This is a genomic window from Microvirga sp. KLBC 81 (genome assembly GCF_003075415.1).
Lineage (GTDB): Bacteria > Pseudomonadota > Alphaproteobacteria > Rhizobiales > Beijerinckiaceae > Microvirga.
The window spans coordinates 170,403-226,595 of record NZ_QDAH01000003.1; the positions used below are offsets into that span (position 1 = coordinate 170,403).

General features: G+C 63.0%; 53 protein-coding genes, 1 tRNA gene and 1 pseudogene (2 of these 55 running past the window's edge). 30 read left to right on the forward strand and 25 right to left on the reverse strand.

Annotated features, from left to right (window positions below; translation table 11 throughout):
• On the reverse strand, nucleotides 1-1,073 hold the 5' portion of the coding sequence (gene mutS / locus DC522_RS03625) for a DNA mismatch repair protein MutS (RefSeq protein ID WP_116527336.1). 1,654 nt of this gene lie to the left of the window's left edge; 1,073 of the gene's 2,727 nt are visible here — the first part of the coding sequence; it begins with the start codon at nucleotides 1,071-1,073; the stop codon falls past the left edge of the window.
• Nucleotides 1,074-1,222: 149 nt separating this feature from the next.
• Between mutS and DC522_RS03630 the strand changes: the two genes are divergently transcribed.
• The 3 genes from DC522_RS03630 (at nucleotide 1,223) to hrpB (ending at nucleotide 6,870) form a co-directional block, all read left to right on the forward strand.
• Nucleotides 1,223-3,514, forward strand: coding sequence for an NADP-dependent malic enzyme (locus DC522_RS03630; protein ID WP_116527337.1), 2,292 nt, complete (start codon nucleotides 1,223-1,225; stop codon nucleotides 3,512-3,514).
• Between the two features lie 228 nt (nucleotides 3,515-3,742).
• Nucleotides 3,743-4,363, forward strand: coding sequence for an HAD family phosphatase (locus DC522_RS03635; protein WP_116527338.1), 621 nt, complete (start codon nucleotides 3,743-3,745; stop codon nucleotides 4,361-4,363).
• A 41-nt stretch (nucleotides 4,364-4,404) separates the two neighbouring features.
• Nucleotides 4,405-6,870 (forward strand): ATP-dependent helicase HrpB, encoded by a 2,466-nt coding sequence (hrpB, locus tag DC522_RS03640; protein WP_116527339.1) that lies wholly within the window; start codon nucleotides 4,405-4,407, stop codon nucleotides 6,868-6,870.
• Between the two features lie 133 nt (nucleotides 6,871-7,003).
• Here the strand turns inward: hrpB and DC522_RS03645 are convergent, their stop codons facing one another.
• From DC522_RS03645 to aroA, 4 genes are all read right to left on the reverse strand, one after another.
• Nucleotides 7,004-7,381, reverse strand: coding sequence for a methylglyoxal synthase (locus tag DC522_RS03645; protein WP_116527340.1), 378 nt, complete (start codon nucleotides 7,379-7,381; stop codon nucleotides 7,004-7,006).
• Between the two features lie 9 nt (nucleotides 7,382-7,390).
• Complete coding sequence (locus tag DC522_RS03650; RefSeq protein WP_116527341.1) at nucleotides 7,391-8,191, reverse strand: DUF1194 domain-containing protein; 801 nt, start codon at nucleotides 8,189-8,191, stop codon at nucleotides 7,391-7,393.
• 77 nt (nucleotides 8,192-8,268) lie between these two features.
• Nucleotides 8,269-8,892, reverse strand: a complete 624-nt coding sequence (gene cmk, locus DC522_RS03655; protein WP_116527342.1) for a (d)CMP kinase — start codon at nucleotides 8,890-8,892, stop codon at nucleotides 8,269-8,271.
• A 6-nt stretch (nucleotides 8,893-8,898) separates the two neighbouring features.
• Nucleotides 8,899-10,245: a 3-phosphoshikimate 1-carboxyvinyltransferase gene (gene aroA / locus DC522_RS03660; protein WP_116527343.1), complete on the reverse strand. Its 1,347-nt coding sequence runs from the start codon at nucleotides 10,243-10,245 to the stop codon at nucleotides 8,899-8,901.
• A gap of 172 nt (nucleotides 10,246-10,417) precedes the next feature.
• On the opposite strand from aroA, the gene DC522_RS03665 reads away from it, so the two are divergent.
• The 3 genes from DC522_RS03665 to DC522_RS03675 all read left to right on the forward strand — a co-directional run bounded on the left by DC522_RS03665 (nucleotide 10,418) and on the right by DC522_RS03675 (nucleotide 13,320).
• Nucleotides 10,418-10,795 carry a TIGR02300 family protein gene (locus DC522_RS03665; RefSeq protein WP_116527344.1) on the forward strand — a complete coding sequence of 126 codons (378 nt, stop codon included), beginning with the start codon at nucleotides 10,418-10,420 and terminating at the stop codon, nucleotides 10,793-10,795.
• Between the two features lie 83 nt (nucleotides 10,796-10,878).
• A tRNA-Ala gene (locus DC522_RS03670) sits at nucleotides 10,879-10,954 on the forward strand.
• Between the two features lie 164 nt (nucleotides 10,955-11,118).
• Complete coding sequence (locus tag DC522_RS03675) at nucleotides 11,119-13,320, forward strand: malate synthase G (protein WP_116527345.1); 2,202 nt, start codon at nucleotides 11,119-11,121, stop codon at nucleotides 13,318-13,320.
• Nucleotides 13,321-13,356: 36 nt separating this feature from the next.
• Here DC522_RS03675 and DC522_RS03680 read toward each other — a convergent pair whose 3' ends face one another.
• Both DC522_RS03680 and pxpB read right to left on the reverse strand, forming a co-directional pair.
• The gene (locus tag DC522_RS03680) at nucleotides 13,357-14,391 is read right to left on the reverse strand and encodes a biotin-dependent carboxyltransferase family protein (protein ID WP_116527346.1); all 1,035 of its coding nucleotides are present in this window, start codon (nucleotides 14,389-14,391) and stop codon (nucleotides 13,357-13,359) included.
• Nucleotides 14,388-15,110 (reverse strand): 5-oxoprolinase subunit PxpB, encoded by a 723-nt coding sequence (gene pxpB / locus DC522_RS03685; protein WP_116527347.1) that lies wholly within the window; start codon nucleotides 15,108-15,110, stop codon nucleotides 14,388-14,390. The genes DC522_RS03680 and pxpB overlap by 4 nt, the downstream gene beginning before the upstream one ends.
• Nucleotides 15,111-15,410: 300 nt before the next feature.
• Here pxpB and DC522_RS03690 point away from each other — a divergent pair, with 300 nt between their 5' ends.
• Nucleotides 15,411-16,196, forward strand: coding sequence for a 3-hydroxybutyrate dehydrogenase (locus DC522_RS03690; protein WP_116527348.1), 786 nt, complete (start codon nucleotides 15,411-15,413; stop codon nucleotides 16,194-16,196).
• A 103-nt stretch (nucleotides 16,197-16,299) separates the two neighbouring features.
• Here DC522_RS03690 and pip read toward each other — a convergent pair whose 3' ends face one another.
• A complete protein-coding gene (gene pip, locus DC522_RS03695; RefSeq protein WP_116527349.1) occupies nucleotides 16,300-17,244 on the reverse strand; it encodes a prolyl aminopeptidase in 945 nt (314 codons plus the stop codon).
• A 170-nt stretch (nucleotides 17,245-17,414) separates the two neighbouring features.
• Here pip and DC522_RS03700 point away from each other — a divergent pair, with 170 nt between their 5' ends.
• From DC522_RS03700 to DC522_RS03715, 4 genes are all read left to right on the forward strand, one after another.
• Nucleotides 17,415-18,488: an extracellular solute-binding protein gene (locus tag DC522_RS03700; RefSeq protein WP_116527350.1), complete on the forward strand. Its 1,074-nt coding sequence runs from the start codon at nucleotides 17,415-17,417 to the stop codon at nucleotides 18,486-18,488.
• Between the two features lie 67 nt (nucleotides 18,489-18,555).
• Complete coding sequence (locus DC522_RS03705; RefSeq protein WP_116527351.1) at nucleotides 18,556-19,641, forward strand: ABC transporter ATP-binding protein; 1,086 nt, start codon at nucleotides 18,556-18,558, stop codon at nucleotides 19,639-19,641.
• Nucleotides 19,638-20,507: an ABC transporter permease gene (locus DC522_RS03710; RefSeq protein WP_116527352.1), complete on the forward strand. Its 870-nt coding sequence runs from the start codon at nucleotides 19,638-19,640 to the stop codon at nucleotides 20,505-20,507. The genes DC522_RS03705 and DC522_RS03710 overlap by 4 nt, the downstream gene beginning before the upstream one ends.
• Nucleotides 20,508-20,513: 6 nt before the next feature.
• The gene (locus tag DC522_RS03715; protein ID WP_116527353.1) at nucleotides 20,514-21,353 is read left to right on the forward strand and encodes an ABC transporter permease; all 840 of its coding nucleotides are present in this window, start codon (nucleotides 20,514-20,516) and stop codon (nucleotides 21,351-21,353) included.
• Between the two features lie 171 nt (nucleotides 21,354-21,524).
• Here DC522_RS03715 and DC522_RS03720 read toward each other — a convergent pair whose 3' ends face one another.
• The 6 genes from DC522_RS03720 to DC522_RS03745 are packed head-to-tail and all read right to left on the reverse strand — an operon-like array spanning nucleotide 21,525 to nucleotide 27,829.
• On the reverse strand, nucleotides 21,525-22,592 hold the full coding sequence (locus DC522_RS03720; RefSeq protein ID WP_116527354.1) for a dipeptidase: 1,068 nt from the start codon (nucleotides 22,590-22,592) through the stop codon (nucleotides 21,525-21,527).
• Nucleotides 22,593-22,626: 34 nt separating this feature from the next.
• A complete protein-coding gene (locus tag DC522_RS03725; RefSeq protein WP_116527355.1) occupies nucleotides 22,627-23,403 on the reverse strand; it encodes an ABC transporter ATP-binding protein in 777 nt (258 codons plus the stop codon).
• Nucleotides 23,404-23,405: 2 nt separating this feature from the next.
• Entirely contained in the window at nucleotides 23,406-24,239 is an 834-nt protein-coding gene (locus tag DC522_RS03730; RefSeq protein ID WP_116527411.1) for an ABC transporter ATP-binding protein, read from the reverse strand.
• Nucleotides 24,239-25,171 (reverse strand): ABC transporter permease, encoded by a 933-nt coding sequence (locus tag DC522_RS03735; protein ID WP_116527356.1) that lies wholly within the window; start codon nucleotides 25,169-25,171, stop codon nucleotides 24,239-24,241. Before DC522_RS03735 ends, DC522_RS03730 begins: the two co-directional genes overlap by 1 nt.
• Nucleotides 25,171-26,226: an ABC transporter permease gene (locus DC522_RS03740; protein ID WP_116527357.1), complete on the reverse strand. Its 1,056-nt coding sequence runs from the start codon at nucleotides 26,224-26,226 to the stop codon at nucleotides 25,171-25,173. Before DC522_RS03740 ends, DC522_RS03735 begins: the two co-directional genes overlap by 1 nt.
• Before the next feature lie 7 nt (nucleotides 26,227-26,233).
• Nucleotides 26,234-27,829 (reverse strand): ABC transporter substrate-binding protein, encoded by a 1,596-nt coding sequence (locus DC522_RS03745; RefSeq protein WP_116527358.1) that lies wholly within the window; start codon nucleotides 27,827-27,829, stop codon nucleotides 26,234-26,236.
• A gap of 241 nt (nucleotides 27,830-28,070) precedes the next feature.
• Between DC522_RS03745 and argH the strand changes: the two genes are divergently transcribed.
• Nucleotides 28,071-29,435, forward strand: coding sequence for an argininosuccinate lyase (gene argH / locus DC522_RS03750; protein WP_116527412.1), 1,365 nt, complete (start codon nucleotides 28,071-28,073; stop codon nucleotides 29,433-29,435).
• A 6-nt stretch (nucleotides 29,436-29,441) separates the two neighbouring features.
• Here the strand turns inward: argH and DC522_RS03755 are convergent, their stop codons facing one another.
• Complete coding sequence (locus DC522_RS03755; RefSeq protein WP_116527359.1) at nucleotides 29,442-30,242, reverse strand: class I SAM-dependent methyltransferase; 801 nt, start codon at nucleotides 30,240-30,242, stop codon at nucleotides 29,442-29,444.
• Between the two features lie 247 nt (nucleotides 30,243-30,489).
• Here DC522_RS03755 and DC522_RS03760 point away from each other — a divergent pair, with 247 nt between their 5' ends.
• Complete coding sequence (locus tag DC522_RS03760; RefSeq protein ID WP_116527360.1) at nucleotides 30,490-30,924, forward strand: Hsp20 family protein; 435 nt, start codon at nucleotides 30,490-30,492, stop codon at nucleotides 30,922-30,924.
• 26 nt (nucleotides 30,925-30,950) lie between these two features.
• Nucleotides 30,951-31,217 (forward strand): DUF1150 domain-containing protein, encoded by a 267-nt coding sequence (locus tag DC522_RS03765; protein ID WP_116527413.1) that lies wholly within the window; start codon nucleotides 30,951-30,953, stop codon nucleotides 31,215-31,217.
• A gap of 21 nt (nucleotides 31,218-31,238) precedes the next feature.
• Here DC522_RS03765 and DC522_RS03770 read toward each other — a convergent pair whose 3' ends face one another.
• A complete protein-coding gene (locus DC522_RS03770; RefSeq protein ID WP_116527361.1) occupies nucleotides 31,239-32,000 on the reverse strand; it encodes a carboxylesterase in 762 nt (253 codons plus the stop codon).
• A 78-nt stretch (nucleotides 32,001-32,078) separates the two neighbouring features.
• On the opposite strand from DC522_RS03770, the gene DC522_RS03775 reads away from it, so the two are divergent.
• The 6 genes from DC522_RS03775 (at nucleotide 32,079) to pheT (ending at nucleotide 38,499) form a co-directional block, all read left to right on the forward strand.
• Nucleotides 32,079-33,323, forward strand: coding sequence for a glycosyltransferase family 4 protein (locus DC522_RS03775; protein ID WP_205769490.1), 1,245 nt, complete (start codon nucleotides 32,079-32,081; stop codon nucleotides 33,321-33,323).
• 129 nt (nucleotides 33,324-33,452) lie between these two features.
• Nucleotides 33,453-33,983: a translation initiation factor IF-3 gene (gene infC / locus DC522_RS03780; protein ID WP_116527362.1), complete on the forward strand. Its 531-nt coding sequence runs from the start codon at nucleotides 33,453-33,455 to the stop codon at nucleotides 33,981-33,983.
• 202 nt (nucleotides 33,984-34,185) lie between these two features.
• Nucleotides 34,186-34,386 carry a 50S ribosomal protein L35 gene (rpmI, locus tag DC522_RS03785; protein ID WP_047187697.1) on the forward strand — a complete coding sequence of 67 codons (201 nt, stop codon included), beginning with the start codon at nucleotides 34,186-34,188 and terminating at the stop codon, nucleotides 34,384-34,386.
• Nucleotides 34,387-34,428: 42 nt separating this feature from the next.
• The gene (gene rplT, locus DC522_RS03790; protein WP_047187696.1) at nucleotides 34,429-34,797 is read left to right on the forward strand and encodes a 50S ribosomal protein L20; all 369 of its coding nucleotides are present in this window, start codon (nucleotides 34,429-34,431) and stop codon (nucleotides 34,795-34,797) included.
• A gap of 180 nt (nucleotides 34,798-34,977) precedes the next feature.
• Nucleotides 34,978-36,060: a phenylalanine--tRNA ligase subunit alpha gene (gene pheS, locus DC522_RS03795; RefSeq protein WP_116527363.1), complete on the forward strand. Its 1,083-nt coding sequence runs from the start codon at nucleotides 34,978-34,980 to the stop codon at nucleotides 36,058-36,060.
• 15 nt (nucleotides 36,061-36,075) lie between these two features.
• The gene (pheT, locus tag DC522_RS03800) at nucleotides 36,076-38,499 is read left to right on the forward strand and encodes a phenylalanine--tRNA ligase subunit beta (RefSeq protein ID WP_116527364.1); all 2,424 of its coding nucleotides are present in this window, start codon (nucleotides 36,076-36,078) and stop codon (nucleotides 38,497-38,499) included.
• Nucleotides 38,500-38,735: 236 nt separating this feature from the next.
• On the opposite strand, the pseudogene DC522_RS03805 reads toward pheT, so the two are convergent.
• Together DC522_RS03805 and DC522_RS03810 are read right to left on the reverse strand one after the other, a co-directional pair.
• Nucleotides 38,736-38,937 (reverse strand): annotated as a pseudogene (locus DC522_RS03805) (hypothetical protein).
• Nucleotides 38,930-39,766, reverse strand: a complete 837-nt coding sequence (locus DC522_RS03810) for a molybdopterin-synthase adenylyltransferase MoeB (protein WP_116527365.1) — start codon at nucleotides 39,764-39,766, stop codon at nucleotides 38,930-38,932. Before DC522_RS03810 ends, DC522_RS03805 begins: the two are co-directional and overlap by 8 nt.
• A gap of 154 nt (nucleotides 39,767-39,920) precedes the next feature.
• On the opposite strand from DC522_RS03810, the gene DC522_RS03815 reads away from it, so the two are divergent.
• From DC522_RS03815 to DC522_RS03860, 10 genes are all read left to right on the forward strand, one after another.
• On the forward strand, nucleotides 39,921-40,925 hold the full coding sequence (locus DC522_RS03815) for a BMP family protein (protein ID WP_116527366.1): 1,005 nt from the start codon (nucleotides 39,921-39,923) through the stop codon (nucleotides 40,923-40,925).
• A gap of 126 nt (nucleotides 40,926-41,051) precedes the next feature.
• Nucleotides 41,052-42,575, forward strand: a complete 1,524-nt coding sequence (locus tag DC522_RS03820) for an ABC transporter ATP-binding protein (protein WP_116527367.1) — start codon at nucleotides 41,052-41,054, stop codon at nucleotides 42,573-42,575.
• Nucleotides 42,575-43,009 (forward strand): VOC family protein, encoded by a 435-nt coding sequence (locus tag DC522_RS03825; protein ID WP_116527368.1) that lies wholly within the window; start codon nucleotides 42,575-42,577, stop codon nucleotides 43,007-43,009. Before DC522_RS03820 ends, DC522_RS03825 begins: the two co-directional genes overlap by 1 nt.
• Entirely contained in the window at nucleotides 43,006-44,109 is a 1,104-nt protein-coding gene (locus tag DC522_RS03830; RefSeq protein ID WP_116527369.1) for an ABC transporter permease, read from the forward strand. The genes DC522_RS03825 and DC522_RS03830 overlap by 4 nt, the downstream gene beginning before the upstream one ends.
• 2 nt (nucleotides 44,110-44,111) lie before the next feature.
• On the forward strand, nucleotides 44,112-45,017 hold the full coding sequence (locus tag DC522_RS03835; RefSeq protein ID WP_116527370.1) for an ABC transporter permease: 906 nt from the start codon (nucleotides 44,112-44,114) through the stop codon (nucleotides 45,015-45,017).
• Nucleotides 45,018-45,019: 2 nt separating this feature from the next.
• Nucleotides 45,020-45,424 carry a cytidine deaminase gene (locus DC522_RS03840; RefSeq protein ID WP_116527371.1) on the forward strand — a complete coding sequence of 135 codons (405 nt, stop codon included), beginning with the start codon at nucleotides 45,020-45,022 and terminating at the stop codon, nucleotides 45,422-45,424.
• A 9-nt stretch (nucleotides 45,425-45,433) separates the two neighbouring features.
• A complete protein-coding gene (locus DC522_RS03845) occupies nucleotides 45,434-46,240 on the forward strand; it encodes a purine-nucleoside phosphorylase (protein ID WP_116527372.1) in 807 nt (268 codons plus the stop codon).
• A gap of 3 nt (nucleotides 46,241-46,243) precedes the next feature.
• On the forward strand, nucleotides 46,244-47,005 hold the full coding sequence (deoC, locus tag DC522_RS03850) for a deoxyribose-phosphate aldolase (protein WP_116527373.1): 762 nt from the start codon (nucleotides 46,244-46,246) through the stop codon (nucleotides 47,003-47,005).
• A 1-nt stretch (nucleotide 47,006) separates the two neighbouring features.
• The gene (deoA, locus tag DC522_RS03855) at nucleotides 47,007-48,329 is read left to right on the forward strand and encodes a thymidine phosphorylase (protein WP_116527374.1); all 1,323 of its coding nucleotides are present in this window, start codon (nucleotides 47,007-47,009) and stop codon (nucleotides 48,327-48,329) included.
• Nucleotides 48,326-49,267, forward strand: a complete 942-nt coding sequence (locus DC522_RS03860) for a glyoxylate/hydroxypyruvate reductase A (RefSeq protein ID WP_116527375.1) — start codon at nucleotides 48,326-48,328, stop codon at nucleotides 49,265-49,267. The genes deoA and DC522_RS03860 overlap by 4 nt, the downstream gene beginning before the upstream one ends.
• Before the next feature lie 105 nt (nucleotides 49,268-49,372).
• Here DC522_RS03860 and DC522_RS03865 read toward each other — a convergent pair whose 3' ends face one another.
• From DC522_RS03865 to DC522_RS03895, 7 genes are all read right to left on the reverse strand, one after another.
• Complete coding sequence (locus DC522_RS03865) at nucleotides 49,373-50,140, reverse strand: sulfite exporter TauE/SafE family protein (protein WP_116527376.1); 768 nt, start codon at nucleotides 50,138-50,140, stop codon at nucleotides 49,373-49,375.
• Nucleotides 50,141-50,146: 6 nt separating this feature from the next.
• Nucleotides 50,147-50,995: a C40 family peptidase gene (locus DC522_RS03870; RefSeq protein ID WP_116527377.1), complete on the reverse strand. Its 849-nt coding sequence runs from the start codon at nucleotides 50,993-50,995 to the stop codon at nucleotides 50,147-50,149.
• 103 nt (nucleotides 50,996-51,098) lie between these two features.
• A complete protein-coding gene (locus tag DC522_RS03875; protein ID WP_116527378.1) occupies nucleotides 51,099-52,481 on the reverse strand; it encodes a M17 family metallopeptidase in 1,383 nt (460 codons plus the stop codon).
• 29 nt (nucleotides 52,482-52,510) lie between these two features.
• Nucleotides 52,511-53,422 (reverse strand): 2-dehydro-3-deoxygalactonokinase, encoded by a 912-nt coding sequence (locus DC522_RS03880; protein WP_116527379.1) that lies wholly within the window; start codon nucleotides 53,420-53,422, stop codon nucleotides 52,511-52,513.
• 48 nt (nucleotides 53,423-53,470) lie between these two features.
• Nucleotides 53,471-54,100, reverse strand: a complete 630-nt coding sequence (upp, locus tag DC522_RS03885; RefSeq protein ID WP_047187744.1) for a uracil phosphoribosyltransferase — start codon at nucleotides 54,098-54,100, stop codon at nucleotides 53,471-53,473.
• 35 nt (nucleotides 54,101-54,135) lie between these two features.
• Entirely contained in the window at nucleotides 54,136-55,389 is a 1,254-nt protein-coding gene (locus DC522_RS03890) for a URC4/urg3 family protein (RefSeq protein ID WP_245443937.1), read from the reverse strand.
• Nucleotides 55,390-55,476: 87 nt separating this feature from the next.
• A protein-coding gene (locus tag DC522_RS03895) for a GTP cyclohydrolase II (protein WP_116527381.1) crosses the window boundary here: on the reverse strand, nucleotides 55,477-56,193 show its 3' portion. It continues 546 nt past the right edge of the window; only the last 717 of its 1,263 coding nucleotides appear in the window; its start codon lies beyond the right edge, outside the window — the gene reads right to left on this strand; its stop codon occupies nucleotides 55,477-55,479.

Below are 56,193 nucleotides of genomic sequence, written 5' to 3' on the forward strand. Positions count from 1 at the left end.
TCCTGACGCTCGCGGATCATGCCCGGGTCGGTGAGGGGGCCTGCCAGACGCTCGGCGAGGCAGCGTGCGCCGCCGGGCGTGACGGTGCAGTCGATGGTGGCCAGCAGGCTGCCGGCGCGTTCGCCGGACAGCGTGCGCGTGAGTTCGAGATTGGCGCGGGTCGCGGCGTCAATGGCTAGTGCTGCGCCTGCATTCTCGCGGGAGGGTGGGTTGAGAACCGGGCGACTGTCGATCTGCGTTTTCTCGATGTAGAACAGCACGCTGCCCGCCGCCGTGATCTCGGCAGGGCCGAAGGAGCCGAAGGCATCGAGCGTCGCGACGCCGAAATATTCCTTCAGCCGTCGTTCGGCGGAGGCCGGATCGAGACCTTCGCGGGACAGAGGCGTGATGGACGCCCTGGTCTCGCGCCAGAAACCTGAAAGTTCGGGATCGTCATGAATGACATCCGGCACCACGATTTCCCGGGGCTCGAAACGGGCGATTTCCGAAGGTAGGCCCAAGGCATCCGTCTCGCTCACCACGAAATGGCCGGTGGAGATATCGACGGCCGCAAGGCCGTAGCACCATTGCGTGTCGGACAGCCGGCGGCGGGCGATAGCGAGCAGGAAATTGGGGCGCCCCGGCTCCAAAAGGCGCTCCTCCGTGATGGTGCCGGGGGTGACGAGGCGCACCACGTCCCGGCGTACGACGGATTTGGAGCCGCGCTTCTTCGCTTCCGCCGGGTCCTCGGTCTGCTCGCAGACCGCCACCCGGTGGCCTAAACCGATGAGGCGCTGGAGATAATCGTCCGCCCGGTCTATGGGCACGCCGCACATAGGGATGTCCTGCCCCTGGTGCTTCCCGCGCTTGGTGAGCACGATGCCGAGCGCCTGGCTTGCGATCTCCGCATCCTCGAAGAACAGCTCGTAGAAGTCCCCCATCCGGTAGAACAGCAGGCTGTCCGGATTGGCGGCCTTGATCTCGATATACTGCGCCATCATGGGCGTGACGCGGCTGTCCTGCGCAGGCTTTTGGCCGGCGGGGGAGGTCTGTTCGGGGTTCTCGGAGGCTTGGTATAGGGCTTGAGACGACATCCGCCTTATGTAGCAAAGCCCGCTTTCCCTTTCACCCGTATCATGGGCGTTGAAGAGAGGGTGTGCACAAGTCTTGAGGCGGAGTGTCCTAGGCCTTAAGGTCGCATCCCCTTCGGAAACGCGCCCCTGCGCCAAAACACGACAGTTCCATGACCGACGAAATGCCCTCGACCCGCCGCAAACGCCCCACCTTCACCGACCAGGAAGCGTTGCAGTTCCATTCCCAAGGCCGGCCCGGCAAGCTCGAGGTAGTGCCGACCAAGCCCATGGCGACCCAGCGGGACTTGTCTCTCGCCTATTCGCCGGGCGTCGCAGTGCCGGTGCTGGCCATTGCGGAAAACCCGTCGCTCGCCTTCGATTACACCACCCGCTCCAACATGGTGGCGGTGATCTCGAATGGCACGGCGATCCTCGGCCTCGGCAACTTGGGCGCCTTGGCCTCCAAGCCGGTGATGGAAGGCAAGTCGGTTCTCTTCAAGCGCTTCGCGGATGTTGATTCCATCGACCTCGAGGTCGATACGGAAGATGCGGACGCCTTCATCAATTGCGTGCGCTATCTCGGTCCGTCCTTCGGCGGCATCAATCTCGAAGACATCAAGGCGCCCGAATGCTTCATCATCGAAGAGCGCCTGCGCGAGCTCATGGATATCCCCGTCTTCCATGACGACCAGCACGGCACCGCGATCATCGCGGCGGCTGGCCTCATCAACGCGCTGCACCTGACGGGCCGCGACATGGCCAAGACCAAGCTCGTGGTGAACGGTGCCGGCGCTGCGGGTATCGCCTGCACCGAGCTTCTGAAGGCCATGGGCTTTGCGCCCAACAACGTGATTCTCTGCGACACGAAGGGCGTGATCTACAAGGGACGTACCGAGGGCATGAACCAGTGGAAGTCCGCGCATGCCGCCGACACGGATGCGCGCACCCTGGCCGACGCCTTGAAGGGGGCCGATGCCGTGTTCGGCCTCTCCGCCAAGGGCGCGTTCACGGATGAGATGGTCCGCTCCATGGCGCCCAATCCGATCATCTTTGCGATGGCCAATCCCGACCCGGAAATCACCCCGGAGGAAGTGGCGCGCATTCGTGATGACGTGATCATCGCCACGGGCCGCTCGGATTATCCGAACCAGGTCAACAATGTCCTTGGGTTCCCCTACATCTTCCGCGGCGCGCTCGATGTGCAGGCGACCACCATCAACATGGAGATGAAGATCGCCGCCGCGCAGGCAATTGCGGAACTCGCGCGCGAGGATGTGCCCGATGAGGTGGCTGCCGCCTATCAGGGCGCACGTCCGCGCTTTGGCCGCGAATACATCATTCCCGTGCCGTTCGATCCCCGGCTGATCCATACCATCCCGATGGCTGTGGCGCAGGCGGCGATGGATACCGGCGTCGCACGTCGTCCTATCGTCGACATGAAGGCCTACAAGGCGCACCTCTCCGCCCGCCGCGACCCGGTGGCCGGCACGCTCAATCGCATCTTCGAGCGCGTGCGCAAGATGCCCAAGCGCGTGGTGTTCGCGGAAGGCGAGGAAGAGAAGGTCATCCGCGCCGCGATCTCCTTCGTCAACCAGGGGCTTGGCCGTGCCATCCTGGTCGGACGCGAGGAGCGGATTTTCGAAACGGCGGCTCATGCCGGCATCGATCTCGAAGGCCGCGAAGGCATCGAGATCCACAATGCGCGGCTGTCCCACCGCAACAGCACCTATGCGCAGTTCCTCTACGAGCGCCTGCAGCGCAAGGGCTATCTGTTCCGCGATTGCCAGCGCATGATCAATCAGGATCGCAACCACTTTGCCGCCTCCATGGTGGCTCTGGGCGATGCGGATGCCATGGTGACGGGTGCGACCCGCAACTATTCCACGGCGCTCACGGACGTGCTTCACGTGATCGATCCCAAGCCCGGCCATCGCGTCATCGGCGTTTCGCTGTGCCTTGCGCGTGGTCGCACGGTTCTCGTGGCGGATACGGCCATTCACGAAATGCCGAGCGCGCAGGAAATCGCTGAAATCGCCATTGAATCCGCAGGCGTCGCTCGTCGTCTCGGCTACGAGCCGCGCGTGGCGCTCCTGTCTTTCTCCACTTTCGGGCATCCCCGTGCCGAGCGCGCGGAGAAGATCCAGGAGGCCGTGCAGATCCTCGATGGCATGCGCGTCGATTTCGAGTACGACGGCGAGATGTCGGCTGACGTGGCGCTCAGTCGCGATCTGATGGCGCAGTATCCGTTCTGCCGCCTCACGGGCCCGGCGAACGTGCTGGTCATGCCCGCTTTCCACTCCGCATCGATCTCGACGAAGATGCTGCAGGAACTCGGCGGCGCCATGGTCATGGGGCCGCTGGTGGTGGGCCTCGACAAGCCGGTGCAGATCGTCTCGCTCGGCGCGACCGACAACGACATCGTCAACATGGCGGCGCTGGCTGCCTACAATATCGGCGGCTGATCGGCTCTACGGAGGATGCGGCGTATGAGAGGCGGGGAGAGGGTCTCTCCGCCGGTCGGGAGTTGCATTCCGTACGCCAATACCGGCGCTGATCTACCCAGGCTTCACAATTGGTACATCAAAGAGGTTATTGAGTTGCCTCATCAGAGGCAGCCGTGCCGATTTGACGAATGGCCAGACGGGGGGCGGAAGGGATAAAGGCCTATTGACCAATCATGAGGGGCAATTGTGAGCGTTCGCCAACCCACCACAATCGTGTTCGACATCGGTAATGTCCTGCTGCGCTGGGACCCGCGCCATCTCTACCGCCAGATCTTCGAGGACGAGGCGGAGATGGAGTGGTTCCTGAGCCATGTCTGCACCCACGACTGGAACGTGGAACAGGATCGCGGCCGGGACTGGGACGAGGCCGTGGCCCTTCTCGTGCAGGATCATCCGAAGCACGAGAGCGCGATCCGCGCCTTCCACGAGCGCTGGACGGAGACCGTGGATGGCGCCTACGAGCAGAACGTGGCCCTGCTTCTGCAACTGCGGGAAGCCGGGGTGCCGAATTACTGCATCACGAACTTTTCGGGCCAGAAGCTTGTCCTGGCAAAGCAGCGCTTTCCGTTCCTGGCTGATTTTGACGGCATCATCGTCTCGGGCGACGAGCGGCTCCTGAAGCCGGACCCTGCCATCTATCACCTCCTCCTCGACCGCTATGGTCTTGAGGCAGGGGATTGCGTGTTCATCGACGACTCGCGGGCCAATATCGAGGCGGCGCGCAATGTGGGCATGCACGCGATCCATTATCCCGACGAGCAGATCGATCTCGCCGCCGAGCTTCGGCGTTATGGCTTCCCGGTCTGACGATCGCTTGCTCTTCGACCCGGCTTGAGCCATCAGGCGGCATGCGCGTTTTCGACACCTCCCTTCCTATCGATGCGGTTCTTGGCCCTCTCACGGCGAGCCTGCGGGCACGTGCCAATGCGGTGCTGGTTGCCCCGCCCGGTGCAGGCAAGACAACGCGCGTGCCGCTCGTGCTGCTCGACGAACCCTGGGTGCAGGGGGATAAGATCATCGTGCTGGAGCCTCGTCGCCTCGCGGCGCGCGCCGCAGCCGAGCGCATGGCGCAGACGCTGGGCGAGCAGGTTGGCGAGACGGTGGGGCTTCGCGTGCGCCTCGGCTCCAGGATCAGCCGTAAGACGCGGGTCGAGGTGGTGACCGAAGGCGTCTTTGCCCGCATGATCCTCGACGATCCGACCCTCGACGGCATTGCTGCCGTGCTCTTCGACGAATTCCACGAGCGTTCGCTCGATGCCGATCTCGGCCTTGCCCTCGCGCTCGATGCGCAGGGAGGTTTGCGCGAGGATCTGCGCCTGCTCGTGATGTCGGCAACGCTCGATGGCGCTCGCGTGGCAAGGCTCCTAAGCGATGCACCTGTCATCGAATCCGAAGGCCGCGCCTATCCGGTCGAAACGCGCTATCTCGGGCGCGATCCCAATCGCCGCATCGAGGAGCAGGTGGCGGACGCCGCCACGCGAGCCTTGCGCGCGGAGGGCGGCTCGATCCTCGTCTTCCTGCCGGGGCAGGGCGAAATCCGCCGCGTCGAGACGCTTCTGCGCGAGCGCATCAGCGATCCCGCCATCGATATCGCACCGCTCTATGGCGCGCTCGATCGGGGTGAGCAGGATCTTGCCGTGAGTCCTGCAAAGCCAGGGCGCCGCAAGGTGGTGCTCGCCACATCCATTGCCGAAACCTCGCTCACGATCGAAGGCGTTCGCGTGGTGATCGATTCCGGTCTCGCGCGTGTGCCGGTCTATGAACCGAATATCGGCCTCACACGGCTTGAAACCATGCGTGTCTCGCGCGCCGCAGCCGATCAGCGCCGTGGCCGCGCGGGCCGTACGGAACCGGGCGTCTGCTATCGCTTGTGGGAGGAGGCAGCGACCGGGGCGCTCGAGCCTTTCGTGCGGCCGGAAATTCTCGCGGCCGATCTTGCACCCTTGCTTCTCGATTGCGCGGCCTGGGGTGTGACCGATCCTTCGACGCTTGCCTTCCTCGATCCTCCTCCGGCTCCGGCCGTGAAGGAGGCACGCACTCTTCTTCAGCAGCTCGAAGCGCTCGATGATGAGGGCCGCATGACGGATACAGGCCGGCGTTTGCGCGACCTGCCTCTGCCGCCGCGCCTCGCACGCATGGTGCTGATGGCAGGCGAAAGCGGGCAGGCCCGCGATGCGGCGGATCTCGCCGCCGTTCTCGTCGAGCGCGGCCTTGGCGGCGATATGGTCGATCTGTCGGAGCGTGTAGAGCGCTTCCGTCGCGACCGCTCGCGCCGTGCGGAAGACATGCGGCGCATGGCTGAAGGCTGGACGAAGGCTCAGACAGGCTCTTCCAAGGGCGAGCCGCGTTCATGGGGTGCACTGCTCACGCTCGCTTATCCGGACCGTCTTGCGAAAGCGCGCGGGAAGCCGGGCGAGTATCTCATGGCCAATGGCCGCGGGGCGTCGCTCGAAGCGCATGAGCGTTTGGCGAAGGAGCCTTATCTCGCCATTGCCGAGATTGCAGGCGGCGCTGCCTCCGCGCGCATTCTCGCGGCCGCGCCGATTGCGATGGAAGAGATCGAGGCTGCTTTCGGGGATCATATCGAGCAGACAGACGAGGTGGCTTTCGACCGTCAGGCCAAGGCGCTGCGGGCGCGTGGCGTGCGCCGTCTCGGGGCGCTCGTGTTCAACGAGCGCCCGCTGAAAGTGCCAGCCACGGAGGAGGCCGCACAAGCGCTTGCCAAAGGTCTCGTGTCCTTGGGGCTCGATGCGCTGCCATGGTCGAAGGCACTGGCGCAATGGCGCGAGCGCGTGATGTTCCTGCGCAAGGCGGAAGGCGAGGAGTGGCCGGATCTCTCCGATGAGGCTTTGACCGAGACGGTGGAGGAATGGCTCGCGCCGCATCTCGTCGGCAAGACGAGCCTCAACGATGTCGGTCCCGATCTCTTGAGCGAGGCGCTGCGCAGCCTCTTGCCATGGAACCTGCAGCGCCGTCTCGATGCCGAGGCACCGACGCATATCGAGGTGCCGACGGGCTCGCAGATCGCCATCGATTATGGCGCGGAGGAGGGGCCGGTCCTCGCCGTGCGCGTGCAGGAACTGTTCGGTCTCGACAAGCATCCCACGATTGCTGCGGGACGCGTGCCGCTGATCCTGCACCTTCTCTCGCCTGCGCAACGGCCGATCCAGATCACCCGCGATCTTCCGGGCTTCTGGCGCGGCTCATGGGCGGCGGTGCGTGCCGATATGCGCGGGCAGTATCCAAAACATTCCTGGCCGGACGATCCGCTCACCGCGCCGCCGACGCGCCGCGCGAAACCGCGCGGGACTTAAATTATTCTTCCGAAGGCACTCCCCTCATGCCGAGGAGCCGCGAAGCGGCGTCTCGAAGGACGATCCAGTGCTCTCTGGAGATGCCTCGCCCTTCGAGACGCTGCGCTCCTCAGGGTGAGGCTATGATGAGAGCTTAATCCCTAAAAGACTTGATCAGCCGTTCCGCCGTGGCACGGTTGAGAGCCATGGGGATGTTGTAGACGAGCGCGAGACGCATCAGCGCCTTCACGTCCACGTCGTGCGGATGGGGCGAGAGCGGATCGACGAAGAAGAACAGCGCGTCGATCTTTCCTTCCGCGATCATCGCGCCGATCTGCTGGTCACCGCCGAGCGGGCCGCTCTTCAGGCGCGTGACAGAAAGAGAAGGGCAGCGCTCCATCACGCGTCCGCCGGTGGTGCCGGTGGCAAAGAGCGTGAAAGGGCGAATGTCATTCTCGAACATGGCGACGAAGTCGGCCATGTCGTCTTTCTTGGCGTCGTGGGCCACAAGCGCCAAAGTCAGCTTCTTCATGAGTGAGGCTCAGTTGCTCCAGCGGTCACGCCACTGCATCTCGCCGGCCAGGCAGTTCGTGGGGGACGCGCTCTGAATGCGGTTGATGAGGGGAGGCTGCTCGGGCATGAGATTGGCGATCTCAAGCAGGATCTTGGTCTTGATAGCATCGATGAACTGGTCGCGTTCTCGAACGGGAACCGTGAAGGCCCCTTGGCCGCCGATCACGCAATCCTTGTAATAGATATCGAGCTCGGGGATGTCGAGATAACCGGGCTTGCGCAGCATGATCGGCAGCCCATTGATGGTGATCCCCTTCGCGAGCGCCTCATCACGTGCCTGCACCACGCCTCGGCCCTGGTTGTTAGGGCCATCTCCTGAGATATCGATGACTTGCCGCGTGGCCTGGACGTCGCTGTCGTCAAGCAGCTTCACGCTGAAATCGATGGCGCCGGAAATCGAGGTGCGCTGCGCGCGCCTCAAAGGAGTCGAGGCGACCTTGTCCGCGAAGGCCATCAGGCTCTCTGGGTTGTCGAGAATGGTCCAGGGTACGATCACCTTCTGGTCCGGCGATCCGGCCCATTCCATGTAGGTGACCGCGATCTTGCCCAGCATGCCGCTGCGGATGGCGTCGTGAACCTGCGAAGAGCGGAAGGCTTGCGCGAAGCCCTCTCGCTGCAGGGCCTGCTCGTCCGTATCCATGGAAAAGGAGATATCGACGGCGATCACGAGGGCGAGGTCGACCTCGGTTTCGGCCCGGGCCGGCGGAGCAAGACAGCTCCACAGCAGGACGAGTCCTGCTGCCAGATGGGTAAGGCCTAAGCGAACCATCGAATGCTCCTTAAGCGGAGGCGGACTGGTTCGTTCAGTGTGCCAGCTTCTGAAGCTGACGCAAGGTCACGTTTTGGTTAAGCAACCTTGGCTTTGACAAGGTCGAGAGCCGCCTGGAAGGCCGCCTCGGCATCGAGATGCGTCGTATCGAGGATGATCGCATCTGCCGCGGGCTTCAGGGGAGCAGTCGCTCGATTCATGTCACGCTCGTCGCGGCGGCGGATATCCTCGAGAATGGTCGCGTATTCCGTCTGCTCGCCTCTCTTCAGGAGCTCGAGGTGGCGGCGGCGGGCGCGCTCCTCGGGGGCGGCCGTAATGAAGAGCTTCACGTCTGCGTGAGGGCAGACCACGGTGCCGATATCCCGCCCGTCGAGCACGGCTCCGGGGGGCTGCTCGGCGAACTGACGCTGGAAGGCGAGGAGCGCGTCGCGAACCGGCTGGTAGCCGGAAACGACCGAGGCGGCCTCGCCTATCTGGGCGCCCCGCAGGCGCGGATCGTCGAGGTGGGTCACATCAAGATTGAGCGCCACCTCATGGGCTGCGTCCCGCTCGGCCAGGGCGATCTCCCGGTCGAGCATCACACGCGCGACGGCTCGGTAGAGAAGGCCCGTGTCGAGATGCGCGAAGCCGAAATGCTCCGAGAGGCGCTTGCCCAAGGTTCCCTTGCCCGAGGCGGCGGGGCCGTCAATCGCGATGATCATGCCGGCCTAGTCCTGAATTGTGGCGCCGAGTTCGCGCATGAGCGGGATGAAAGTGGGGAAGCTGGTCATGATCATGGCGCCATCGTCCACCGTCACCGGCTCCTGCGTGGCAAGGCCCATCACGAGGAAGGACATGGCAATGCGATGATCGAGATGAGTCGCAACCGGATTGCCGCCGCCGCGCACCGTCTTGGAACCATGGACGATCAGGTCGTCGCCCTGGATTTCATGCTCCACGCCCGCTTCGGCGAGGCCCGCCGCCACGGCGGCCAGACGGTCCGATTCCTTCACGCGCAGCTCGTGGAGGCCCTGCATGCGGGTGGTGCCCTCGGCAAAGGAGGCGGCGACCGCGAGGATCGGGTATTCGTCGATCATGGCCGGAGCCCGACCTTGGGAAACCGTGACGCCGGTGAGCTTGCTGTGGCGCACGCGCAGGTCCGCCACGGTCTCACCGCCCTCGTCGCGCTCGTTCAGCCGCTCGATCGAGGCGCCCATTTCCAGAAGGGTTGTGATGAGGCCGGTGCGCAGAGGGTTCATCATCACGCCTTCAAGGACAACATCCGAGCCGGGGGTGATGAGTGCCGCCACCAGCGGGAAGGCGGCGGAGGAGGGGTCGGTCGGCACCACGATGTCCGTGCCGCGAAGCTCCGGCTGGCCCTGGAGGGTGATGGCGCGGCCATCGACGCCGTGGGGCTTCACCTCAACCGTTGCGCCGAAATGGCGCAGCATCCGCTCCGTGTGATCGCGGGTCGCCTCGCGCTCGATCACGGTGGTGCGGCCGGGGGAGTTGAGGCCAGCCAGCAGGATGGCCGACTTGATCTGGGCCGAAGCCGCCGGAGTCTCATAGGTGATCGGGATCGTTTCCTTGGGCCCGCGCAGGGTCAGGGGGACGCGGCCGCCTTCGGCTTCGCTCACGACCGTCACGCCCATCTGCACGAGCGGATCGAGAATGCGGCGCATGGGGCGCTTGCGGAGAGAGGCATCGCCGTCAAAGGTCGTGGTGATGGGGTGGCTGCCGGCCACGCCCATCATGAGGCGTGAACCCGTGCCTGCATTGCCGAAATCAAGGATGTCCTTGGGCTCGACGAGGCCGCCGATGCCCACGCCCTTCACCCGCCAGCGGCCCGGGGCGTCCCGATCGATGATGGCGCCAAGGGCCCGGCAGGCTGCCGCCGTGCGCAGCACGTCATCGCCTTCCAGAAGCCCCTCGACGCGCGTCTCGCCAATGGAAAGGAGCCCAAAGATCATGGAGCGGTGGGAAATGGACTTGTCGCCGGGAACGCGGATGCGCCCTTTCAGGGCATTTCCAGACCTGCTGGAGACGGGGGAGGCAGGGCCATGCGCGTGCGACATTGTCTTAGTTCCTTGAGCCTTCTCTTCGAGGCGGGCTCTAACACGGTCATTTCGCGCCGTCACGCGCAAGGTGGCAGGGGGTAGCCCCTTCTATGCAATTTCCTATTTGACAAGGCCTCCCCTCATGACTAACGGGAGCGTTCCCAACCATCCACTCTAGAGGCAATCACCCGTGGCCAAACCGGAACTCGGCTTGAAGCGCCAGTGCATGAGCTGCGGCGCGAAATTCTACGATCTCAACAGGGACCCGGCGGTCTGCCCGAAATGCGGCACCGTCTTCCAGGCTGTGGCCCTGAGCCGCGCCGCTGCGCCCGCGGTCGCTCGCTCCTCCGATGATGACGAGGATACCGAGCTGGAAAACGCCGGGCCGGAGATGGTCTCCCTCGATGAGGTCGAGGCCGGCGAGAACGAAAAGGATATCCCGGTCGATGACGATATCGACGTGGGCGACGACGACACCGACGACACCTTCCTCGAGGACGAGGAAGAGGGCGACGATGACGTGTCGGATCTGATCGATAGCGATCTGGAAGACGACGAAGAGGCTTGAACCTCGTCGAATAGACGACTATAGAGACGCCGCTGCATCTAGCAGTGACCCGCTGCGGTGCCCCAAACACCGCGGACTTCGATGGGGCCATAGCTCAGCTGGGAGAGCGCTTGCATGGCATGCAAGAGGTCGGCGGTTCGATCCCGCCTGGCTCCACCAAATTTTCTTCAAAAAGGCCGCCCTCTCGGGCGGCTTTTTTGTTGTTTCGCTTTATTTTGTGCGGTGCATCAGCCCTTTGTCTCATGGAAAGGGCGGCGATCTTCATTTTTAGTCGCTTCGCCTTAAGCTAAGGCAAGGATGTTCACTCCACGAAAGCGGGAACAATGACGCGCGTCCAGACGAACGGCCTCCAGGTTGCACCAGTTCTTCATGATTTCATCGAGCGGGAGGCCTTGAACGGCACAGGCGTATCCGCCGATGTCTTCTGGGAGGGGCTGGCCGGTCTCGTAAAGGAATTCGCCCCGCGCGACCGCGCGCTTCTCGCCGTTCGCGACAAGATCCAAGCGCAGATCGACGATTATCACCGCGCCCGGGCCGACAAGGCGTTCGATCAGGCCGATTACGAGCGCTTCCTGCGCGACATCGGCTACGTGCTGCCGGAGCCCGAGGACTTCTCGGTCAAGACGCAGAACGTGGACGACGAGATCGCCCGCATCGCCGGTCCCCAGCTGGTGGTTCCGGTATCCAACGCCCGCTATGCGCTGAATGCCGCCAATGCCCGCTGGGGCAGCCTCTACGATGCCCTCTATGGCACGGATGCGATCCCGGAGGAGGGCGGTGCCACCCGCTCCGGCGGCTACAACAAGGTGCGTGGCGCCAGGGTGGTGGCCCGCGCCCGCGAGCTCCTCGACCAGGCGGCTCCGCTGGCCCAGGGCAGCCACAAGGATGCCGTCGCCTATGCGCTTCAGGGCGGTGCTCTCGTCGTGAAGCTCCAGGACGGCAGCGAGACGGGCCTGAAGGATGCGGCTCAGCTGGCCGGCTACCAGGGCGAGGCGGCGAGCCCCTCCGCCGTGCTGCTCGCCCACAACAACCTGCATATCGAGATCAGGATCGATCGCTCGAACCCGATCGGCGCGGACGATCCGGCGGGGGTGGCGGATCTCGTGATCGAATCGGCCGTTTCCACCATCATGGACCTGGAGGATTCAGTCGCGGCGGTGGATGCGGAGGACAAGGTGCAGGTCTACCGCACCTGGCTCGGTCTGATGAAGGGCGACCTCGTCGAGAACTTCGAGAAGGGTGGGCGCACCATCGAGCGCAAGCTCAATCCGGATCGCGTCTATACCGCGCCGAATGGCGGTGAGGTGCGCCTGCACGGCCGCAGCCTCATGCTGGTGCGCAATGTGGGCCACCACATGTTCACCGATGCGGTGCTGGACGAGGCAGGCGAGGAGATCCCTGAGACGATCCTCGACGCTGCCGTCACCTCGCTCATCGCGATCCACGATCTGAAGGGTACGGGTTCGCTCCGCAACAGCCGCGCGGGCTCGGTCTATATCGTCAAGCCCAAGATGCACGGACCCGACGAGGTGGCTTTCGCCAGCGATCTGTTCGGCGCCGTCGAGGACATGCTGGGGCTTGCCCGCAACACGCTCAAGATGGGCATCATGGACGAGGAGCGCCGCACCACAATCAACCTCAAGGCCTGCATCAAGGCAGCCGCCGAGCGCATCGTGTTCATCAACACGGGCTTTCTCGACCGCACCGGCGACGAGATCCACACCTCGATGGAAGCCGGCCCCATGATCCGCAAGAACGACATGAAGGCGACGGCCTGGATCAAGGCCTACGAGGACAACAACGTGGATGTGGGTCTCGCCTGCGGCCTGCCTGGCCATGCGCAGATCGGCAAGGGCATGTGGGCCGCGCCCGACAAGATGGCGGACATGCTGGCGCAGAAGATCGGTCATCCGCAGGCGGGTGCGAACACCGCCTGGGTGCCGTCGCCGACCGCCGCGACGCTCCACGCGCTGCACTATCATCAGGTCAACGTGCAGGCGCGCCAGGCTGAGCTGAAAAGCCGTCCGCGCGCGAAGCTCTCCGACATCCTCACCATTCCGGTGTCGCAATCGAACTGGGCGCCGGATGCGGTGCAGCAGGAACTCGACAACAACTGCCAGGGCATCCTCGGCTACGTGGTGCGCTGGATCGATCAGGGCGTCGGCTGCTCGAAGGTACCGGACATTCACGATGTCGGCCTGATGGAAGATCGCGCGACTTTGCGCATCTCCAGCCAGCACCTCGCCAACTGGCTGCGCCACGGCATCGTCACGCAGGACCAGGTGATGCAGACCCTGCGCCGCATGGCTCAAGTTGTGGACCGGCAGAATGCGGGCGATCCGCTCTACCGGCCGATGGCGCCGGGCTTCAGCGGTCCGGCCTTCCAGGCGGCCTGCGATCTCATCTTCAAGGGTGTCGAGCAGCATAACGGCTACACCGAGTGGGTTCTCCACGCGCGCCGCCGCGAGGCGAAAGCCTTGGGCGCAGCGGATCGCTCGGAGGAGAGCGGCGTCAGAACCAGGTAAGAGGGAACGGGGCGCCGAATTGGCGCCTCAAACTTTTTACGATGTGTGATCGGAGGCTTTGTGAGACAGCGCATCCACCATGCCGCCGATCAGGTTTGTGCTCAAAAGATGCTCCGTCGTGAGATCGAAGCGCAGCGGCACGAGAGCGGAGGGAAGCGCGGCAATCCATTCCTTCATCTGACGCGCGGCCGCGACAGCTTCCTCGCGCGAGACGGCACGGAAACGCACAGGTGAGCCGGGGCGCATCTGCGCAAAGCGTGCGAGGTCGGCGCTGATGATGGTGGCGATCTTCGGATAGCCTCCTGCCGTCTGCCGGTCGCGCATGAGCACGATGGGAAGGCCGCTCCCCGGCACCTGGATGTGACCGTCCACGATGCCATCCGAGACGATATTGAAGCCCTTTGAATGGTCGAGCTGAGGACCGCTCAGCTGAAAGCCCATGCGGTCGGCCTGCGGGCTGATGGTGAACTCGGCGCTCAGAAAAGTGCGGATCGCATCGTCGGTGAAGTAATCGTCCTGCGGCCCTATCATGACGCGGATGGGGCCAGCCTCCGCCAACGGATCGAGCGGCAGATGCATCGGCGCGCGATCCTGCTGATCCGGCCTGCAGGGAAGGCGGTCACCTGCCTTCAGCGGCGCACCCTTTAACCCACCAAGACGCGAACGCGGATGGAACGACAGGCTGCCGAGCTGCGGCTCGACGAGGAAGCCGCCTGCGACGGCAAGATAGGCGAAGGAGCCGGAGCGTGCATGGGCGACCTGCAGCGTATCGCCTTCTCGCAGAGCGATGGTCGTGTTGGACTCAACGGCCACATCGTTGACGCTGGCGATGCAGCCTGCACCCACAAGAGCCAAACGCAGTTCGCCTCCCTCGCAGGTGAAGCTGCCGCCCAGATTCATGAACTCGATGGCCGCTGTTTCCGGCACATTTCCGACGAGCGCATTCGCCATGGCGAGACACCGGCGATCCATCGCCCCGGACGGCGAGACGCCGAAGCGCTGATAGCCGATGCGCCCCCAATCCTGCAGGCTCGTCATCGGGCCGCAGCTTTTCACCACAAGGCTCGTCATGCCTGCACCCGCTCAGCGACAGGCTCGCCTGCCAGTGCTGCTTTCTCAAGCGCGTCCCAACGCGAGGAATCGACGGGCTCGAACACGATCTCGTCTCCGGTCGCAAAGAGAAAGACAGGATCACGCTCGGGTGCGTAGCTCAACACCGGTGTGCGTCCCAGAAGATGCCAGCCGCTTGGCATCTCCATGGGCACGATGCCAGCCTGCTCGCCGCCGATCATGATCGAGCCGCATGGAACCTTCAGGCGCGGCTGAGTGCGGCGCGATGTGGCAATGCGAGGATCGAGACCGCCGAGATAGGCGAAGCCCGGCAGAAAGCCGATCATGTAGATTCGGTAGATGGCGTTCGAATGGATTTCGATGACTTGGGATGGCGTCAGGCCATGGCGCTCCGCCACATCCTCCAGATCAACCCCGTATTCGCCGCCATAGACCACCGGAACGCGCCAGCGGGTGCCTGTCGAACTTTGCGGCTGCAGATCGCGCGTGACCCCTTCGAGCTGGCGAATGAGCGCCTCGAAATCCGTCACAGTGGGGTCGAATTGCAGCGTGAGGGAACGATAGGTGGGGACGGTCTCGATGAGCCCCACTGGCGGGCTCGCCCGCAACAGGGCGTCGAGCGCGAGCACCTTACCGTTGAGTTCAGGATCAATCGCGCTACCGAACTCAACCGTCAGGGCACTGTCGCCGCAGGGGAGGAACCGTGGTGTCTGCACCATTCACCCATTCAATCTTCGCCCCAAACCTCTCTCACATCGGAGGGGGAGGGACAATGGAAAGATTGCTCCCTTCTAGAGAGAGCGCATCGGTGGAGCGGAAAGCCGGGTCCCCTTTTCGCTGACGCGGCCCTCCGGTTTCGCACAAGGCGCTAACGCCATGCCTTGAGGGCGGATGAGCATGGCTTCCTCCTGCCGGCGAGGTATGCTCCTTTTTGATAGACTCAACTCCACTTCCCCCTTCGTGCTATGTGAGCCCTCACCCAAGAGCCCTGAGGCCTTAAAGCCCATGCGGAGTAGACCATGACCTTGAAATCGAAGAACGCCGTCATCACCGGCTCCACCAGCGGTATCGGCCTGGCCATCGCCCGGGCACTCGCCAAGGAAGGCGCGAACGTGGTCATCAACGGCCTCGGCGATGCGGCCGAGATCGAGGAGACCCGCGCCGCCATCGAGAGCGAGTTCGGCGTGAAAGCTCTCTATTCGCCCGCCAACATGCTCAAAGCCGATGAGATCGCCGACATGATCCATCAGGCCGAGAAGACGCTCGGCAGCGTCGATATTCTCGTCAACAACGCAGGGATTCAGTTCGTCTCGCCGGTCGAGGAGTTCCCCATCGAGAAGTGGGATCAGATCCTCGCGATCAATCTCTCCTCCGCCTTCCACGCCATCCGCGCTGCGGTTCCCGGCATGAAGGCGCGCAGGTGGGGGCGCATCATCAACACGGCCTCGGCCCACTCCCTGGTGGCCTCGCCCTTCAAATCGGCCTATGTGGCAGCCAAGCACGGCATCGCAGGCCTGACCAAGACCGTGGCGCTGGAGGTGGCGACCCATGGCATCACCATCAACTGCATCAGCCCCGGCTATGTCTGGACGCCTCTCGTCGAGAACCAAATCCCCGACACCATGAAGGCGCGCGGCCTCACCAAGGAGCAGGTGATCAACGACGTTCTGCTCGAGGCGCAGCCCACCAAGCAGTTCGTGACCGTCGATCAGGTGGCGGCTCTCGCCGTGTTCCTCTGCTCGGATGCGGCGAGCCAGATGACTGGCACCAACCTCTCCATGGATGGTGGCTGGACCGCGAAGTAATTTGAGCAACATCTCTGCCCTCATCCTTCGAGACGGATTGCTGGCGCAATCCTCCTCAGGATAAGGGCAGAGTTTGGTGATGAGGTGCGCTTCTGGCGAGGGTTCACCCCCTCGCGAAAGCGTCCGTCGTCTCGATGAGGTGATGGGTGATGCCGGGCTCGCTCACTGCATGGCCTGCATCGGGCACCATGATGAAGCGAGCCTCGGGCCAGGCCTTGTGCAGGTCCCATGCGGTCTTGGCCGGCGTGGCGATGTCGTAGCGGCCCTGAATGATGACGCCGGGAATGCCTTTGAGCTTATGGGCATCGCGGATCAGTTGCCCTTCCTCGAACCAGCCTCCATTGACGAAGTAGTGGTTCTCGATGCGCGCAAACGCGATGGCATAGTGTGGATCGCCGAACTGGTCGCTGAAATCCTGATTGTGGAGAAGGGTGATGGTCTCGCCTTCCCACAGGCTCCAGGCCCTCGCGGCCTCTTCTTGAACGGCGGGATTCGGGTCCGTCAGGCGCTTGCGATAAGCGGCGATCATATCCCCACGCTCCTCGGGCGGGATCGGGGCTAGATAATGTTCCCATTTGTCCGGGAAGATCCAGGAAGCTCCTTCCTGATAGTACCAGAGCAGTTCTGAGCGCCGCAGCGTGAAGATGCCCCGCAGCACCAGTTCCGTGACGCGCTCCGGATGCGTTTCCGCATAGGCAAGGGCGAGGGTCGAGCCCCAAGAGCCGCCGAACACCATCCACTTGTCCACACCGATCATCTCGCGCAGGCACTCGATATCAGCCACCAGATGCCATGTGGTGTTGGCGTCCAAGCTCGCATAGGGCGTCGAGCGTCCGCACCCGCGCTGATCGAAGAGAAGGATCTTGTACTTCCCCGGGTCGAACAGCCGGCGCTGGACCGGCATGCAGCCGCCGCCGGGACCGCCATGGAGAAACACCACCGGCTTTCCGTTGGGATTGCCGCATAATTCCCAATAAACCCGGTGCCCATCCCCCACGTCGAGCATGCCGTGATCGTAGGGTTCGATTTCGGGATAGAAGGTGCGCATTGCGAAAAAGGCTCCGGAAAACAGAGCTTATCCATAAAGGTGGGGCAGGGCGCTGTCACCCACGGAAGGGTTAATGAGCCGACTTCAGAACCCCCTAGCGTGTCGTTTCACTGTCATATAACTTTGCAACTGGGGAACAGGGTAATAGCCCGACCACACTGGAGGATGACATGTTGACCAAGCGCGCCAGCCTGAAACTGGCTACGGCTTTCGCCGCCCTCATGATTGCCGGTACGGCACAGGCGGCCGAGAAGCTCCGGCTCCTGACCTGGGCGGATTACGTGCCGAAGGATGTCGTGGAGCAGTTCACGAAGGAAACCGGCATCGAAGTCGAGATCACGCTGTCGAACAACGAGGAAATGATCTCCAAGCTGCGCGCCACGCAGGGCGCCGGCTTCGATCTCGCCCAGCCGAGCCAGGACCGCATCTCCGGCCCGCAGGCCGAATTCGGCATCTACAAGCCGCTCGACCTCTCCAAGCTCAAGTCCGACCTGTTCATCGCCTCCATGCTCGAGGCCACCAAGAAGAACACCACTGTCGACGGCAAGGTCTACGGCGTTCCGCACATCTGGGGCACCGACGGCCTCGTCGTGAACACGAAGGCTGCTCCGAAGGTCGCCGACTACAACGACCTCTGCGATCAGGCTCTCGCCGGCAAGACCAGCTTCCGCGCGAAGCGTCCGGCCCTCATCGCCTTTGCCTTCGCCAACGGCATGGATCCCTTCGCCGCTTACGGCGATGCCAAGGCCTACACCGCGATGATGGAGAAGGTCGGCGCCAAGCTCGCCGAGTGCAAGAAGAGCGTGAAGTTCTTCTGGGACGGCAAGGATCAACTCCTCAACGCGCTGCGCTCCGGTGAAGTCGTCGCCGCCATGGCGTGGGATACGGGCGGCTGGAAGCTGAACTCCGAAAACGCGGACATCAAGTTCATCGCTCCCAAGTCGGGCGCTCTGGGCTGGGTCGACACCTTCGCCATCCCGGCCAAGGGCCGCAATGACGATGCCGCCTATAAGTGGATCAACTTCAACATGCGCCCTGAAATCGCTGCGAAAGTGGCCGCTTCCGCAGGCAACTTCACGGCTTCGAACGGCGCTGACAAGCTCATGCAGGGCAAGCTGAAGGATCAGTTTGCTGAGAGCTTTCCGAAAGTCGCGATCGACAACATCAAGTGGTATCCGGCCGTGCCGGCTGGCCTCGAAGAGATCGAGGGCAAGATCCTCGACCGTCTGAAGGCCGGTTCGTAACATCCGCTTCCTGACGATCAATCATCCCCCGGCTCGTCCGGGGGATGCCTATTTCTGGCGCGCGTCCATGGCACATTCCACCGATCTCGATCTCGTCAACGTCATCAAGCGTTTCGGCTCCCATGCGGCCGTCAATGACGTGAGCTTCAGCGTCGCTCCCGGCGAGTTCTTCTCCATTCTGGGACCCTCGGGCTGCGGCAAGACCACCTTGATGCGCATGATCGCCGGCTTCGAGGATCCGACGTCCGGCGATATTCGCATTCGGGCTAAGTCGATGATCGGCGTTCCGGCCAACAAGCGCCCGGTGAACATGGTTTTCCAGAGCCTTGCGCTCTTCCCGATGATGACCGTGGGCGAGAACGTTGCCTATGGCCTGACCTGCCGCGGCGTGTCCCGCGCGGAGGCCGAAAAACGCGCCAATCGCATGCTGGAGCGTGTGGGTCTCAAAGGCTTCGGCGACCGGCGGGTGACGGCTCTCTCCGGCGGTCAGCGGCAGCGCGTGGCGATTGCCCGCTGTCTCGTTCTTGAGCCGACACTCGTGCTCCTCGACGAGCCGCTCGGAGCACTCGACCTCAAGCTGCGCGAGCACATGAAGATCGAGCTCAAGCAGCTGCAGGCAACCTTCAACACCACCTTTGCCTATATCACGCACGATCAGTCCGAAGCGCTCGTCATGTCCGACCGCATCGCGGTGATGAACCAGGGCCGGTTCGAGCAGGTGGGAAGCCCGCGCGAGCTTTATCACAATCCCGCAACGCCGTTTGTCGCGAGCTTCGTCGGTGAGACGAACAAGTGGCAGGGCGAAGCGGCTTCCGCCTCCGACGGCGCCATTGCCGTTCGTCTGCCCTCCGGCACGGTGATCCAGGGACACGGCAAGGTGGCGGATAAGGGAACGCTCGCCTTTGTGCGTCCCGAGGCGATTGCGTTGGCGCAGGACTCGTCCGCGTTGAGCGGCCTGCCCAACAGGTTTGAGGGGCGTGTCTCGGCGGTTCTGTTCGACGGTGCGAATTCGAGCCTGCTGATCGAGGCCGCCGGTTTCGATCAGCCCGTTCGCGCGGTGCTGCCGCAGGCCGGCCCGCTTGCCGGCATCCAGGTCGGTGCGCCAATTCATGTGGGTTGGACGGCGGATGCCATGAAGGTCTTTGCCGCATGAGCAAGAAACCGGCTCAGAGTCTGACGCTCTTCCTGCTCCTGGCTCCGGCCATTCTGTGGCTGGGCCTGCTCATCGTGCTTCCGCATGTGGAGATCCTCATTCTCTCCTTCAGCGAGAGGGTGGCGCCGCGGGTCTATGCCTTCGGATTCGGCAACTATCTCGAGTTCTTCACCGAGCCGCTCTATTGGCGCACCTTCGCGCGTACGGCGATCATGTCGATCATCGTCACTGCGCTCACCCTCGTGCTCGCCTTTCCGATTGCGCTCTACATCGCCCGTGTGGCGCAGGGCCGCCTGAAAGCGATGTTGCTGCTCCTCTGCCTTCTGCCCTTCTGGGTGTCGGAGCTCGTCCGCACGCTCGGCTGGATGATGCTGCTGCGGGAGACTGGCGTGATTTCTTACGTGCTCCAGGCAATTGGTGTGACGGAGCAAAGGATCGAGTTTCTCTACAACGATGGCGCGGTGATCCTCGGCCTCGTCTATGGCGGCCTGCTCTTCATGATCGTGCCGCTTGCTAATGCCCTGGAGAGCCTGGAGCCGTCAGTCGTCGAGGCCGGCTTCGATCTCGGCGGCAGTCGCTGGACGGTGCTGCGCCGAATTGTCATTCCGCACGCGATGCCGGGCATTGTGGCGGGATCGATCATCGTGTTCATGCTCACCGTCGGCAATTTCGCGACGCCGGTGCTGCTCGGCGGCAAGAACGGCCTGTGGTTCACGGAGCAGATCTACGCGCAGTTCATCACGCGCTTCAACTGGCCTCAGGGCGCCGCCTTCGGCATGCTCCTTCTCATGCTGTCCTCCGCCATCGTCTGGGCAGGCCTTCGCCTCACCGGGCAGAGCCTGGGCACTACCTTGAAGCAGGCCTAGATAGTCATGAACCGTCCGTCTCTTTCGTGGAAGCTCTACATCGCGGCATTCTACATGTTCCTGTTTGCGCCGCTCCTCGTCGTTGCGATCTTCGCGTTCAACGCAAGCCCATTCCCGTCCCCGCCGTGGAAGGGCTTCACGCTCGACTGGTTCATCGGCTCAGGCAGCACCTTCGGCAAACCCGGTGTGCTGGTCGATCCGATCTGGCTCGACACGATCGCCAACAGCTTCAAGGTAGCGGTGCCTGTGGCCCTGCTTGCCGTGGTGATCGGCACCGTGAATGCCTGGGTTCTGGAGCGCGCCGAGTTTCCTGGAAAGACCTTCCTGTCGATGATGATGCTCTGGCCCCTCGTCATTCCCGGCGTGGTGCTCGGCATTTCGATCCTTGCCTTCTTCTCGCGCGTGGCGAACGGTCTGGAGGATTGGCTTCAGACGGATCTCGATTTCCTGCGCCCCGGATTGCCCCTCGTGGTGCTGGGCCAGCTGTCGTTTATCCTGACGATTTCCACGCTCATCATCGCGGCGCGCCTGCGCAAGTTCGACCGTTCGCTGGAAGAGGCGGCTTTCGACCTCGGCGCCAGCCGTGCGCGCGTGCTGCGCACGGTCACGCTGCCTTTTCTGAGTCCTGCACTGATCGGGGCAGGACTTGTGGCGCTGCTCATGTCGTTCGAGAACTTCAACACGACCCTGATGCTTATCGGCTCCGAGCCGCCGCTGCCGATCACGATGTACGGTCAGATGCGAGAGGGCGCGACGCCCGCGATCAATGCTGTCAGCCTGCTGCTGATGCTGGGCGTTGGCGGCATCGCCAGTATCTTTGCACTCACCTCGAAGGCGGAGCGCTAGCGTCGTTCTTCAGCCTTCCCAAAGCCTCACCCTGAGGAGCGCAGCGTCTCGAAGAGTCTGCCCCGGACTTGATCCGGGGGCGAGGCGTCTCCAGAAAGAACTGGATCCTCCTTCGAGATGGTCACTTCGCGGCTCCTCAGGATGAGGCCGGAGATTGGATGAAGGGTGGGATCACCGTCCCCAGGTGCGCTCCAGAACGTTGATCCAGTTCTCGTAGCAGAGCTTGCGCAGCATTGCTTCGTCATAGCCGTGCTGGCGCATGGCCTCGACGAGGCGGGGCAGGCCGCGCACGTCGCCGATCTCGGCCGGAATGGTCGCGCCGTCGAAGTCGGAGCCGAGGCCGACTCCATCCACGCCCACATGCTCGATGAGATGATCCATGTGCCGGATCATCTCCTCCAGTGGCGTGTCGTCGCTGCGCTGTCCGTCGGCACGGATGAAGGAGGTGGCGAAGTTCACGCCCACCATGCCACGGCTCTCCCGAATGGCAGCGAGCTGCTTGTCCGTCAGGTTGCGCGAGTGCGGGCACACGGCATAGGCGTTCGAGTGCGTGGCCACGAGCGGCGCATCCGAAAGCTTGGCGACATCCCAGAAGCCCTTCTCGTTGAGATGCGAGAGATCGACCATGATTTTAAGCCGGTTGCACGCCTTCACCAGCTCGCGCCCGCGCTCGGTGAGACCCGGACCGATATCCGGCGTCGAGGGATAGCGGAACGGTACGCCGTAGCCGAAGATGTTCGGACGGCTCCAGACCGGGCCGATGGAGCGCAGGCCGCTCTCGTAGAGAACGTCGAGCATGTAGAGGTCGGGATCGATGCCCTCAGCACCTTCGATGTGCAGGATCGCAGCGAGCTTGCCGTTGTCCAGGCAGTGGCGGATGTCGGCAGCCGAGCGGCAGATCTTCACCTCGCCGTTGGAAGCCCGCTCGATGCGGACGAGGATCGAGGCCATGCGCACAGTCACCTGCTGGCTGGGTGCGAGGTCCAGCACAGGCGGCAGCGGCACGTCATACTCCGTGTGGGTCATGAGCGCATCGACATCGATGCCCATATCCGGGGAGGGCACGTAAACCGCGAAGAACCCACCGAAGAAGCCGCCCTGCCTCATGCGGGGCAGGTCGAGATGGCCGATATTGTCACCTTCGAGGAACGCCTTCTCCGGCTGGATCTTCCCGCGCATCAGACGCAGGAGAACGTCGTTGTGGCCATCGAAGACAGGCATCAAGGGAGAACGTGACATGATTTTTTTGCCAATTCAATGAGACAGGAATTCTTTAGCTGGCGATAGCCGTCGCCAGTGAGGGTTTACGCGTGAAGCCCTGACTCGCCTGGATCAGGGATTGGGTATATTCGTTCGACGCCTTGCCGGAGCGCAACGCTTCGGCCGTCGTTTCCTCGACCGCCTCGCCATGGCGCATGACGAGCAGGCGCTCGCACAGATGTGCCACCACCGCGAGATCGTGGCTCACCAGGATATAGGTCAGCCCCATCTTGCGGCGCAGATCGTCCAGAAGGTTCAGGATCTCCGCCTGCACGGAGGCATCGAGCGCGGAGGTAGGCTCATCGAGCAGCAGAACCTTCGGGCGCAAGATGAGGGCGCGGGCAATGGCGATGCGCTGGCGCTGGCCGCCGGAGAGCTGATGCGGATAGCGGAAGCGGAAGGAGGGGCCGAGACCCACTTCCTTGAGTGCCTGGAGGATGCGCGCTTCCGCATCCTTCTCACCGTGGATCGCGAGCGGCTCGGAGAGCGTGCGGTCTACGGTGTGGCGCGGATGGAGGGAGGCGTAGGGGTCCTGAAAGACCATCTGCACCGTGCGATAGAAAGTCTTGTCACGGGGCGTGGTGACCTCCCTGCCATCGACGAGCACGCGTCCGCCGGTGATCGGCGCAAGGCCGCAGATGGCGCGCAGCACCGTAGACTTGCCCGAGCCGGACTCGCCTACGAGACCGTAGGCCTCGCCATGCTTGACGGTAAAGCTCACGTTCTTGACCGCATCGACCCTGAGACGACCTGTGCCGAAAACGACGTTGAGGTTCTGAATATCGAGCATGATCAGAGCGCCCAGGAAGGATCGCGGTTCAAGGTCGGGAGTGGGTGAACGTCGTCCGCCAATGTCGGCAGGCAACGCATCAGGCCTTGCGTGTAAGGGTGCTTCGCCTCACGCAGGTTCCTGGCTTCCAGCTCCTCCACCACACGGCCCGCATACATCACGAGCACGCGGTCGCAGAAGGACGAGACGAGCTTCAGGTCGTGCGAAATGAAGATGAGGCCCATGCCACGCTCCGAGACGAGCTCGTCGAGGATACGCAGCACCTCCATCGATACCGTCACGTCGAGCGCCGAAGTCGGCTCATCAGCGATGAGCAGGTCGGGGTCCGTGACAAGCATCATGGCGATCATCGCGCGCTGGCCCATCCCGCCCGAGACCTCGTGCGGGTAGAGCGAAAAGACGCGTTGCGGATCACGCATCTTCACCGCTTCCAGCATGGCAAGGGCCTTGTCGCGCGCTTCCGCGCGGTTTGCCCTGGCATGCGCCTGATAGGCCTCGATGATCTGCTCGCCGATGGTCATGACCGGGTTCAGCGAATACTTCGGATCCTGCATCACCATGCTGATGCGCCCACCGCGCAGCTCGCGCAACGTGCGCTTCGATGCGGTGAGAAGATCGATTCCGTCGAAGGCCAGGCGCTTGGCCGTGACCTCGCCGGGAGGAGGCGTGAGGCCGAGGATGGCGCGGCCCGTCTGCGACTTGCCCGATCCGGACTCGCCGACGATGCCGAGGCGCTCGCGGCCAAGCTGGAACGACACGCCGCGCACCGCCTCGACGGTGCCCGTGCGCAGGTGGAAACGGACACGAAGGTCTTCGACTTCGAGAAGCGGCTTTATCATTTCGCAGCCTTCGGATCGAGAACGTCACGCAGGCCATCACCCAGCAGGTTAAAGCCGAGACTCACCACGAAGATCGCAAGGCCAGGCATGGCGGCGACCCACCATTGATCGATGAGATAGTTGCGGCCAGTCGCGACCATCGCGCCCCATTCCGGCGACGGCGGCTGCGCACCGAGACCGAGGAAGCCGAGGCCCGCGGCGGTCAGGATGATGCCGGCCATGTCGAGCGTCACGCGCACGATCAGCGAGGAGATGCAGAGCGGCACCACGTGGCCGAGGATGATGCGCGGTGTTGATGCGCCCTGAAGCTTCACGGCCGCGATGAAGTCGCTGTTGCGGATCATCAGCGTCTCTGCGCGCGCGATGCGCGCATAGGGAGGCCAGGAGGTAATCGCAATGGCGATGACGGCGTTCTCGATGCCGGGGCCCAGCGCCGCCACGAAGGCGAGGGCCAGGACGAGGCGCGGGAAGGCGAGAAAGATGTCGGTGATACGCATCAGCACCGTATCGACCCAGCCGCCGAGATAACCGGATACGGTGCCGACCAGAAGGCCGACCGGCGTTGCAATGATCGACACCAGCACGATCACGAAAAGCGTGATGCGCGAGCCGTAGATGATGCGCGAGAAGATATCCCGCGCCTGATCGTCCGTGCCGAGCCAGAAGGTCTCGCTCGGCGGCAGGAGACGCTGCGTGCGCAGGTCTCCGCCGATCACAGGCGAATAGGGCGCGATGAAATCGGCGAAGACGGCAACGAAGAGCAGCAGCACCACGATGCTCAAGCCCAGCACTGCGAGCGGGTTCCTGGTGAAAGAGCGCCAGCCGAGATAGAAGCGGCCGAGGCGCGCCTGCCAGCGGGAATTCGGCTCAGCCGAAAGAAGCCAAGCCCGCAGACCGGAAGGTTGAGGAAGAGGAGGGGCACCAGCCATCAGCGGGTCCTCGGATCAAGCAGACGATAGAGCAGGTCGGAGACGAGATTGAGCAGCACGAATACGGTGCCGATCACGAGAGTCCCGCCCAGCACCGCATTCATGTCGGCGTTCTGCAGGGAGTTCGTGATGTATTGCCCGAGGCCGGGCCATGCGAACACCGTCTCGGTGAGCACGGAGCCTTCGAGCAGGTTCGCGTAGGACAGCGCGATCACGGTGACGAGTGGCACGGCGGCGTTGCGCAGGGCATGGCGCCAGATCACGCGCATTTCCGACAGCCCCTTCACCCGTGCGGCAATCACATATTCCTGCGCCAGCTCGTTGAGCATGAAGGAGCGCGTCATGCGGCTGATATAGGCGAGCGAGAAATAGCCGAGGAGACACGCAGGCAGGATGATGTGCGAAACCGCATCCCAGAACGCATCCCACTGGCCCTGCATGGCGGTATCGAGCAGCACGATGTTCGTGACCGGTGTGTAAAGATAGGAATAGGTCACGTCGATGCGTCCGGGTCCCGGAACCCAGCCGAGCTTGGCATAGAACAGCAGCAGGCTCATGAGGCCGAGCCAGAAGATCGGAATGGAATAGCCGGCGAGCCCGATAAAGCGAACGAACTGGTCGAGGAGGCTACCGCGCTTCACGGCTGCGAGAACACCGAGCGGAATGCCGATGATCGTGCCGATGAGGGTGCCCAGCGTTGCAAGCTCGAACGTTGCCGGAAACGCATTGGCGATATCCGTCATCACCGGATTGGTGGTGAGAACCGAATTGCCGAAATCGCCGGTGACGGCCTTCTTCAGATAGATCCAGAATTGCTGGATGAGCGGCAGGTCGAGGCCGAGTTCCTGGCGGGCGCGCTCGTAGACGTGAGCGGGAGCCCTGTCGCCGACGATGGCGAGCACGGGGTCAATGGGGACGACGCGGCCGATGAGAAAGGTGACGGCAACAAGCCCAAGCAGGGTCGTCGCCAGCACGGCAATGAATTGGATGGTCTTTGTAAGATAGAAGCGGAGGGCATCATGCCCTCCGCCTCCGTTCGCGATTGATGATGCCATCGAGAAATTAGTTCTTCTTCGCTTGAGCAACGCTGTTGGTGTCGAAGGACGGGCCGATGATGAAGCCATCGACATTCTTGCGCTGTGCGGCGACTTCGATTTCCTGCAGGTAGATGACGAACGGGCCGTCGTCGAGGACAGCCTGCTGCAACTCCTTATACATTGCAGCGCGCTTCTCGGCATCCTTCTCAAGAACAGCAGCGCGAGTCTTCGCCGTGAGCGGGCCCGGATCCCAGGCATTACGCCAGGAGAGAGGCTTCGCCTTGGCATTGTCGGAGTTGTCGTCGTTCGCCGCAAAGGTGTCAGCGTTGGTGTTCGGATCCTGATAGTCCGCACCCCAGCGGCCAATGTAGATGTCGTGCTGGCGGGCGCGATACTTGGTCAGGGTCTGCTTGCCGTCGCCGGGGATGATCTCGAGCTTCACGCCGGCCTGGGCGAAGGTGGCCTGGATAGCCTGCGCCGTGCCGGTGACGTCAGCCGTGGAACGCGTATCCATGGTCACGGTGAAGCCGTCCTTCAAACCGGCCTGCGCAAGCAGTTCCTTCGCCTTGGCAACGTCCAGCTTATACGGAGTATCGGTGCTCGCACCGAGGAAGCCCTTGGGCAGGAAGGCTTGGTGGACGGTGCCCTTGTGCTTCATGATCGTGTCGGCAATCGCCTGATAGTCGACCAGGTACTTGAGCGCTTTCCGAACCTCGGGCTTCGCCAGGTTCGGGTTCTTCTGGTTCAGGCCGAGATACCAGAGGCCGCCCTTCGGGCCGGAATCCACCTTGATGTCCGGGTTCTTCGAAACGGCTTCGATTTCTTCCGGGTTCAGGTTGCGGGCGATATCCACGTCGCCCTTTTCAAGCATCAGGCGCTGGGTCGCGGTTTCCTTGATGTGGCGGTAGATGACGCGCGCGAGTGGAGCCTTCTTGTCGTAGTTCGGGTTGCGCTCAAGCACGACGACTTCGTTTGCCTTCCAGTCACGGATCGAGAAGGGACCAGATCCGGCATATTTGGTCTTGAGCCAGTTGTAGCCCAGGTCGCCGTCCTTCTCGTTCTGCATGACGAGCTTCTTGTCCACGACCGACGCGACGCTGGAAGTCATGCAGTACAGGACGAAGGTCGGAGCATAGGCCTTGTCCGTCTCCATGGTGAACTCGTAAGGACCGGTCTGCTTGATCTTGTCCTTCACGTTGTCCTTCGTGAAGCCGAACTGGCCGAGGATGAAGGCCGGAGACTTGTCGAGGATGACCGCACGCTGAAGGGAGAAAACCACGTCCTCAGCAGTCAGCGGGTTGCCGGAAGCGAACTTCTTGTTCTGACGGATCTTGAAGGTGAACGTCTTGCCGTCAGGCGAGACGGTCCAGGATTCGGCAACCTCGCCGTAGATCTTGGATACGTCCTTATAGTCATAGGCAATCAGGCGCTCATAGGTGTTGCCCAGGAGCTCGGAAGCCGTGAACTCGAATACCTCTGCCGGATCGAGCGTGATAATGTCGTCCATCTGCCAGGCCTGGACCAGGGTGTCCGGAGGCGTCGCGGCCTGGACGGCAGTGAACGAGGTTGCCATCGTGGCGACCATGGCGGCGGATAGGAGGAATTTCGGTAACTTTTTCATGGGCCAGTTCCCTTGCAGCGCTCAATGCGCTTCTTGTGCAGCCGTATGAATGCAAATCACACAGGCTCTGTCGAGTCTAGCAACTGGTTTTAAACTGGCAAACATTGCGCAATGTGCTTAATGCAGGTGCATCATCGTTGCGGCTTTGCCTTGGCGCGTGACCTATGGCAAAGGCTTGCAGAGCTTGAACCTCGGGTGAAACACAGTGTCTGAAGAAGCCAAGAAGTCCGGTGCCAACACCATGTGGGGTGGGCGGTTCTCGTCCTCCCCGAGCGCGCTCATGGAAGCGATCAACGCCTCCATCGACTTCGACAAGCGCCTGTATGCCCAGGATATCCAGGGCTCCATCGCCCACAGCGCCATGCTGGCCAAGCAAGGCATCATCGCCGAGAGCGACCGAGATGCGATCCATCAGGGATTGCAGCGGGTGCTCGGCGAGATCGAATCCGGCAACTTCACCTTCTCGACGGCGCTGGAAGACATCCACATGAACGTGGAGAGCAGGCTTCGCGAGATCATCGGCGATCCGGCGGCGCGCCTCCACACGGCCCGCAGCCGCAACGACCAGGTGGCCACCGACACGCGCCTCTGGGTGCGCGAGGCTCACGACCGCACCGAGGAGCAGCTCACCAACCTCGTCAAGGCGCTGCTCGACAAGGCGGAGGCCCATGTGGCCACCGTGATGCCGGGCTTCACCCACCTCCAGAGCGCCCAGCCGGTGACCTTCGGACATCACCTCATGGCCTATGTGGAAATGTTCGGCCGGGACCGCAGCCGCTTCCGCGATTCCCGCAAGCGCCTCAACGAATGCCCGCTGGGTGCAGGCGCGCTCGCCGGCACGTCATTTCCCATCGACCGACACATGACAGCGAAGGCGCTGGGCTTCGATGGCCCCACCCGCAACTCGCTCGATACCGTGTCCGACCGCGACAGCCTGCTGGAGTTCATGGCCGCCGCCTCCATCTGCGCCATGCACCTGTCGCGGCTTGCGGAAGAGATCATCATCTGGATGTCGGCTCCCTTCGGTTTCGTGAAACTCCCCGACCGCTGGACCACCGGCTCCAGCATGATGCCGCAGAAGCGCAATCCCGATGCAGCGGAACTCGTGCGCGGCAAGACTGGCCGCGTCGTCGGCTCGCTGGTGTCGCTGCTCACCGTCATGAAGGGCCTGCCGCTCGCCTATGCGAAGGATACGCAGGAGGATAAGGAGCCGCTCTTCGACGCCGCCGACACGCTCGAAATCGTGCTCGCCGCCACCACCGGTATGATCCAGGATCTGGAGCCCGTGCCGGAACGTATGGCGGCGGTGGCCGGAGCCGGGTTCTCCACCGCGACGGATCTCGCCGACTGGCTAGTGCGCAGCCTCAACATCCCCTTCCGCGATGCCCACCATGTGACGGGCCGCATCGTTTCCGAGGCGGAGAAGCGCGGCTGCACCCTGGAAGAGCTGCCGCTCGAAGTGATGCAGGCCGTCGAGCCGAAAATCCACAAGGGCATCTTCGAGGTGCTGGGCGTCGAGAACTCCGTCCGCTCCCGCACGAGCTTCGGCGGCACCTCGCCCGTTCGTGTCGCCGAGCAGGTCGCCTGGTGGCGTAGCCAAGTCTGAGGCCGCCTAGCGTTTACGGCCCCTCACAGCCCAGGCGCGGGCTGTGAGGTGAATACTGCCATCCGGTTGCGTGGGAAGGCTCTCACGGAGCCTTTCCCGTAGAGCCGAGCGGTCCTCTTCGGTCAGCGACATGCAATAGACTGGCGCCGGCGACTGGCCTCCGAGGAACGGGGTCCAGTAATCATTGAAGTCCCGGAAAATGGTCGGCACGTCGATGGCACGAACCTCGATGTGGCTCAAACCCACTTTCTCCAGGAGCCGGTAGAGCGGCTCCGGTTGGCAGAACGCTGCATGCCAGTTTTCCTGCAGCTCACGGGCATCCGGATTCAGGTCCGCCGCCGCGTCCCAGAACCGGCGCATCATCTCCATGCCGCCCGTATAGTCCCAGACGTAGAGCGCTACCTCGCCGCCGGATCGAGCCACGCGCTGCATTTCCGCTGCCGCGCGTTCCTTCTCTGGGACGAAGTTCAGCATAAGGCCCGAGACGATGCGGTCGAATTCGGAGGCTGTAAAAGGCAGGTCCTGCGCATCGGCCTGCCGCAACTCGACCGCTGTGTCCCTCAACCGTTCGCGGGCGAAGTTCAGAAAGCCCTCGGAGGGGTCGATTCCCGCAAGGCGGGAGGGGGCGCATTGTTCGGCAATCGCTTCCGTCAGGGCACCGGTGCCGCAGCCCACATCGAGCCAGTCGAGGCCGGAGGGGGCATTCAGCCAAGCGAGGAACTCCCGAGCCACCAATCGGCTCCAGCGTCCGACGTAGGGCTCGTAGAGGTCGGCGCTTGCCCACCGGGGCTGCACGTTCTCAGCCATGCCGTCGCTCCTGTCAGGCGATGGTCCTGATCATACGCCAGAGCAGACGGCCGAAAGACGTATCTTGCGGGGTAGGGCTGGAGGCGGTTTACCTTTCCTGCGCTCCCTGCCGGGAGGGCTTGGCAGGGGTCTTGATCCGTCTGAGAACCATATCCATATTGCCGATAACGGCCTCGAAGAGGCTGCGTGAGTGCCGCATGAGCGGGCTCACACTCAACCGAAGTGCCTCTAACCTTGGGCTTCGAACATGTCGCGTCAGTCGCCGTTTGGGCATCCGTTTCTGTTAGGCTTCGACGAGATCGAGCAGGCGCTCGACCGGGTCGCGAAAGCAGCCGGAGATGGCTACCCTCCCTACAATATCGAGCGTTTGCCCCGTACCGAGCGCGCTCCCGAGCGTCTGCGCATCACCCTGGCTGTCGCTGGATTTACCCAGGATCAGCTGGAAGTGACCCTGGAAGAGAATCAACTCGTCATCCGGGGACGTCAGTCCGACGACAAGACCAGGCACTTCCTTCATCGCGGCATCGCCGCCCGTCAGTTTCAGCGCACCTTCCTCCTTGTCGACGGCATGGAGGTTCTGGGCGCCGATCTGTCCAATGGCCTGTTGTCGATCGATCTGGTCCGGCCCGAGCCGGAGCGGATCGTCCGCAAGATCGACATCATCGCCTCGGACAAGGTGTGACGGCATTCCGCATCAAGGAGATGGCCATGAACCACAATACCAACAATCATGCCGGTCGGCTTCTGGATGTGGCCGAGCTGGCTAATCTGGGCCTCGGCGAGATGGCCTACGTGAAACCGCTGCGTTCCGACGATGTGGCGCGGCTCTTTCCGCAGGCTCCGAAGCTGCAGCCTGGGATAAACCTCTTCGCCCTTCTGTCCGCCAGCGGCGAGCCCATCGTGCTGACCGATAGCCGCGATGCGGCGGTCGCCAATGCCTGGGCGCATGATCTGACCACGGTGAGCCTGCATTAAGGCTCACCGCGTCATCTCCCTTCAGGCAATCGCCTCGATCGCTCCGATCAGTCGTTCCAGATCCTCGTCCCGCGACAGGCGGTGATCCCCATCCTTGATGAGGGTCAGCGAGACATTGTCGCCTGGCAGGTGCTCCACGAGTTCGAGCACGTGGTTCCACGGCACGTCAGGGTCTTCCATGCCTTGCAGAATATGGACCGGGCAGCCGGTCTGGATCGGCTTTCCGAGAAGAAGGTGGCGGCGTCCGTCCTCGATCAGCTTTCTGGTGATCGGGTAGGGATCTTCCGAGTAGGCCGAGGGGCGGTAATAGACGCCGGTCTCCTCGACCGCCCGCCGGATGTCCTCCGGAAAGCGGCCCCACATCAGCTTTTCCGTCATGTCGGTGGCAGGTGCGATCAGCACGATGCCCGCTGGTGCGAGGGCAGGGCGTTTTTCCAGCAGGTGGCGCGCTGCCAGGAGGGAAATCCATCCTCCCATCGAGGAGCCCACCAGAATGGGGCGCTCCTTGAGGAACTGCCCCATGACAGCGAGCGCCTCCTCCAGCCACCGGGAGATGGTGCCCTGTTCGAAGTCGCCCCCGGATTCGCCATGGCCGCTATAGTCAAAACGCAGGAAAGCGCGGCCTTGGGCGTCGGCCCAGGAATCGATGGCGCTCGCCTTCGTCGCCCGCATGTCGGACTTGAAGCCGCCGATCCAGACCACCGGAGGGCCCTTACCTTCGCGATGGAGCACGGCGATCCGGCGCTCATCGGCGCCTGATCCGACTGTGACGCTTTGCTGCATGGTTAACCTGTCCTCAACTGCTTTGAAGCAAGGGTTTGAAACGATTCTGTCATTCTATTTGAGAAGGCTCTTACATCGGTGAGTTTTTCAGCGCGACCCGGCGGAGGAGCAGCTTTCCCGTCATCCAACATTCATCCCCTCGCAGGCCGGACCATCCTGCAGATCGTTCCGGAGCTTGAGGCCGGTGGGGCGGAGCGTACCACGGTGGATATCGCCGAGGGGCTCGTTCACGCAGGCGCACGGGCGCTGGTGGCGACCGAGGGCGGGCGCCTTGTGGGCGAGCTTCAGGCCAAGGGCGGCATCTGGATTCCTTTTCCGGCAGCGACGAAGAACCCCTTCTCGATGCTCCTCAATGTGCGCAAGCTCGCCAAGATCTGCCACAAGGAGAAGGTCTCTCTGATTCATGCCCGCTCCCGGGCTCCGGCCTGGGTGGCGCTGGGGGCCGCCCGCAGCCTCAACATACCGTTCGTGACCACCTATCACGGCAGCTATTCCGGCCGCTCTTCGGTCAAGGTGCTCTACAACTCGGTCATGGCCCGGGGTAACGTGGTCATCGCGAACTCGCAATACACGAGCAACCTGATCCGCTCGCAGTACCCTCACACCGCCGATCGGATCGGGGTGATCTACCGGGGAACGGATTTCCTGAAGTTTTCGCCCTCGGCCGTGACGCCCGAGCGAATCGAGGCCTTAAGGAAGGCCTGGGATGTCGCTCCCCATGAGCGTGTGGTGCTGCTCGCGGCCCGCCTGACGGGGTGGAAAGGGCAGAAGGTCCTGATCGAGGCGGCGGCCAAGCTTCGCGATGCGGGCGTGACGGACGTCGCCTATATCCTCGCAGGCGATCCGCAGGGGCGGGATTCCTATGTAAAGGAGCTCGACAGCCTGATCGGGGCCAAGGGCCTCAAGGGGATCGTGCGCCGGGTCGGCCATTGTACGGACATGCCTGCAGCCTTCCTGGCGGCTGCCGTGGTCACGGTGCCTTCGACCGAGCCCGAGGCCTTCGGCCGCTCGGCGGTCGAGGCCCAGGCGATGGGCACGCCGGTGGTGGTCTCGGATCTCGGGGCCGTGCCGGAGACGGTTCTGGCTCCTCCTGCGGTCCAGCCGCAGGAGCGGACGGGCTGGCGGGTGCCCGCAGGCGATGCCGATGCCTTGGCCGAGGCGGTCGGGGCCGCGCTGAACCTGGGCGCCAGCGCCAGAATAGCCTTGGGCGCCCGGGCGAGAACTCATGTGGAGCGGCATTTTTCCCTCGAACGCATGGTTTCAAGCACGCTCAATGTGTATTCCGCGCTTCTGGATAGCTGGTCAGTCCACAGAACAAGTTGACTTCCCGCTGTTTTGAGCGAAATGTCAGTTCATTCTCGGCAACGTTGAGCATGCTGCAGAGGCTTTCCCCAAAAAGTCTCCCGCCTCGACTGAGCCCTTAAACAGGAGATAAGAGCCATTCGCCGTCCCATGAGACCCTTGCCGGTGCCGCAGAAAGAAGGCCCGCGCGCTAACCGTGACATTCGCGGCGTCCGCGAAGTTCAGCTGATCGATGACACCGGACACAACCGGGGCGTGATGCCCTTCTTCGATGCCTTGCGCATCGCTGAGGACGCTGGCCTCGACCTGGTGGAAATCTCGCCGAACGCGAATCCTCCGGTCTGCAAGATCCTGGATTACGGCAAATTCCGCTTCCTTGAGCAGAAGAAGGCCGCCGAGGCGCGCAAGAAGCAGAAGACCGTCGAGGTCAAGGAAATCAAGCTGCGCCCGGGCATCGACGATCATGATTACGACGTCAAGATGAAGGCGATGAAGGGTTTCTTCGAGGAAGGCAATAAGGTGAAGATCACCCTGCGCTTCCGCGGCCGCGAGATGGCGCACCAGGATCTGGGCCTGAAAGTGCTCGAACGCGTGAAGGCCGATGTGGGCGAACTCGCCAAGGTCGAGCAGGAGCCCAACTTCGAGGGCCGTCAGGTCGTCATGGTGCTGGCTCCCCGTTAAGGGACACAGGCTTCTAATGAAATTCATGGCCGTCGGGGTTCCGGCGGCCATTGCTTTTTGGGCAGGCTTCTGTCATAAGCCGCCCTTCATCGAACCGCCCGGCTGTTAGGGCTGCCGTGGCGGTTCGTTTTGCTCACAGCAGCAATACTGGGCCTGAAAGGCGGTTCAAGCCGCTCCGAAGGCCTGACCAAAGGAGAGCCAAATGCCCAAGCTGAAGACGAAATCGGGCGCGAAGAAGCGCTTCAAGATCACTGGCACCGGCAAGGTCGTTTACGCCCAGGCCGGCAAGCGCCACGGGATGATCAAGCGGTCCAACAAGCAGATCCGCAACCTGCGCGGCACCACGACGCTGTTCGAGGGCGACGCCTACAACGTGAAGAAGTACTTCCTGCCGAACGGCTAAGGCGGTCTTCCACCACATCCCTGATTTTGAAGGAGTTTTCCCATGGCCCGCGTCAAACGGGGCGTTACCGCCCACGCCAAGCACAAGAAGGTTTTCAAGGCTGCCAAAGGTTTCTACGGCCGCCGCAAGAACACGATCCGCATCGCCAAGCAGGCGGTCGAGAAGAGCATGCAGTATGCCACTCGCGACCGCCGCAACAAGAAGCGCACCTTCCGCGCTCTCTGGATCCAGCGCCTCAACGCTGCGGTCCGCCTGCATGGCCTGACCTACTCCCGATTTATCGACGGTCTCGGCAAGGCTGGGATCGAGGTCGATCGTAAGGTCCTGTCCGAACTGGCCATCCACGAGCCGGCTGCTTTCGCTGCCTATGTGGAGCGCGCCAAGGCCGCCCTGCCGCAGCAGGCCGCCTGAGGATAGACTTCGGCACTGGCGCGGCTGAAACGTTTCAGCCGCGCCGCCTTACTCCCCCTTCTCCGAGACCACCCGCGCTGACGGCTTAAAAGAGCTGTCGGTTGCCACTTCGCGGCTCGGACGACTTGACGGTTCCCGCGCCGCGCCTCACTCAAAGCGCTTGCATCTGGCAAGGGACCGATGACCGATCTCAATCAACTCGAACGTGACCTGATCTCCCAGGTCGAAGCCGCCGGCGACGAAGGGGCTCTCGAAGCCGTGCGCGTATCCGCCCTCGGCAAGAAGGGCTCCGTCTCCGAACTCCTGAAAACCCTCGGCTCCATGACGCCGGAGGAGCGCAAGGAGCGTGGCCCGCTCATCAACGGCCTGCGCGACAAGGTGCAGACCGCAATCGTCGTGAAGAAAGAGACGCTTGCCGAGGCTGCCCTTGAGGCGCGTCTTGCTGCCGAGCGCATCGATGTGACGCTGCCCGTGCCGGAAGCGCCGGAATCGCGCGGCCGCATCCACCCGATCAGCCAGGTGATCGAGGAACTGACGGCGATCTTCGCCGATATGGGTTTCTCCGTCGCCGAGGGGCCGGATATCGAGACGGATTATCTCAACTTCACGGCGCTCAACTTCCCCGAAGGCCATCCGGCCCGCGAGATGCACGACACCTTCTTCCTCGCTCCCGACGAGAAGGGCGAGCGCAAGGTGCTGCGCACGCATACCTCGCCGGTGCAGATCCGCACGATGACGGGGCAGAAGCCGCCGATCCGCGTGATCATCCCGGGCCGCACCTATCGTCACGACTCGGACCAGACCCACACGCCGATGTTCCACCAGGTCGAAGGCCTCGTCATCGATAAATCGGCCAATATCGCGCACATGAAGTGGATCCTGGAGGAGTTCTGCAAAGCCTTCTTCGAGGTCGAGCAGGTGAAGATGCGCTTCCGCCCGTCCTTCTTCCCCTTCACGGAGCCGTCGGCCGAGGTTGACATCCAGTGCTCGCGCAAAGGCGGCGAGATCCGCTTCGGCGAGGGCAACGATTGGCTCGAAATTCTCGGCTGCGGGATGGTGCATCCGAACGTGCTGCGCAATTGCGGGCTCGATCCGGACGAGTACCAGGGCTTTGCCTGGGGCATGGGCATCGACCGCATCGCGATGCTGAAATACGGCATGCCTGATCTGCGTCCGTTCTTCGAGGCCGATGTGCGCTGGCTGAACCATTACGGCTTCCGCCCGCTCGACATTCCGTCCCTCGTCAGCGGCCTGACTGCGTAAAGGAGGAGAGTACCCATGAAGTTCACCCTCTCCTGGCTCAAGGATCATCTCGACACCACGGCGTCCCTCGGCGAGATCGTGGAAACGCTCACGCGCATCGGCCTCGAGGTCGAAGGCGTTGAGGACAAGGCGAAGACGCTTGCGCCCTACATCAACGCTTATGTGATCTCCGCCGAGCAGCACCCCAATGCCGACAGGCTTCGCGTGTGCATGGTCGATACGGGCGCGGATAAGCCGATCCAGGTCGTCTGCGGTGCGCCGAACGCCCGCACCGGCATGAAGAGCGTGTTCGCGCCTCCCGGCACCTACATTCCGGGCAAGAACATCACGCTCGGTGTCGGCACCATTCGCGGTGTCGAAAGCGCGGGCATGCTGTGCTCTGCGGCGGAGCTTGAGATCTCCGACGATCACGAGGGCATCATCGAGCTGCCGGAAGACGCGCCTGTTGGCGTTGCTTACGCGGCCTATGCAGGCCTCAACGATCCGGTGATCGAGATCAACCTCACGCCGAACCGGCCCGACTGCACCTCGATCCACGGCATCGCGCGCGATCTCGCGGCCGCCGGTCTCGGCACGCTGAAGGGCGACGCCGTTCCTGCCATCGCGGCTAAGGGCGCGTGCCCTGTTTCCGTGACACTCGATTTCGCGCCGGGCGACGAGAAGCTCTGCCCCGCCTTCGCGCTACGCCTCGTTCGCGGCGTGAAGAACGGTCCGTCGCCGGAATGGATGCAGCGCCGTCTGCTCTCCATCGGCCTCCGCCCGATCAACGCGCTCGTCGACATTACCAATTACATCACCTTCGATCGTGGCCGTCCGCTCCACGTGTTCGACGCCAAGAAGGTGAAGGGTAGTCTCACCGTTCGCCGCGCGAAGGATGGCGAAGAGGTGCTCGCGCTCGATGGCCGCACCTACAAGCTCGATCCCGGCACCGTGGTGATCGCCGATGAGAATGGTGTCGAATCCATCGCCGGCATCATGGGTGGCGAGCATTCCGGTTCCGATGAAGGCACCACCGACGTGCTGATCGAGTCCGCGTTGTGGGATCCGCTCAACATCGCGCAGACGGGGCGCAAGCACGGCATCATCACCGATGCGCGCTACCGCTTCGAGCGCGGCGTCGATCCGGCCTTCACGGTGCCGGGTCTCGATTTCGCGACCAAGATGGTCATCGATCTCTGCGGCGGCGAGCCGACGGAAGCTGTCGTTGCCGGTCAGGTTCCGGACAGCACGCGCGTCATCGAGTTCCCGTGGTCGGAAGTGCCGCGCCTGTCAGGTCTCGATGTGAAGCCGGAGGAGTCCGAGACGATCCTGAAGAAGCTCGGATTCCAGGTTCAGGGTTCGGGCGAGCGCGTGAATGTCACGCCGCCGTCCTGGCGTCCCGATGTCGAGGGCAAGGCGGATCTGGTCGAGGAAGTCATCCGCATTGCCGGTGTCGACCGTATCGAGCCGCAGCCGCTGCCTCGTCTCGAGGCCGCTGTTGCCAAGCCGATCCTCACGCTGATCCAGAAGCGCACGCGTCTGGCTCGCCGTGCGCTCGCCGTGCGCGGCTTGGTGGAGGCTGTCACCTGGTCCTTCATCTCTAGGCAAGAAGCGGAACTCTTCGGCGGTGGTGATGCGCGTCTTGCACTCGCGAACCCGATTGCGGCGGAGCTTTCCGACATGCGTCCGAGCCTGCTGCCGGGTCTGCTGAAGGCTGCGCAGCGCAACGCGGATCGTGGCTTCGGTGATGTGGCGCTGTTCGAGGTCGGCCAGACCTTCGCGTCGGACGAGCCCGAGGGCCAATCGATCAAAGCCGCCGCCGTGCGTCGCGGTACGGCCCGCGCCGAAGGTGTCGGCCGTCACTGGGATGGTGGCGCCGAGAGCGTCGATGCCTTCGACGCCAAGGCGGATGTGCTGGCGCTGTTGGCTGCCCTCGGCATTCCGGCCGGCGGTCTCCAGATCGTCCCCGGCGGTCTGGCCTGGTTCCATCCCGGCCGCTCCGGCACGCTTCAGTTCGGCCCGAAGAACATCGTCGGCGCTTTCGGCGAGGTTCACCCGAAGATCCTGAAGGCTCTCGACCTCAAGGGTCCGCTGGTGGCCTTCGAGCTCAATCTCAATGGGCTTGTGCCGCCGAAGGCCAAGCCCACCAAGATGAAGCCGAAGCTGAGCCTGCCCGACTTCCAGCCGCTCACCCGCGACTTCGCTTTCGTGGTCGGCCGCGATGTGGCGGCGGGCGACATCGTGAAGGCGGCTCAAGGTGCGGAGCGTCAGCTGATCGTGGGCGTCGACGTGTTCGACGTCTACGAGGGCACAGGCATCGACCCGGACAAGAAGTCGGTGGCCATCGCCGTGACCCTGCAGCCCACGGAGAAGACCCTGACCGACGTGGAGATCGAGGCCGTCTCGGCCAAGATCGTCGCCGAGGTTTCCAAGAAAACCGGGGCGGTATTGCGCGGCTAGAGCATCGGACCCAAAAGTGGACTTGCACTTTTGGGATTGATCCGATGCTCACTCTCTGCGGGAGCGCATCGTTGGGGGCGGAAAACCGGGTCAACTGTTCCGCACGATGCGCTAGCCACTGGCAGTCATCCTGGGGCCGCGTAGCGGAACCCGGGATCGTCTTCAGGATAAAGCACTTTACTCGTCTTATGATCCCGGATCGCGGCAGAGCCGCGTCCGGGATGACGTGCTTGGTATTAAGGAACAAACTCCTCAGCCAAGTCCCGCCATTCCGGATTGTCGCGCTCGATCAGTTCGACCTTCCAGGCTCGGTGCCATTTCTTCAGTAGCTTCTCGCGAGCAATGGCCTACGCGCTTATGCAGGTCGCTGGTGATTCCCACATAAAGCGGGCCGTCTTTACGGGTGGCAAGAATGTAGACGTAGAAGGCATCAGCCATCTGCGAACTCCCCGGACGATCCCGGATCTGCGCTGCGCTTCGTCCGGGATGACGCTGCAAAGGTTCCGTTGAGCGGATTGTTCTCATCCCACCCGTAACGGATCGTGTCGAAGCGCATCGAGCGTACATCGACCATCAGAAGACGCCCGACGAGGCTTTCTCCAAAGCCTACTATCTCCCGGATCACCTCCATCGCCATCAGGCTGCCCATTACGCCTGCCAGTGCTCCGAGCACGCCCGCTTCCGCGCAGGTCGGGATCGCGCCCGGCGGGGGTGGGGAGGGGAAAAGGCAGCGATAGGTGGGGTTCGGGCGGCCGTCAGGGCCGGTCTCATGGGCTCTGATCGTGGTGAGTGAGCCGTCGAACTGGCCCAAAGCCGCCGTGACCAGCGGCTTCTTCTCGAAAAAACAGGCGTCCGAGACCGCATAGCGGGTCTCGAAATTGTCCGAGCCATCGGCGACGATGTCATAGCGGCGGATCAGGTCGCGGGCATTCTCAGCGGTAAGCCGCAGGTCATGAGGCTCTGCCGCAACGTGAGGATTGAGGCGCAGGATGGCCCCGGCCGCGCTCTCCACCTTGAGCGTCCCGATATCGGACGTTCCATGGATCACCTGCCGCTGCAGGTTTGAGAGGGACACCACGTCGTTGTCCACAACGCCGATGGTGCCGACCCCGGCGGCTGCCAGATACTGGATCAGAGGCGCTCCAAGGCCTCCAGCTCCGATCACGAGCACGCGAGCATCTTTGAGTTTCAACTGCCCGGGCCCCCCGACGTCCCGAAGGACCAGGTGGCGGGCGTAGCGATCGATTTCGTCAGGTGTCAGGGGCATGGAGTGACCTTAACGCCAGGCCTTGAGCTATCAACCATTCCCTGAAGGAAAATAACATCTCGGCTTGACAGGGACCTTGGCGTCGTGACCCTTCCCATGCCATCGTCACGGGGCAACCGGACAAAAATCCGGCGTTAAACAGGGAACAATGCCGATGACAGTCACCAAGTTCGGCCTCGCACTCGCGGGCCTCGCCTTCTCCGCCACGGCTGCCTTTGCGCAGCAGGCGGCCTTCAAGCCGGCCGTCGTTTATGATCTCGGCGGCAAGTTCGACAAATCCTTCAACGAAGGCGTTCACACGGGTGCCGAGAAGTTCAAGAAGGAGACAGGCACCGAATACCGCGATTTCGAGCCGCAGAACGACGCCCAGCGCGAGCAGGCCCTGCGCCGCTTCGCCCGCGATGGTTTCTCGCCGATCGTGGCCGTCGGCTTCAGCCAGGAATCCGCTCTGAAGAAGGTCGCCGAGGAGTTCCCGAACACCAAGTTCGCCATCATCGATGCCGTCGTCGAGAAGCCGAACGTGCAGTCCATCGTGTTCAAGGAGCACGAGGGTTCGTTCCTGGTCGGCCTCCTGGCCGCCAAGGCTTCGAAGTCCGGCAAGGTCGGCTTCGTGGGCGGCATGGACATCCCGCTCATCCGCAAGTTCGCCTGCGGCTACGTCCAGGGCGTGAAGTATGCCAACAAGGACGCCGAAGTGTTCCAGAACATGACCGGCACCACCGGCGCCGCCTGGAACGATCCCGTGAAGGGCGGCGAGCTCGCCAAGGGCCAGATCTCCCGCGGCGCGGACGTGATCTATCATGCGGCTGGCGGTACGGGCGTGGGCGTGCTGCGCGCGGCTGCTGACGCCGGCAAGCTCGGCATTGGCGTCGATTCCAACCAGAACGGCCTGCATCCGGGCAAGGTGCTGACTTCCATGGTCAAGCGCGTGGATGTCGCGACCTACAACGCCTTCGATCAGGCCAAGAAGGGCACCTTCAAGGCTGGCCTCTCGGTTCTCGGTCTTGCCGAGGACGGTGTGGCTTGGGCACTCGACGACAACAACAAGTCGCTCGTGACCGCCGACATGAAGGCCGCTGCCGACAAGGCCGCAGCCGACATCAAGTCAGGCGCCATCAAGGTCCACGACTACATGTCGGACTCCAAGTGCCCGATGTAAGATAACGCATCGATCCGGCCGCAGGCTTTCTGAGAAGAGGGCCTGCGGCCGTTTCCGTTTTTAGGTTTGTGCTTTTTCCGATAAGATCCGCGCGCTTTCCCCTTGCTGGACAACCCCTAGAGGCCAATGTCTCCCGCCATTGAACTCATCGCCATCAACAAGAGCTTCGGCGCCGTTCACGCCAACAAGGACGTGAACCTGTCCGTCGAGCGCGGCACGATCCACGGCATCGTCGGCGAGAACGGTGCGGGCAAGTCGACCCTCATGTCGATCCTCTACGGCTTCTACGAGGCGGATTCAGGCGATATCCGCGTGAATGGAGCGCCTATCCGGATCCGCTCCTCCAACGATGCTATCGCGGCCGGTATCGGCATGGTTCACCAGCACTTCATGCTGGTCGAGCCGTTGACCGTAGTCGAGAACGTGATGCTCGGTGCCGAAGGCGGCGCCATGCTGCGCGCGGGCGAGTCCAAGGTGCGCAAGGAACTTGCGCGTCTCGCAACCGATTACGGCCTGGAAATCGACGTGGACGCCACCGTTGGCGAGTTGTCCGTCGGCCTCCAGCAACGCGTGGAGATTCTCAAAGCCCTCTATCGCGGCGCGGACATTCTCATTCTCGATGAGCCCACTGCCGTGCTCACTCCCGCTGAAGCGGATGCGCTGTTCGAGCTGCTCCGCTCGCTGAAACAGCAGGGCAAGACGGTTGTTCTCATCACGCATAAGCTGCGCGAGATCATGGCCATCACGGATCGCGTCTCGGTCATGCGCCGTGGCGAGATGGTGGCCACCGTCGAGACGGCGAAGACATCGCCACCGGAGCTGGCCGAGCTGATGGTGGGACGTCGCGTGCTGTTGCGTGTCGAGAAAACCGAAAAGGCGCCCGGCGCTCCTGTGCTCGAAATAGACAATCTCTCCGTCATCGATGCGCGCGGCGTGCTGCGTGTCGCCAACGCGTCCTTCACCGTTCATGCAGGCGAGATCGTCGGCATCGCAGGCGTTGCGGGTAACGGCCAGAGCGAGCTTCTGGAAGCGATCGCCGGCATGCGTCAGCCTGTGCTCGGATCCATCAGGCTCGAAGGGCGGGATATTCACTTCTCGGAGCACAATCCGCATCGCATGCGCGAGCTCGGCCTGCTGCACGTGCCGGAAGATCGCCTGCGCATGGGGCTCGTGCCCGCTTTCCCCGCATTCGAGAGCGCCATTCTCGGCTTCTCGAACGAGCCGCAGCTTGGGCGGGGTCCGCTTCTCGATCATGACCGTCTCATCGCGGATCTCGCGAAGAAGATGGAGCAGTACGATGTCCGCCCGCCCGCACCGCGCCTGAAGACGTCTAACTTCTCCGGCGGCAACCAGCAGAAGATCGTGCTGGCGCGCGAAATCGAGCGCAACCCGAAGGTGCTCCTCGTCGGCCAGCCGACGCGTGGCGTCGATATCGGTGCCATCGAGTTCATCCACCGTCGCCTCATCGCACTGCGCGATGCAGGAGTGGGCATTCTGCTCGTGTCGGTGGAACTCGATGAGATCATGCATCTGTCCGACCGCATCCTCACCATGTGCGGCGGCAGGATCACCGGCGAGCGCAAGCCTGACCAGACGAACGAGCAGGATCTGGGCTTGCTCATGGCCGGCGTCACCGACGAGGCCGCCTGATGCAGCCGCGATTGTCGCTCGTTACGCTCGGCGTTGCGGATCTCGCAAAATCCCGCGCCTTCTATGAAGCATGGGGCTGGAAGGCATCTTCCGCCAGCCAGCCGAGCGTCGCCTTCTTTCAGGCGAACGGCCTTGCGCTGGCACTCTTCGGACGGGCTGACCTCGCCAAGGATGCAGGCGTCGAGGACAAGCCCACCGGCTTTGCCGCCATCTCGCTCGCCTATAACGCCCGTTCCAAGCAGGAGGCCGATGAGGTCTATGCCCGCGCCATCGCTGCCGGCGCCCGCGCCGTGAAGCCGCTGCAGGACGTGTTCTGGGGCGGCTATTCGGGCTACTTCGCCGATCCCGACGGACACCTCTGGGAGGTGGCCTGGAATCCCTTCTTCCCCCTCGACGAACAGGGCCACCTGTTCCTGCCGGATCATCAGACGTGAGTGCTCCTATCGACATGCCCAAATGGGCCGACACGGTTCTTGTGCCCGCCATCTCCGTTGTGGCCGCATTCCTGATCGCGGGCCTCGTGGTGCTCAGCATCGGTGAGAACCCGCTCACTGCGACACGCTACCTCCTGCAGGGAAGTCTCGGCACAGGAGAGGGCCTAGGCTTCACCCTGTTCTATGCCACCGACTTCATCTTCGTGGGGCTGGCGGTTGCTGTTGCCTATCACGCAGGCCTGTTCAACATCGGCGGTGAGGGCCAGGCGACGCTTGCAGGCTTGGGCATTGCGCTTGCACTCAACAATCTCACGTTCCTGCCAGGTTTCCTGCTCATTCCTATCGGCATCATCGCGGCGGCCGCCTTTGGTGCAGCCTGGGCTGCCGTGCCGGGTTATCTGCAGGCGAAGCGCGGCAGTCACATCGTGATCACCACGATCATGTTCAATTGGCTCGCGAGCGTCCTGATCGTGTATCTCCTCGTGAATGTGCTGCGCGAGCCGCAATCGATGAACCCGGAAACGCGGGCCTTCCCGGAAGGCTCCTACATTCCCTTCATGCACGAGGTATTCGCCGCATTCGGCATCGATATCCCGGCGTCGCAGCTCAACCTCACCTTCGTGCTGGCGCTGATCTCGGCCCATCTTATCTGGCTCCTCATCTACCGCTCGCGTCTCGGCTATGCGATCCGCGTGGTGGGCTCCAATTCCACGGCTGCGATCTATGCCGGTATCTCTCCTGCGAGCATCACGATCATTGCCATGGTGCTGTCAGGCGCGCTCGCAGGCGGCCTCGCGGTGAATGAGCTGATGGGTTACCAGCACCGGCTCCTGCTGGAGTTCACTTCAGGCTACGGCTTCGTCGGCATTGCGGTCGCGCTCATGGGGCGTGCACATCCAGTCGGCATCATTCTCGCGTCTCTCCTGTTCGGCATTCTCTACCAGGGCGGCGCGGAGCTGGCTTTCGAGCAGCCCAACATCACCCGCGACATGGTCGTGGTGATCGGCGGCATCATCATCCTGTTTGCCGGCGCGCTGGATGGTCTCTTCCGGCGTCTCGTGGCGCAGCTGCTGTCACGTCCTAAACTGGCAGGAGCGTGAGTATGGATTTCGGCATCATCGTAACGATTTTCGACTCGGCGCTGCGCCTCTCGATTCCGCTCCTCGCCGCGTGCTTGGCCGGTCTCTGGTCCGAGCGCTCGGGCGTTGTCGATATCGGCCTTGAAGGCAAGATGCTGGTCGCTGCCTTTGCTGCCGCAGCCGCTGCCTATGTCTTCGGCTCGGCCTGGACCGGACTTGTCTTCGGCATCTTTGCATCGGTGGCCTTCGGCCTCATTCACGGCTTCGCTTCCATCAGCCAGCGCGGCAACCAGATCGTGTCCGGCGTCGCCATCAACATGCTGGCTGCCGGCCTCACAGCCATCGTCGGCAATGCCTGGTACGGGCAGGGCGGACGCACGCCGCCGCTGGAAGGGGATCAGCGTTTCGACGGCGTCCTCTTTGGACATTCGGCGCTCGTCTATGTGGTTCTGCTCGCCGTGCCGCTCACATGGTTCATTATGGGCCGCACACGGTTCGGGCTTCGTCTGCGCGCTGTCGGTGAGAATCCGGCTGCGGTCGATACGGCAGGTATCTCCGTGACGGGCCTGCGCTACTCGGCCGTCGTGATCGGCGGGATCTTCTGCGGCATCGGCGGCACTTATCTGTCTGTCGGACAGGCGGCGGGCTTCCTGCCCAACATGACTGCAGGCCGCGGCTTCATTGCTCTCGCCGCGCTCATCTTCGCCAAGTGGCGCGCATGGCCCGCGTTGGGAGCCTGCTTCCTCTTCGGCCTTCTCGATGCCGTCGCCAACCAGCTTCAGGGACTTTTCATTCCCGGCATCGGCGAGGTGCCGGTGCAGGCCATTCAGGCGCTTCCCTATCTGATGACGGTCATTCTGCTCGCCGGCGTCATCGGCAAGGCTATCCCGCCGCGTGCGGCCGGCGTGCCCTATGTGAAGGAGCGTTGATCATGGCTTCTCTCGACACGCTTTTCGAAGCGGCCAAGGCGATCCAGGCGAAGGCCTATGCGCCTTACTCCCGCTTCAAGGTGGGTGCTGCTATCGCCACGCCGGAGGGACAGATCTTCACCGGCTGCAACGTGGAAAACGCGGCCTATCCGGTGGGTTCCTGCGCGGAAGCGGGCGCCATCTCGGCGATGATTGCGGGCGGCGGACATCGCATCGGTGAAATCGCGGTGATGGGCGAGGGCGAGCATCTCGTCACGCCCTGCGGCGGTTGCCGCCAGCGCATTCGCGAATTCGCGGCGCCCGATACGAAAATTCATATCGCGGGGCCTGAAGGCATCCGCAAAACTTTTACCCTGGATGAGTTGTTGCCCTTCTCGTTCGGGCCCGACAACCTGACGGACAGATAAGAGACGATCATGCAGCAGAACGCTCAAGAGGCCGCTGAATTCGTTCGTGCTCGCGGCTTCGATGGCCCCTTCGACGCCGCCTTCGTGCTCGGCACCGGTCTCGGCACCCTGGTTGACGAGGTGAGTGACGCGGTGAGTCTGGCTTACGTCGGCATTCCGCATTTTCCGAAGAGCGGCGTATCGGGCCATGCAGGCAAGCTTGTCGCCGGAACATTGGAGGGCAGGCGCGTTCTCCTGTTCCAGGGCCGCGCGCACTACTATGAAACGGGCGATGCGGGTGCGATGCGCCTTCCTGTGGCTTTCGTGAAGGAGCTCGGCATTCCGGTACTGGTCGCGACCAATGCCGCAGGCTCCGTGCGCGCCTCCATCCGCCCCGGCAGCCTCGTCGCCATCAATGATCATCTCAATCTCTCTGGCGCGAACCCGCTCCTGCGCGATCACACGGAAGGCCGTTTCGTCTCGTTGACGGATGCTTACGATCCAAGCTTACGCGAGGTTCTGCAGCGCGCCGCGAAGAAGACCGGCATCGATCTGCCGGAGGGCGTTTACGCGTGGCTTTCCGGCCCGAGCTTCGAGACGCCTGCCGAGATCAAGATGGTGCAGATCCTCGGTGGCGATCTCGTCGGCATGTCCACGGTGCCGGAGGTCATCCTCGCGCGCTATTACGGCCTGCGGGTTGCCGCGATCTCCGTCGTCACCAACCTCGCCGCCGGGATCGAAGGCGCTTCGCCCTCGCATCAGGAAACCAAGGATACGGCGGCAGAGGCCTCTGAGAAGTTCAAGCGTCTCATCCGTTCCTTCGTCGCGGAGCTTTAAAAAATGTCCGACGCGCAAATTGCCCAGCGGGCGCTACGCTGCCTCGACCTCACCGATCTGACGGACACCTGCACCGATCAGGCTATCGATGCGCTCTGCAAGAAGGCGCTCGATCCCCGCGGTCCTGTCGCCGCTGTCTGCGTGTGGCCCCAGTTCGTGAAGCGCGCGCAGGAGAACCTGAAAGGTTCGCCTGTCCGCATCGCGACGGTGGTGAACTTCCCCGCCGGCGGCGAGGAAGTGGACCGCGTCACGGACGATGTGCAGGAGGCTCTCTCCGATGGCGCGAACGAGATCGACCTCGTGCTGCCTTATGGGGCGGTCCGTCGCGGTGATCTGACGATTGCGACGGAGATGGTGGAAGCCGTGCGCGATCTCGTCGATCAGGGGCGGCTTCTCAAGGTCATTCTTGAAACAGGTGAACTGAAGGATGCGCAGCTGATCGAAACGGCGAGCCGTCTCTCCATCGAAGCCGGGGCCGATTTCATCAAGACCTCGACGGGCAAGACACCTGTTTCCGCGACTCCGGAAGCGGCGGAGATCATGCTCAACACGATCAAGGCATCCGGGCGCAATGTGGGACTCAAGCCCTCGGGTGGCATTCGTACGGTTGCCGATGCAAAGATTTATCTCGATATCGCCGACCGCATCATGGGCCCGGGCTGGGCCACGCCCCGGACCTTCCGCATTGGCGCAAGCAGCGTCTACGACACCCTGGTTGCCGCCATCGAAGGGCGTGCGGGTGATGCGGCCACCGGAGCTTACTGACATGAGCCATCTTCCGCAGGAAATCATCCGTCGAAAGCGCGACGGCGGCACGCTGGATGCTGCCGAGATTGAGAGCTTCATCCAGGGGCTCACCTCGGGCCACGTCTCCGAAGGTCAGGCGGCCTCCTTCGCCATGGCGATCTTCTTTCGTGGCCTCTCCGTGCCGGAGCGCGTGGCGCTGACGCGAGCCATGATGAATTCGGGCGAGGTGCTCAAATGGGATCTGCCGGGTCCCGTGCTCGACAAGCACTCCACCGGTGGCGTGGGCGACGCGGTGAGCCTGGCGCTCGGCCCGGCTGTCGCGGCCTGCGGCGGCTATGTGCCGATGATCTCCGGTCGTGGTCTCGGCCACACGGGCGGCACGCTTGACAAGTTCGATTCCATTCCGGGCTACGTTACGCAGCCTGACATCGACACCTTCCGTCGTGTCACGCGTGAGGTCGGCTGCGCCATCATCGGCCAGACGGCCGACCTCGCACCGGCCGACAAGCGCCTCTATGCCATCCGCGACGTGACGGCGACGGTGGAATCCATCGATCTCATCACCGCATCCATTCTCTCAAAGAAGCTGTCCGCTGGCCTTCAGGGCCTCGTGATGGACGTGAAGTTCGGCTCCGGCGCGTTCATGGACAACGCGAAGGATGCGCGTGCTCTCGCCGAGAGCCTCGTGCTCGTTGCCAATGGCGCAGGCCTGCCGACAAGCGCTCTGCTGACCGACATGAACCAGCCTCTTGCTTCGGCTGCCGGCAACGCGGTGGAGATGGCCTATGCGGTCGATTACCTCACCGGCCATCGTTGGGAGAAGCGGTTCCACGAGGTGACGGTGGAACTCTCCGCCGAGATGCTGGTGCTCGGCAAGATCGCGACTGATATCAATGAGGCGCGCGCGAAGGTCGAGAACGCGATTTCCTCCGGCAGGGCGGCTGAGGTGTTCCGGCGCATGGTGACGGCTCTTGGCGGCCCTGCCGATTTCCTGGAGAATCACGGGAAGCATCTGCAGGCAGCACCTGTGGTCCGCCCCATCCATGCGGAGCGTTCCGGCATCGTGCAGAGCATCGCCACGCGCGATGTGGGCGTTGCGGTTGTCGCGCTCGGAGGCGGGCGCACGCGTCCGCAGGATCCGATCGACCACGCGGTCGGCCTGATCCAACTTGCCGAGATCGGTGAGACGGTCGATGCCGATCGCCCGCTCGCCATCGTGCATGCGCGCAGCGAAGAAGCCGCCAAGGTGGCCGAACGCATGGTGCGCGCGGCCTACAGAGTCGGGGATGCGAAAGCTGAACCTGGAGCGCTGATTCTCGAACGCATTGGAGAAAAATCGTGAGCCTGCTCGTCGCCGTCACGTGGGAAACGCAGCCCTGGGTCGAACGCTTCACGCGCCATCTGCCCGGTCGCGAGATCGTGGTGCTGGGCGAGGAGTTCGACAGAAGCAAGATCCGCTATGTGGCAACCTGGGGACCGAGGCCGGGAAGCCTGGATGACCTGCCGAATTTGAAGGCGATCTTCTCTCTCGGCGCCGGCGTCGATCATCTGATGGGCTATCCCGATCTTCCGAACGCGCCGGTCGTGCGTGTGGCGCAGGACGATCTCACCCATCGCATGAGCGAATATATGGTCATGCACTGCCTCATGTATCTGCGCGATCATGCGCGCTTTGCCGAGGCGCAACGCGCCAGGCGCTGGGAGCAGGATCGCTCGCCGCCGATTGCAGCGGATGTGCGCGTCGGTATCATGGGCTTCGGCGTGCTCGGGCAGGATGCAGCGTTGAAGCTCAGGATGATGGGCTTCGACGTGGCGGGTTGGAGCCGCACGCCGAAGACAGTCGAGGGGTTCAAGGTTTACTCGGGCGAGAATGGGCTTGATGAATTTCTTGCACGCACGGACATTCTGGTGAGCCTTATCCCGCTCACGCCCGATACGCGAGGCATTCTCAATCGCAGCCTGTTCCAGAAGCTCGCGCAGGATGGAAGGCTCGGCGGTCCCGTTTTGATCAATGCAGGACGTGGTGGCTTGCAGGTGGAAGCGGATATCCTGAGCTGTCTTGAAGACGGAACGTTGAAAGCAGCAACCCTCGATGTGTTCGAAAAGGAGCCGCTGCCGGAGGATTCACCGCTCTGGACGCATCCGCGCGTCACGATCACGCCGCATAATGCTGCTGTGAGCGAGCCCGAAGCGACAGCGCGCTACATCGCAAGCCAAATCCTGCGCCACGAGGCAGGAGAGCCGTTCGAGAACGTCGTTGATCGGGCGCGGGGGTATTGAGGACATGGGGTATTAGAGCATTTTTCGGCGAAGTGGATCCGGTTCGCCGTCAAAATATGCAGCCTGAAAAAGACGAGAGCTGATTCCAGGCCAATGGAAGCGGCTCTAGAGCACCCCATAGCCGTGCAGGCCATCCCACAGCAGCTTGAGTGCTGTCACGGCGAGAAGGGCGTAACAGAGGCGGTAGAGCTGCCTCTGGTCCAGGCGCGCATGTAAGGTATATCCGGCCCATACACCCAGAGGAATGAGGGGCAGGCACAATCCCATCAATGTCCAAAGCTCGGTGCTGGGTTTTGCAAGCGCGAGCCAGGGCAGAACCTTCATCAGATTGCCTGCTGCAAAGAAGCTGCTGCTCGTTCCGGCATAGACTGCTTTGGGGAGCCCGAGCGGCAGAAGATACATCGCAACCGGCGGTCCGCCGGAATGGGCCATCATGGATGAAACGCCCGATGCCGTTCCTGCAATGACTGCTTTGATCTTCGACCGCGGTCGCTGCACGATCCTGCCGCCGCCACGAAACCATAGGCCTGTGAAGGCCAGAGTGATCGTGGCGATGATGATTGCCACCGTGCTGCGGTCGATCACCTTCAACAACAGGAAACCGATGGCCGTGCCGCAGGCAAGGCCGGGGAGAAGCAGGCCTAAGTCGATCTTCGACCACGTGCTCGGCCGCCAGTAATAGAGCGCTGCCATATCCATCAGCACGAAGAGAGGCGCGAGCACTGCTCCGGCGCTGATCGGGTCCATCACCAGCGACAGAACGGGGATTCCGACAATGGCGAGCCCGCCGCCGAAGGCGCCCTTCATGAAGGCGATGAGAAAAACTCCGAATCCTGCCACGAGCAGAACGGACAGGTCGGGCAGATAGCTCATCGGAGACTACAGACGCTTGATCGAGCTGATCGGACCGTAGCTCGTCCGGCGGATGCGCTCCTCCGCGACAGACAGTGGTTCGATCATCACAGTCATGCTGTGGCCGGTGGCGTGGATGAAGTTCGTCTCATCCATCATCAGGCCTACATGGCCCTTCCAGAACACGAGGTCGCCGCGCTCGAGGCCGCCGAGGCCCGGCTTCACGTCGATGGCTGTGCCGAGCTCTCTTTCCTGCATGTCGGTGTCACGCGGCGCCCTGATGCCTGCGGCAGTCAGCACGGTCTGCGTGAGACCGGAGCAGTCGATCCCGAGGCTTGTCTTGCCGCCCCAGAGATAAGGCGTGTGCAGGAAGCGCTCGGCCACGCTCACATAGTCAACCTCACGCGCATCGACAGCGGCGAGGTGCGCAGCATAGACCCAACCGCCATCGGCAAGCTGTGCATAATCGCCTTGCGTGCCCACGACGGCAACCTTCGCGTTCATGGTCAGGAGGTCGGCGTGCGGCAGCTTCAGGTTCGGGCCCGGATAGATGAAGGTGCGAATGGCCGCGACCTTGTGCGTCGCCTGCGGCCCCGGCTCGCCAAGCACGACGCTCGGCAGATACCCCACATAGCCGTCGTCGTGCAGTTGCACCCAGGCCCAGCCCTCATGCTCGTCGTAAATGGTGACGGCTTCTCCGAAGATCGCCTGCGTGTCGACGGGTGCTTCCCGCGAGGGATGGCGATGAAGAGGGGCGAAGGAGGCGACAACGCGCCTGACCGTCCCCGTCGTGAAGCGCTCGGCCTCGACCTGCCCGCGCAGCTTCTCGTCGGCCAGATCGGCGCGGAAGGGGGTGATGCGGCGGTCGAAACTCATCGAGGCAACTCCTTGGCACAGGCGGTGATAGTGTCTCCTAGAGCATCGGACGTGAAAAGTGGATTCCACTTTTCACGTCCGAAGGCGCAACCAAGGCCTGGCTTCAGGAAGCGTAGCGCTTTTTCAGGAGGGCATACATCAGGCGCGCCGCCTGGACCTCGCCGCCTTCAGGGCGGGCAGGGCGGGTGGAGTTGTTCCAGGCGAAAATGTCGAAATGCACATGCGCCCTGGCGTCGGACACGAAACGACGCAGGAACAGGGCGGCGGTGATGGAGCCGCCCATCGGCCCACCCGTGTTGTTCATGTCGGCGTATTTCGAATCGAGCTGGCTCATATAAGGCGACCACAGCGGCATGCGCCACACGGGATCGTTCACTTCCATGCCGGTGCGGGTGATCTCGGCGGCGAGATCCTCGTCATCCGTGTAGAACGGAGGAAGCTCGGGGCCGAGCGCCACGCGGGCCGCCCCCGTGAGCGTCGCGAAATCAATGATGAGATCCGGCTTCTCCTCATCCGCCAGCGCCAGCGCATCAGCGAGAATGAGGCGGCCTTCTGCGTCCGTATTGCCGATTTCCACCGTGATGCCCTTGCGGCTGCCCAGAATGTCGCCGGGGCGGAAGGCGTTGCTCGAGATCGAGTTCTCGACGGCGGGAATGAGCACGCGCAGACGCACAGGAAGCTCCGCGCCCAGGATCATGTCGGCGAGCGCGAGCGCTGCCGCAGCACCGCCCATGTCCTTGCGCATCAGCAGCATGGAGGAAGATGGCTTGATGTCGAGGCCGCCGGTGTCAAAGGCGACACCTTTGCCGACAAGCGTGATGCGCGGTGCATTCGCATTGCCCCAGGTGAAGTCGATGAGGCGCGGCGGAGTCGCGGAAGCGCGGCCGACCGCATGGATCATCGGAAAGTTCTGCTTCAGCAGATCATCTCCGATGATGCTGGTGAACTCTGCACCATGTGTCTCTGCAATCCGGCGCGCGGCGGCCTCGATGCCGTCGGGTCCGAGATCGCTCGTCGGCGTGTTGACGAGATCGCGGCTGCGGCAGACTGCATTGGCGATGCGCGTGATCTCATCCGCATCGACGCCCTTCGGCACGACGAGGCGAACGGATCTGTCGTTGCGCTTGCGATAGCGGGTGAAGCTGTAGGAACCCAGGATCCATGCTAGCGTGGCAAGCGCTGCATCCGGTGCGTCGGTCTCGAAACGATAGAGGCCATCCGGCAAAATCGTCGGCAGCTTTCCGACGGCGAAAAGATCGCGTTGCTTAGCGTCGTCATTGGCAAGGCCGAAGGCCACGCCGAACAGGTTACCGTCCGTATCCGGCAGCAAACAATGGCCTCCGGCCTTTCCTTCAAACCCCTGAGCCTTCGCAAAGCCTTGCGCCACCTTCGGCAGTTGCGAGAAAACGGTGCTCCATGTGCTCTCTGTCACGAGCCAGATCGGAAGCGAGTTCTCAGTGGACGTGGCGAGAAGGGGATGGAGCATGAGTTTTGACCTGAGTGGGAGTTGAGCGTTCAGCTCTGAGAATGCTGGCGCAGGATCCGCGCCAGACCGGCAAGCAGCGCTTGCTTGGGATTCTTCAGTTCCGTCTTGATGCCGTGGCGTGCGAGCGCGTGCGCATAAAGATCCGCGCGGGCTTGATCGGCGAGAATCGTGACGGAGGCAGGACGTCCGAATTGCGCAAGCGCGCCGTTGATCTCATCGCCTGTGAGGAGGCCGGAGAGATAAGGCGTCAGCAGATTGCTCGCCATGCGCCCCGATACCACCGCGGCTCGCGCGCCGAAGAGCAGATGGAGCAGGCCCACGCGCGCTGCGCCATCAGCGCCGCTGTTGCGCTCTGCTGCATCGAGGCCCATGTCGAAGCCCTTTTGATCCGAAGGCTCCGTGGCGGCGCGTCCGATCATGGAATGCTCGCGCAGCAGCGCATACATCTCTCCTGTCAGGTAAGTGGCGAAGCGCTCGATGCGCCCGTCGCGCATCAGGATCCATTTGGGGTGCGTGCCGGCCGAGCAGACGAGACCGTTTTCGACGCCCGCGCCCAGCACCAGTGTTTCCTCGCCGCGCATCACGTCGGCGGCACCTGGAGCAGGTTCGCAGAAGAGGCCAGGGATGATGTGGGCCTTGCGGCCATTGACGAGATCAACCGGCATCAACGCCTGCGCGATCTCGGCCGGGCCCGCAGGGCAGGAGGCATAGGGTGCCTCCACCCAGCCTTCGCGGCTGCCGACCATGCCGACGAGCAGCACGGGTGCATTTGGTTCCGCATCGAGCCAATGCCCGCAACGTTTCAAGAAGATGTCGCGGTGCTGGCCCTTTTGCAGGGCGGAAACGCCCTCATCCGACGAGACCTGATCGAGAATGGTTTCATGCTCGATCAGATAGCCACGAAAGCGGGTCGTTCCCCAGTCGGCGACAATGAAGCGCAAGGCCTTGAATCCTGTTTCGCAGAGTCACAGCGCTAACAGCGCTAGCTTCTAGCGCGTTCCATACATACGGTCGCCGGCGTCACCCAGACCCGGCACGATATAGCCGTGGTCGTTGAGCTTCTCATCGACGGCCGCTGTCCAGATATGCACATCGGGATGAGCGCTGCGCAGGCGTTCGATGCCCTCAGGCGCCGCGAGCAGGCAGACAAAGCGAAGGTCCTTCGCGCCGCGCTCCTTCAGGCGCTCGATGGCGGCCACGGCCGAGTTGGCGGTGGCGAGCATCGGATCGAGCACCAGCACCATGCGGTCGGCGAGGTCGGACGGGGCCTTGAAGTAATATTCCACCGCCTGGAGCGATTCCGGATCGCGATAGAGGCCGATATGGGCCACGCGGGCGGCGGGAACAAGGGTGAGCATGCCGTCAAGAAAGCCGACACCCGCGCGCAGGATGGGAGCGAAGACCAGCTTCTTGCCGGCGATCTGCACGCCTTCCATCGTGGTCAGCGGCGTCTCGATCTCGATCCGTTCCATGGGCAGGTTGCGGGTGACCTCGTAGCAGAGGAGCATGCCGATTTCGTTGAGGAGCTGGCGGAAGCCTTTTGTCGAGCGCTGCTTGTCCCGCATCAGGGTCAGCTTGTGCTGAACCAGCGGATGATCGACCACCGTCACGCCTTCCATGCTCTTTCCTTCCTTGGTCGTCGTATGCTGATTCATCAAAACACCGTTCCGTCACTGATGATGCTGAGAGGAGGCGAGCCGTCGCCACGCTTCTCTTTGGCCAATCTGCGCCCTGTCGCCCAGGTTCCGCCTTCGAGCGCCTTCGCGAGGGGAAAGTCCTCGGCAGTAAATTGAAGCCGGGCACGGATCGGATCGGCAATGCGGTCCAATAGGGCAACCGTCAAGGCCCGCCACTCCACGACAAGGGGGGAATCCACCGCATGTGCTTGTCTGGCCTCGTCCGGGTTCTTGAGACCGATGACCCCCATATCGAGGAAAAGCCCGCCATTGCGGTATTCCGGCAGGCCTGTGAGTCCGTTGATATCGGTGACCGTGTACCCGGCCCATTCCAGGGGCTCGATGAGCGAATAGGAGAGCCACTGGGAGAGCTTATGGAAGGGAATGAGCCCTTTCGTGGCATCAGAGGCCTCGACCAGCGGGTGGCGCCAGGTATCGCCGAGATCGACGCCGCCCAAGGTGATCCGCCCAGGCCAGATGGGCCCGAGATGGGTGAGCAGTGCCTCCAGGATCGAGGTGGCCTTGACGGCGTCGTCTTCGGCCGTGGCCGCAAGCACGTCGACGAGGCCGCCGGGGCGGGGATCATCCACCTGTCCGAAAATGTCCGGGTTCGTGGCCACAACACGACCCAGGCGGTTGAGAAGGGCGGCGCGGCCTTCAAGACCCACGAGCGGGTTGTCTACAGAGACCTGGAAGCCCTCGGCCAGATCCTCTGCCGTCAGCGCCATCAGCACATCCGCATCGACGCGGAAGGGATCCTCGGGCCTGCTCGAGAAGGCGCCGCTCACGAACATGTCGAAGCTCGCAACGGCCAAGCCCTCGGAGCGAGCATAGGTTTCGCCCGTGCGGCCTTCCTGATAGCACCATTGCGGGCCAGCGCCCGCATCGAGCAGCACGGAGACGATGGCCAAGTCGAAGGCTGAGCGCGCCATCTCGCCGGCATTTGTCCAAGGCGCTCCATGCGTCACCGCATCCCAGCGGTCATGCCCTCCCGTCGAGAAATGCCGCCAGCGGGCATGGAAGGGGATTTCGAGAGAGGGATAAGCCTCGCGGATCGTGGCCACCACCTCGTCGGCGCAGGCTTCCAGGCGGCCCAAGTTCACCGCGAAATGCTGCAGACGATCTTCAAGGCCCGCCTTCAGCAGCTGATGCGACCGTTCGCGCACCGCCGCAGCGGTCAGGAGCGTGCGGGCGGCTTGGGTCTCAGGAGAAGAATTAGGCTGATCCGTCACGCAGGGCTCCAGGGCTCTCAGGTTCAAGAGCGATAGCATAGTCTCGTTCTGGCCAGCACTCTCAAGCTCAGCCGGTTGTGGAGAAGGTTAAAAGCGCTCGAGATCCCGGCCCTTCACCTTGTCCAGCTCCGCCGCGTCGGGCGCACCGTCAGGCGTGTAGTAGCCGGCGGCCTTCTTGGCTTCGAGCTCGACTTGAGCATCCGGTGGCACCAGTTCCGGCGGAATGGGCACACGCTCAACCACCTCGATGCCGGAGCCTGTAATGGCATCGTACTTCATGTTCGACATGGACATGAGCCGGTCGATGCGGCGAATGCCGAGCCAGTGCAGAACATCGGGCATGAGCTGCTGGAAGCGTGCATCCTGCACACCCGCCACGCATTCGGTGCGCTCGAAGTAGGTGGCTGCTGAGTCGCCGCCCTCTTGCCGCTTGCGCGCATTGTAGACAAGGAATTTGGTGACTTCGCCGAGCGCGCGGCCCTCCTTGCGGTTATAGGCGATCACGCCGACGCCTCCTGCCTGCGCCTCCTTCACGCATTCCTCGATGCCGTGCACGAGGTAAGGACGGCACGTGCAGATGTCGGAGCCGAACACATCGGAGCCGTTGCACTCGTCATGCACACGGCAGGCGATGCGTGTTTTCGAATCGCTGAGGCGTGCCACGTCGCCGATCACATAGACGGTTGTGTTGCCGATGGGCGGCAGGAACACGCTCATGTCGGGGCGCGTCACGAGCTCCGGGAACATGCCACCGGTTTGTTCGAACAATGTGCGGCGCAGTTCTCCTTCCGTGCAGCCGAAACG

Excerpts from the sequence above, each read along its gene's own strand:
- DC522_RS03630 (WP_116527337.1), top strand. The coding sequence starts at position 1,223 with ATGACCGACGAAATGCCCTCGACCCGCCGCAAACGCCCCACCTTCACC.
- hrpB (WP_116527339.1), top strand. The coding sequence starts at position 4,405 with ATGCGCGTTTTCGACACCTCCCTTCCTATCGATGCGGTTCTTGGCCCT.
- DC522_RS03645 (WP_116527340.1), bottom strand. The coding sequence starts at position 7,381 with ATGAAGAAGCTGACTTTGGCGCTTGTGGCCCACGACGCCAAGAAAGAC.
- DC522_RS03650 (WP_116527341.1), bottom strand. The coding sequence starts at position 8,191 with ATGGTTCGCTTAGGCCTTACCCATCTGGCAGCAGGACTCGTCCTGCTG.
- cmk (WP_116527342.1), bottom strand. The coding sequence starts at position 8,892 with ATGATCATCGCGATTGACGGCCCCGCCGCCTCGGGCAAGGGAACCTTG.
- aroA (WP_116527343.1), bottom strand. The coding sequence starts at position 10,245 with ATGTCGCACGCGCATGGCCCTGCCTCCCCCGTCTCCAGCAGGTCTGGA.
- DC522_RS03675 (WP_116527345.1), top strand. The coding sequence starts at position 11,119 with ATGACGCGCGTCCAGACGAACGGCCTCCAGGTTGCACCAGTTCTTCAT.
- DC522_RS03680 (WP_116527346.1), bottom strand. The coding sequence starts at position 14,391 with ATGACGAGCCTTGTGGTGAAAAGCTGCGGCCCGATGACGAGCCTGCAG.
- pxpB (WP_116527347.1), bottom strand. The coding sequence starts at position 15,110 with ATGGTGCAGACACCACGGTTCCTCCCCTGCGGCGACAGTGCCCTGACG.
- DC522_RS03690 (WP_116527348.1), top strand. The coding sequence starts at position 15,411 with ATGACCTTGAAATCGAAGAACGCCGTCATCACCGGCTCCACCAGCGGT.
- pip (WP_116527349.1), bottom strand. The coding sequence starts at position 17,244 with ATGCGCACCTTCTATCCCGAAATCGAACCCTACGATCACGGCATGCTC.
- DC522_RS03700 (WP_116527350.1), top strand. The coding sequence starts at position 17,415 with ATGTTGACCAAGCGCGCCAGCCTGAAACTGGCTACGGCTTTCGCCGCC.
- DC522_RS03705 (WP_116527351.1), top strand. The coding sequence starts at position 18,556 with ATGGCACATTCCACCGATCTCGATCTCGTCAACGTCATCAAGCGTTTC.
- DC522_RS03710 (WP_116527352.1), top strand. The coding sequence starts at position 19,638 with ATGAGCAAGAAACCGGCTCAGAGTCTGACGCTCTTCCTGCTCCTGGCT.
- DC522_RS03715 (WP_116527353.1), top strand. The coding sequence starts at position 20,514 with ATGAACCGTCCGTCTCTTTCGTGGAAGCTCTACATCGCGGCATTCTAC.
- DC522_RS03720 (WP_116527354.1), bottom strand. The coding sequence starts at position 22,592 with ATGTCACGTTCTCCCTTGATGCCTGTCTTCGATGGCCACAACGACGTT.
- DC522_RS03725 (WP_116527355.1), bottom strand. The coding sequence starts at position 23,403 with ATGCTCGATATTCAGAACCTCAACGTCGTTTTCGGCACAGGTCGTCTC.
- DC522_RS03735 (WP_116527356.1), bottom strand. The coding sequence starts at position 25,171 with ATGGCTGGTGCCCCTCCTCTTCCTCAACCTTCCGGTCTGCGGGCTTGG.
- DC522_RS03740 (WP_116527357.1), bottom strand. The coding sequence starts at position 26,226 with ATGGCATCATCAATCGCGAACGGAGGCGGAGGGCATGATGCCCTCCGC.
- DC522_RS03745 (WP_116527358.1), bottom strand. The coding sequence starts at position 27,829 with ATGAAAAAGTTACCGAAATTCCTCCTATCCGCCGCCATGGTCGCCACG.
- argH (WP_116527412.1), top strand. The coding sequence starts at position 28,071 with ATGTGGGGTGGGCGGTTCTCGTCCTCCCCGAGCGCGCTCATGGAAGCG.
- DC522_RS03755 (WP_116527359.1), bottom strand. The coding sequence starts at position 30,242 with ATGGCTGAGAACGTGCAGCCCCGGTGGGCAAGCGCCGACCTCTACGAG.
- DC522_RS03760 (WP_116527360.1), top strand. The coding sequence starts at position 30,490 with ATGTCGCGTCAGTCGCCGTTTGGGCATCCGTTTCTGTTAGGCTTCGAC.
- DC522_RS03765 (WP_116527413.1), top strand. The coding sequence starts at position 30,951 with ATGAACCACAATACCAACAATCATGCCGGTCGGCTTCTGGATGTGGCC.
- DC522_RS03770 (WP_116527361.1), bottom strand. The coding sequence starts at position 32,000 with ATGCAGCAAAGCGTCACAGTCGGATCAGGCGCCGATGAGCGCCGGATC.
- infC (WP_116527362.1), top strand. The coding sequence starts at position 33,453 with ATGAGACCCTTGCCGGTGCCGCAGAAAGAAGGCCCGCGCGCTAACCGT.
- rpmI (WP_047187697.1), top strand. The coding sequence starts at position 34,186 with ATGCCCAAGCTGAAGACGAAATCGGGCGCGAAGAAGCGCTTCAAGATC.
- rplT (WP_047187696.1), top strand. The coding sequence starts at position 34,429 with ATGGCCCGCGTCAAACGGGGCGTTACCGCCCACGCCAAGCACAAGAAG.
- pheS (WP_116527363.1), top strand. The coding sequence starts at position 34,978 with ATGACCGATCTCAATCAACTCGAACGTGACCTGATCTCCCAGGTCGAA.
- pheT (WP_116527364.1), top strand. The coding sequence starts at position 36,076 with ATGAAGTTCACCCTCTCCTGGCTCAAGGATCATCTCGACACCACGGCG.
- DC522_RS03810 (WP_116527365.1), bottom strand. The coding sequence starts at position 39,766 with ATGCCCCTGACACCTGACGAAATCGATCGCTACGCCCGCCACCTGGTC.
- DC522_RS03815 (WP_116527366.1), top strand. The coding sequence starts at position 39,921 with ATGACAGTCACCAAGTTCGGCCTCGCACTCGCGGGCCTCGCCTTCTCC.
- DC522_RS03820 (WP_116527367.1), top strand. The coding sequence starts at position 41,052 with ATGTCTCCCGCCATTGAACTCATCGCCATCAACAAGAGCTTCGGCGCC.
- DC522_RS03825 (WP_116527368.1), top strand. The coding sequence starts at position 42,575 with ATGCAGCCGCGATTGTCGCTCGTTACGCTCGGCGTTGCGGATCTCGCA.
- DC522_RS03835 (WP_116527370.1), top strand. The coding sequence starts at position 44,112 with ATGGATTTCGGCATCATCGTAACGATTTTCGACTCGGCGCTGCGCCTC.
- DC522_RS03840 (WP_116527371.1), top strand. The coding sequence starts at position 45,020 with ATGGCTTCTCTCGACACGCTTTTCGAAGCGGCCAAGGCGATCCAGGCG.
- DC522_RS03845 (WP_116527372.1), top strand. The coding sequence starts at position 45,434 with ATGCAGCAGAACGCTCAAGAGGCCGCTGAATTCGTTCGTGCTCGCGGC.
- deoC (WP_116527373.1), top strand. The coding sequence starts at position 46,244 with ATGTCCGACGCGCAAATTGCCCAGCGGGCGCTACGCTGCCTCGACCTC.
- deoA (WP_116527374.1), top strand. The coding sequence starts at position 47,007 with ATGAGCCATCTTCCGCAGGAAATCATCCGTCGAAAGCGCGACGGCGGC.
- DC522_RS03865 (WP_116527376.1), bottom strand. The coding sequence starts at position 50,140 with ATGAGCTATCTGCCCGACCTGTCCGTTCTGCTCGTGGCAGGATTCGGA.
- DC522_RS03870 (WP_116527377.1), bottom strand. The coding sequence starts at position 50,995 with ATGAGTTTCGACCGCCGCATCACCCCCTTCCGCGCCGATCTGGCCGAC.
- DC522_RS03875 (WP_116527378.1), bottom strand. The coding sequence starts at position 52,481 with ATGCTCCATCCCCTTCTCGCCACGTCCACTGAGAACTCGCTTCCGATC.
- upp (WP_047187744.1), bottom strand. The coding sequence starts at position 54,100 with ATGGAAGGCGTGACGGTGGTCGATCATCCGCTGGTTCAGCACAAGCTG.